The following is a 57,671-nucleotide window of genomic DNA, read 5'->3' as shown; positions in this document are numbered from 1 at the left end:
ACTTTCGTAAGCAGTGTCGTAAACCGCGCGGTAACACTCGCCATTGGAAAAACTGATCTTATAAACGGCGTTGGGATGTTGGTTGTCATAATCCCATACCAGTCCAAATTGACAGTCTTCTTCAGGATGGTAAATTTTCTTCATTCCCATTATTTCTTCCTTGGATCAGCCGGAACTATATGCGCTCCGCTTTTTGAATAGTGAATGGTTACCCAAGATGTAGGCAAGTCGGGTCTTGTGGATTGTCGACGGTATAAACCGATTATGAATCCACAATTCACGCGTTCTTTATTGGAATCTTTTCCGCGCCGCGACCCTGTTCCGGCGTGCCGTAGAACAAGTCGCTGAATCGTGAGAATATCTACCGTGACGGGTGAACGTGACGGATCGTATTCGGGCTGGCCGGGCATGTGTTTAGCCTGCCTGCCAAAATGAACTTCAGTGGTGAACCCGTAGACTTCGGGAAACTTGAGCTTGTGATAGGGAATGAGCTTGCTTCGCGGCTTACCCATTCACACCCCCGATACAAAATCAGTACAACTTTTCAGAAAAAGGTGTAGGTTTATAGAATGGTTTTGTAAATAGTATTCACAGCCAGCTTCTAGCTGGTCTATATGCCGCTCCTGGCGTCATGATTATCGTATATCTGCGATTATACTTTTGACTAGTGTATTAGGATATAGTGCGTGATGTCACATGCAATTATTTAGCGTACGCCCTTATATCAATGGCGCACTATCACAGCAGCGGCCAGGAAGCTCCCGAAAGAGCCCCTGGCCGCTACTTTCTACGCGCCTTTCACCGCGGGGATATAACCGAGTTCGATCCTATTCCATACCGCCGTTTAGCTGTGCAGGAGAGCGAATTCCTCCTTGCTGGCGTAGGAGGTTTGGGTGCCGCGCTTCGTTACCGAATCGGCAGCGTAGCGATTGGCCATCCGCAAGGAATACTCGATATCGCCGGTGGCCACCACGTAATGCGAGAAGCACCCGATAAAGGCATCGCCTGCGCCAGTGGTATCCACCGCCTCCACCGGCGTTGCCGGCAACAGCATATCCACGCCCTCGGCCACCCAGAGCACTCCCCTACCGCCGAGCGTCACAATAACGTTGCGCATGCCCGCCTCCAGCAACGTATGCGCGGCATTGCGAACATCCGGGATAGTTTCTACCGGCATCCCGGTGAGCAGCGATAGCTCACTTTCATTGGGTGTGAAATAGGTGCAGGCTCGCACCCGGGAAAGCAGCAGATCCGGCTGGGCTGGCGCAGGGTTGAGAAGCACATCAATTCCGTGTTTCACCCCGAATTCAATAGCGTAATAGACCGTTTCCAGGGGAATCTCCAGCTGTAGAACGATCAGTTTGCACCTGGAAATCTCAGCCGCCGCGGCATCAATATCGGCCGGAGTCAGCAAGGAATTAGCACCCTGCACAATAATGATGGAATTCTGGGAATCCGGATTGACGAAAATAGGAGCCACCCCTGATGTTGCCGCGGTACGCAGCACGTAGGTGGTATCAATCCCGTTGCGCTCGAAATTCGCGACCGTGTTATCGGCAAAGAGGTCATTACCCACTCGGGTCACCATCCGCACGGCCGAGCCCAGGCGGGCGGCGGCCACCGCCTGATTGGCTCCCTTTCCACCACAGCCGAGCGCGAAATCAGGCGCCTCCACGGTTTCGCCGTCTCCGGGCATACGGTTGATATAGGAAATAAGGTCGACCATATTTGAGCCGATTACTGCGATATCCATTAGTGTGCCTCTTCTGCTGTATTGTTCTTCGCGCTGCGGGAACTAGAAAGCTCCGTGGCCTGCCCTTCCGGTACCAGGCCAGTATGGACCCGGAAACTCCGTGTACCGCCGGGTTCCACCCAGATGAGGGTGCCGGCCTCCTTCGCGGCCAGGAAACCTTCGGGCCGGCTGGTCCCCGGAAGCACAAAAGCAGCTACCTGCTGGTCTAAAGTCCAGAGGATCCACCGGGTCGCCACGGGGAATTGCGCCGTCGAAAATTCTGTGAAGAAAGCGTGCCCCTCCGGGGCCGCGAGTTCAAAACGTGCGCTCTGCCCGTAGCGGGGCAAGTCATCGGCGAAGTACACGATTTCCGGATTGAAGCTCTCCGCACCTTCCAAGGAATCCGCATCAATGTCACCGGCGATAATTCGGTTATTCAACTCGGTCCATTCCGGCGTGGGCGTTACGTGCGCGGGAATGGAGCGGCGCAAGTGGAAACTACCCGCCGGGAGCGACTGGCGCATGACGCCGCCGGGCACGAAAGCATAATTCATATGGCACATGTACTGGAGGGGCATCGGCTGGCACGGAGAAAGATTCTCCACATCCATACCGATGGTGAAATCGGTTGCCCCGGCACTCAGTGAAACCGTGGGCGTGGCGCGGTAATGATCGCCAAACCCACGTGCGTATTCATAGGTGGAAGCGAACCGAACTACGCCGTCGTTCCCAGAACCGTCGATCTCAATCCAGGCGCGATCCATCGTGGCGCAAGAAAACTCCCCGTGCAGCACGTGAGTATCGTCCGGACTGGGGCAGCCGGCCGCAAGCAATCCGGAATGGAAAGCGAAGCAGCCGTAGGTATCCGAAATTTCGTGGGCTGGGCGCGGCTGAGTAAACATATTTTTCATGCGCAGCGAGATGCCGTCGAATTGGGCGTCCCAGATAATTCCGCCCATAAATGGCAGAACCTCAATATAGCCGCGCGAATTATGCACGGTGAGCGAGGCAACGCCCGAAGGATAGCGCTGCGCAATCACCCGAAACTCCGGGGACTTGGCCAGGCAGCGCGGTGCCTCGGCGAACTGGTCCTCACGCAGATTAATAGTGAACGTCATAATGATCTCCTTTGTTCATAACAGTGACGTTTTAAAACAGCACGACAGGTGGGCGCGATCATGCCGCAGCGCACGCGCGATCCTTACGATAAATAGAGAAGAAGTAGATGAGCACCGCCACGAAGCAGCATAGCGATACGATGAAGGACGTCTGCATTGACCCGGTCTTGTCCGAAACCAGTCCCTGAATGACGGGGATCACCGCGCCGCCGATAATCGACATAACAATAACGGCACCGCCGGTTTCTGTATGCCGCTTATCCTCGATGGCGTCGAGGGTACGTGAATAAATAGTGGCCCAGCACGGCCCGAAAAGCCCGGAGGTTACGATGGCGGCGTAGACCGCGGTCATATTCGGTACCAGTACTACGTAGCTGAGGGCCGCTACCCCGGCCAGGGAATACAGCACGAGGACCAGGTTTTCGTTCAGCTTCGTCATGAGAATATTCGCGATAAATTTCCCGGTAAAGAAAGCCGCGAAAGCCCACACCATGTAGTTACTGGCGGTACGTTCATTAATCGACGTATCGAGGGTGAGAGCGAGGCGAATCGTGAAGGACCACACCGCCGTCTGCATACCCACGTAGAGGAATTGGGTGAGAATCCCGGTGCCGAAGCGCTTATTGTGGACAAGATAGCGCAGCGTTTCGCCAATGGACGCCCGGGACTGGTGGTGCGCGGCGTTGAGCGGTTTACACGACGGCAATTGCGTGAGCGCCACCAAAATAAGTACGACGGCGAGCACCAGAATAATGAACCTATAGGGCTGCAAGGTGCGCTGGAGCATTTCCTGCGCAAATTGGGTTTTCTCCAGGCCGCTCAGGTCATCAAGCTGCTTATGAAGAGCCTCTCCTTCCGTGAAAATCAGGTATTTACCGAGCAGAATTCCGAAAATAGAGCCCAGCGGATAGAAAGTTTGGGAAATATTGAGCCGCAATGTAGCGCTACGCCGCGGGCCAATCATGGTGGAATAGGTATTGCAGGAGGTCTCCAGGAAGGAAAGCCCGGTAGCAATAGCGAACAGCGCTGCCAGGAAAACGGAGTAGGTTGCCATATGTGAGGCCGGGAAGAACATCGTGCAGCCGATGATATAGCAGCTCAGACCCACCAGGATCCCGGTTTTATACGACCATTTCCGGATCACCCGCGAGGCGGGGATGGCCAGCAGGAAGTACCCGCCATAAAAGGCGGATTGCACGAAGGCGGAGGCGAAATCAGAGAGCTCGAAAATTGATTTGAATTGGGTAATGAGCACGTCATTGAGGGACGCGGCAGCTCCCCACAATGGGAAACAAATAGAAATAAGAATGTATTGGAGCAGCGGAGTGCGGTTGAGATAACCGTCGCGCAGCTGGAGGGAGGGATCTTTAATGAGACCGAAGCTGGTATTGGGAACTCCGGATTCTTCTTCGTGCGGTTTTAGTGTGGTCCGCGGTGGGGCGTCATTGCCCGATTTTCCTGACATGACTAGTCCTTCTTTTGTCAAAGTTCGCCCGCGGGTGGTGGGTTGCGGCCTCGCTGCCACCCCACCTCCCGGATGGAGAATATTCGGTTGTTTTTGCTGGTACTTGTTCGGGTGTTTAGTGTGTTTAGCGCTGTAATTCGGCGAGGATCTGAACTCCGGCGGAAGCTCCGATGCGATTGGCTCCGGCTTCCACCATGGCGCGGAAATCAGCGGCGCTGCGGATTCCGCCGGCCGCTTTCACCCCCATCTCTTCCCCTACAGTTGCCCGCATGAGGGCGACAGCGTGTTCCGTTGCCCCACCGGAGGAAAAGCCCGTTGAGGTTTTTACGAAATCCGCTCCGGCACGTTGGGCAGCCCGGCAGGCGTGCACGATCTCCTCATCGCTGAGCAGGCAGATCTCAATGATCACCTTGACCAGTGCGGTGGGCTGAGCCGCACCCACTACCGCGGCGATATCCGTTTCCACATCCTCCCAGCGTCCATCGCGTGCCGCACCCAGGTCTATGACCATATCTACTTCGGTAGCCCCATGCGCGATAGCATCGCGAGTCTCGAAAGCTTTGGTTGCCGAAGTACTGGCCCCCAAGGGGAATCCAATAACGGTGCACACCTTGACGCCGCTACCCGCAAGGAGGGTCGCGCAAGTTTCCACCCACACCGGGTTAACGCATACCGATGCTGTTCCCAGGTCGCGGGCCTGGGAGCACAGTTCCTCAATTTCGCCGCGGCGTGCATCGGCTCGCAAGAGTGTGTGGTCGATGAGCTGTGCGGGATGTGGATAATGATCGAGAGCGGGCATCATGACTCCTTTGTATGTTTCCCACCGTGATTCACGCTGATAGCGGGAAACTCCACCACCGTAGTCTCCCCTAGCAGTCTCACGCTACTGATATAACACCGTTCCCGGTGTTCACGAGTGAATCTAGGCGAGAGCCCCGCTTGCGCGCCACGCGCTGCCCCGCGCTTCGGCAGCGTATAGAACGGCGTCAGCTTGCGGGAAAACCACTGTGGCGCGGTTACGGAGCGCGCATATTGCCACCGATGTTCGCGAAAGGAACATTTGTTACACGGCAGCTTAGCCTTGTTATCCCTCAGCGGTTCAACTTCGGATCACTGCGTTCAGACTCATCGTCAGGCCATCATCGTCAAAGCCCGCGCGGTCCCAACATCGGTGACCAGGCGGGACACATAGCCATTGGCCAGGGCTGCATAAATTGCTTGGAGTTTATCCGGCCCTCCGGCGACCAGGATCTTTTGCTCCTTTTCGCGCAACTCGGGCAGGCTAATCCCGGTGGCGCGATTATTGAGATCCGGGAGGCATATCCGGCCCTGCGCGGTAATGAAATGGGTGCAAATATCACCAACCGAGGTGGTGAGCAGGCGCGTCATATCCGCATCCTCCAGGCGGAAACCTGCCAGATAGGCCAGATTCGAGCGGGCATCCCCCACGGTGTAGAGAACCACCCGAGTGCTGGCCCGCTGCGTGCGCGTAGCTCGCAAGCGCGCCTTCACGCCCGGATCTTCACGTTGCTGAGCACTGAGAAAAGCCGGGAGCTGGAAATACACGGCCTGCCCGCCGCAGGAGGCGGCAATGCGTTCCATCACCATCGTTTCATCAATGGTGCGCACGCACGCCCCGATGCAGCACGTGAGTTGAATAATGGCAACGCCTTTGCGCGGAATACGAGGCATATGGCGGGAGACCGCTTCGGTCGTGCGCGAAAGGCAGATGCCGATAGCGTCGCCGTCACGAATCTGTTCGCTGAGCACCTGCGCGCCCACCCGCCCGAGGGCCTCGCGCATATCTTCCGGCGCGGAACTGGGAGGACTGACCAGGCGCACATCCAGTAAATTGAAGCGTTCGCTCAAACGCGCGCACAGGAAAGCATCATCTTCACGCGGATCATTGACGGTAATCCGCACAAAACCGCGTTTGCGGGCGTGGCTGAGCAACTTGGAAATCGTGGAGCGAGCCAGGTGCATCCGCTGGGCGACCTCATCCTGACTGAGACCGGAGTAATACAGTTTTGCGGCATCAAGCGCATCAATATCCCGAGTAGAAAGACCAGAGTCCACGTGCACCACCTCGTCGTCGTACCTCACCACCGCTAGTGTAAGCGAGGCTTCCCGCGCACGTAACAACGCAGTCGCCGCGGCGTCGTTCCACCCGGGACCTGTGATTACACCGGGGCGCGGCCTTAGCGTTAGGATGGAGAGCGGCATCGGTAAGGGCACACGCCACAGCTGTGCCTCGCCCGATACCGTGACGGTGAGATCCCTAAGGAGAGGCGAGTAGATCTAGTGAGCCACGACCAAGATATTCAGCTCCACGACTCCGTTGACCGCACCACGGCCCGCTCCACTGAAGATTTTGACGCCCCGTTGCGCGCGGTTGTGCGGCGCCTGAGCACGATGCTCGGTCAAGAAATCGCCCAGCAGCACGGGGAAGAAACCCTCGACCTTATTGAGAAAGTTCGCGCGGCTGCGCGTGACCTAGATTCGGAGACGGCAGCTTCGGAAGTGCAGCGCTCCCTGGATGATATGTCCACGGATACCGCCATTATTCTCACCCGCGCTTTCGCGGAATATTTCCTGCTGGCCAATGCCGCGGAACAAACGTTCCGTATCAAGGTTATCGGTGATAAAGAGCCGGCCGAATCCTGGGTGCCGCGCGCAATTTCCCGAATCTATGACGCGGTCGGGCTGGAAGGCCTGCAAAAAACCGTCGATTCGCTTGATATTCGCCTTGTTTTTACCGCTCACCCCACCGAAGCGCAGCGGCGCGCCGTGCTCACCAAGCTACGCCGCGTCTCGGAAATTGTAGAGACGGAAACGGAAGAAGGCAGTGAAGAACGCGCCCGCCAAGATCGCGAACTCGCCTCGGTGATGGAGAGTATCTGGCTCACGGATGAATTGCGCCGGGTACAGCCCACTCCTCTGGACGAAGCCCGCAATGTCATGTGGTATCTGCGCAGCCTCTACACGGATACCCTTCCCGATGTCATCACGGATTTCCGTGACGAACTGGAACGTTACGGTGCCCGCCTTCCGGAAGACGCAGTGCCGATTCGTTTCGGATCCTGGATCGGTGGGGACCGCGACGGAAATCCTTACGTCACGGCAGATGTCACCGCCGATGTGTTGCGGTTGCAGTCCAGCACCGCTATCGATATTGCGGTGTGGTTCGTCAACCGCGCGATGCTCAGCTTGTCCATTTCCTCGCGTCTTTCGGGCGACGACGCCGCACTGCTGGCTTCTCTGGAAGAGGACTTCCGCTTCCCGGACCTTGTGGATGAAGATTCGCGGGCTCTTTACGCGGAAGAACCCTACCGGCTCAAACTCGGCGCTATTCGCTCCAAACTCAATAATACGAAGGTGCGCATTACCACCGGGGCCGAGCACATCCCCGGCCATGATTACGCAACCGGATCGGAAATTCAGGAAGAATTCCAGCTGCTCCGCGATGCACTGCGCCGCCACGGTGCGGAACGGGTAGCCGATGGGCTGCTCGCCACCGCCCAGCAAATTATTCACGGGATGGGCCTAGGGCTAGTCATTTTGGATGTCCGAGAGCATTCCGAGAAGCATTTTGAACTGCTGAGTGAATTGTTCAATCGCTTTGGTGGGCTGGAGGCGGATTACGCAACGCTGAGCCGCGAAGAACGCACCGTGCTGCTGGGGCGGGAACTGGCTTCGGCACGCCCGCTGGCCCCCGCGCTCATTAACACCGATGATTCGCCGCTCACCGCGAGTTCGCAAAAGACTTTCGAGGTGTTCCGGGCGATTCGCCAGGCCCATAAGATATACGGGACCGACGCCATCACCACCTATTTGGTCTCCATGACCCACGGTCCTGATGACATCCTCTCCGTGGCTCTGCTGGCCCGCGAAGCCGGGATTATCGATCTGGAAAGCGCGGAGAAACGAGCAGATCTGGGATTCGCTCCGTTGCTGGAAGAAGTGCCGGAACTGCGCCGGGCCGGGGATATCCTCGATACCCTCCTTTCCGATCCTTCCTATCGGGAAATTGTGCGGCTACGGGGTAACCGTCAGGAAGTAATGCTGGGCTACTCCGATTCCAATAAAGATGCGGGTGTGGTGACCTCCCAGTGGGAGATTCACCAGGCCCAGCGTCAATTGCGCGACGTCGCCGCACGCCACGGCGTGACCCTGCGGCTCTTCCACGGCCGCGGTGGCTCGGTGGGGCGCGGGGGTGGACCCACCTATGACGCAATTTTGTCTCAGCCCTACGGTGTCCTGGACGGGGAAATTAAGTTCACAGAACAGGGCGAGGTTATCTCCGATAAGTACACGCTGCCGGCCCTGGCACGGGAGAATCTCTCCCTCACCCTGGCTGCCGTGATGGAGGCCTCCGCCCTGCACCGCGAACCGCGCAATAGCAATGTGTCGCTCAGCCGTTATGACGAAGTCATGGATTTCCTCAGCGGTGCTGCGTACCAGCGCTATCGGGTTCTTGCCGATGATCCCGATTTGCCTGAATACTTCGTGACCTCCACTCCGGTGGAATTGCTGGGCGATCTCAATATCGGATCACGTCCTTCCAAGCGCACCACCTCGGAAAAGGGCTTGGATGGCCTGCGAGCTATTCCCTGGGTTTTCGGGTGGACCCAATCCCGCCAGATCGTTCCGGGATGGTTCGGCGCTGGTTCTGGGCTCCGGGCTGCTCGCGAAGCCGGTTACGGTGAGGATTTGAAGAAGATGGTGCGCGGTTGGCAGTTCTTCCGCACCACGATGTCCAATATCGAGATGACCCTGGCGAAAACTGATATGGATATTGCAGGGCATTACGTACGTACGCTTGTGCCTGAGCGTCTCCACCATATCTACGCGGAGATTCGCGAAGAATACGAGCTGACGGTGCGTGAACTTGAGGCCCTGCTGGCTGAGGATGACCTTCTTGACACCCAACCGGTTCTCCAGCGTACCTTGCGTATCCGTGACCAGTATCTCAAACCCATCCATTACCTCCAGGTGGCACTACTGGCGCGGGTTCGGGCTGATGCGGCTTCGGGCAAGGAGCAATCAGCTGGTGAGCAGCGTGCTCTGCTCACCACGATTAACGGGATCTCCGCTGGAATGAAGAACACGGGATAAGCGTTAAGGAAACCGAATGAAGCGTGCGGCGAACTCACCGCGCGAGATGAGGCTCAGTACCGACAAGGGCGCCGGTGCTGAGCCTCATTTTTATCCGGGCATCTTTTGAATGGCGGCGGCGCATGGGGGGCTTCGGAACTCGTTGCTGCGAGCACCACCTCGGTTTCCCCATTTATTAAGAAAAAACCTGTGTTTCGAGCGACACCGGAGTTATTTTTACACTAAACTGAAACCGTGGAACGAACGCATGGAAGAAAAGTGGGTAGGAAGCAACGCTTCAACGCTGACGATGTTATTCGGGCAGCGAAGGAGGTTGGCGTCTTTACCTTCACTATGAGTGATATAGCAAGCAAGATCGGCGTCGCGACCCCCGCGGTGTACCGCCTCTACGATGGCCGCCAGGACATTGTGGATGCAGTCGTTCGGCGTGCCGCCGATGAAACACCAATCGTGCTGGCGGGCACAGATTGGCACGATGCCATTGAGCAGGCAGATGCGAATCTGCGGCGCACCCTGGATGATTTCGTGGGTCTGGGTGAGGTGCTGCTGTGTAACCCGAAATTGACGGTGCATTTTGCCCGTCAGCTCCAAGGGCTCTCCCGGGCACTGGAAGATGGCGGTTTTTCGCATCGCAAGGCGGTGGCTTTCGCATTTATGGCAACCGGGCGGACTATTCTCCACTATGTTACGGAAAAGGCTTTCCGTAACATCGATCTGGAGGGTCTGGATGTCATGGAGAAAACCGGGCCGGATCTGATTCCCTTCCTCGAGGATGCGGCGGAGGAGCCCGCGGGCGCTCTGGACGGATACGAAGCAGTGCTGCTCCGATATCTGGAGGACCGGGAGCGCTAGGCGCGGCCTTTTGCTGTAGTTGCGGGGCTGGAACACGACACCAGCTAGCGCACAAGAATCAACCTGTACACGGGCGGGTACCGAGGAAACGGTACCCGCCCCTTAGTTTGCCAGGCGGACATCATTCTTCCTGAATGATATCCGTATTTCCACAGCATCGTCCTCACCCCGCGCCTCAGCTCCGAATCCAGGACCTACCGCTTGGTGCTCTGCTGCACCACTGCGTACCCGTGCAGGGTCACATCCAGCCCCCGATTCTTGGGCTGATCCGCGGTGTTATGCGGAGCGCGTTCCCGAGCCGCAGCCCAGGCATCGTAAGACTCCTGCGCATCCCAGCCGGTCACCACGTAGTACTCCTCCACCCCGCGCACCGGGCGCCACAGCTCGAAGAAGGAGAATCCGGGCGCGGCATCCACGGCCGCTTTGCGCGCCGCGAAACGCTGCTCAATAACCTTTTCCATCCCGGGAAGGAAGGATAGCGCCACAAGAGAAACAAAACCCGCCTGCGGGGTTTCCCCGTGCTCGACTTCGGGAAGATTGACTACATCAAATTCGAGCAGCTGCGCGCTCAGGTCCGCATGGGCAGCCGCGTGGCGGTTCTCCTCCATCTTGCGCGGATGTGCCGCTGGATCGCTACGCCACGCTGTGAAATCTTCCTCGGACTCCCATTCGGTGACCACCAGGTAGCGCTCCCCTTCGTTGAGCGGGCGCAGCAACCGGAAGGATAGGAAACCGGGCCGCTGATCTACGGCACCTTCGCGCGCAGCAAAACGCGCTTCGAAGTGCTCGCCAGCACCTTCCGGAACAGAAATAGCATTGATTTTCACGACGGTCATGGAGGCTCCTTCACCTTGAATAATGGGACGTGCACCATAGTAACTCTCTTGGCGCCCCGCGCTCCGCATCGTGGAAACTTCACCCTCCGCTCCCCCGCCAGTGCCACAATAGGGCGCATGCCTTCCCACGTATCAGATGTACGCTTCGGAGCACAGATGGCCGCGGGCGCCGGCCTGGGAATGATCCCCCTGGGCATGGCCTTCGGACTTCTTGTCATCCAGTACGGCCAACCGTGGTGGCTTGCTCCCGCGCTGTCCTTCTTTATTTATTCCGGCTCGGCTGAGCTGCTCGCCGTCGCCCTCATTAGCGCACACGCACCGGTCCTCACGATTCTCCTCACCATCTTTTTCGTGAACGTACGTCACGTTTTTTACGCGTTTTCGTATCCCATCGCGCAGCTCACCCACCCGCTTGCCCGCATGTATTGCGTCTACTCCCTCACCGACGAAACCTACGCGATCACCACCTCGCATCCGGGCGTCTGGAACCAACGCCGGCTCATCTCTCTCCAAGCTGTGCTCCAGGCATGCTGGGTTGGTGGCGGACTACTGGGAGTAGCGATTGGCGGATTCCTCCCCGGGCAGATTCGTGGTGTTAATTTTGCGCTCGTCGCCCTTTTCATCGTCCTCGCCCTGGACGCTTTCCACGCACGCCGCGATATTCCCGGCGTGCTCGGTGCCGGCCTCGCGTTCCTGCTGGCGCAGCTATGTGCGCCGAGCGCCCTTCTGCCCGTCGCGATGAGTCTTTTCGCGCTGTTCTTGGTGGTGCGTTTCGTGGTGCGCACTCGTGTCAAGAAGAACGACGGCGCAGCACCTTCCCCGGGCGGCGCAGCAGGCGAGGTAGGTGATCTGCGATGACTAGCTATCTCCTGGCTGTCCTGCTCGGCTCTTTGGCTCTCATGCTGTGCCTGCGCGGGATTCCCTTCCTCATTTTGCATCCGCTGCGCCGCTCGCGCCTGGTTCGAGCGCTCTCGGTCTGGCTCCCGGTGGGGGTGCTGGTCATTTTGGCCCTGGCGATGGTACGCAACGAAGTCCTTCCGGTGTCTGCTGAATCTGTGCTGTACGTGAGCGTAGCCAGCGCCGTCACGATCCTGGCGCACGAGCTTTCTGGGCGCCGCATGCTCGTTTCCCTCGCCGCCGGTACCCTCACCTACATCGGCTTGCTAGCGATCTAGAATCTGGGGTGACGCTTGCGCCACCGGAAGCAAGCGGAAGACGGCTGAGGAGGATCCGGATGTCTCAGGCCCGCAAGCGTAGTTTCGTGAAGCGGCACCCCTACCTCACGCAGATTTTTCTTGCCTATGTTATTGCAGTCCCCGGGTATCTCCTCTATACCGCATATACGGGACAGCTTAACCCGGGGGCTTCGTGGGACCCTCAAGCTTTCATTTTCCTTTCGGTTTTCTTCACCCTCCTCCCCTGGGTGACCACGTACCCGGTTATTCTCACCTGTTACCAGGTGATCGCGCTCATCACCGCAATACGGGGGAAGCCGCTGCCGGTTCTGGAAGTAGCGCATGATGTCTGGACTATCTTTCTAGCGCTTAGTTTCCATTTGGCCGCTATCTCGATGAGATACAGGGTGGTCTTTTATGCCGATTGGTCGGAGCAACTCGTCAATGACCAGACGCATACGCCGGTCCACACTGATTTTCAGCCATTTTTAGTGCTGCTGTGCATCGTATGCTCGGTAGCTTTTCTTTACGTGCGGCTCAAGCCGCTCAGCCAGATCCCGCCACTTCTCACGGTTCTCTGCTTCTCGTGCATCTATCTTGGCAACGCGATTGTTATCGTATGGACTATTCAAACATTCCGGCCTGGGGGACCTGAAAATCTCATTCTGTTGTTGCCGGTCACCGCGGTAGTGTTGATCTCCGCGAAAACAATCATCGTGAAAATCCACGAATTTCATTCCCACGCACCCCAAGCTATCCAGGAGACTCAGGCGGATCGGCGGGTGCCGGACATCCAGGATGCGCAGGATGTGCAGAACGGGCCTCGAGTTCAGGATACCCAGGAGGAACGGGCGGTCGGATCTGGCGTGCTCGCCTACTTTGAAAGGATTCTTTCCCAAGCTAGAAACTGGCCCCTTCTCGCTCTGCTCGCCCTCATCCCTGTGCTGGGTATCTTCCTCCTTATTCTGGTGCTTTTCGGCCAGGAACCAAACGCCGCCATCAAAGCCTTCACGGAAACAAGTGACTGGACGCTTTCGCAGCGCATCGCACCTCCCAATACGTACTACGACGAACACTATCTGTGTACCGTGGCAGCCGGTGGGCACCCGGCGGTAGTCAAACCGATCCGGGACGGAGTGCGCGGCGGGCATCGCATTACCGTGAATCGCCAACTTCTTATTGCGAATGCTTTCGAACAGGTTCTCGAAGAAAAGACCCCGAAGGCACATCGGGCAATCCGCAGCTTCTATAACCGTTACGGCTTCCCGCTCTCGCGACTCATCTGCACCCGCCTCGCAGCGGACGTCGTATGGCTCGCTATGAAACCCCTGGAATGGCTGTTCCTGGCAGTTATTTACCTTGTTGATACTCGCCCGGAGGACCGTATCGCAATCCAGTACACCGGCCGCCGCCGTGAGGACTTCACTGCCGGGTAATCTCAAGCGCGAGTTGAAACTGAACTAATAGCGCAAGGGTGTGTGTAATGTAGCTGCCGTTGCGCTTTGATTTCGGGCAAACGCTGCGGTCTTCCCGCGAGAGTCTCATGGACCTCACGAACTTCGATAGTCACATCGGCCCCGGGCGAGGGGGTATCTGTTTTCAGAGCTGTACTGCGCTTGTCGTACATGCGAAGTACATCCCGAAAAAACACCCCATCTCCCGCGGGCGAGGTAGGTAGAGTGGGTCATTCTCAAGCGTCAAGGCTGCAAAACGTGCATTTTGGACTGTTAGGGGCACAGAGTGTACGCCACGGACATTAAATCGCGCAAAAACTGTCACCCACGTACATTCTGTTAGGCGGCCTGGGCTCTCTCCTCCTCAAAGTGCGCATGTCGAACCGTGGTCCCCGCCAAGCGCGCGTAGGGAACGCGAAATCGCCCCGACACGGTGCTCTCCCGCACACTTTGTTTGCGGGCACGGTTCACGGTAGTTCCGGGCCGGACCACTTCGTTTCCAGGTTCGGTTCATGCGGCTCCGTGAATGCAGTGGGGAGCAGATCCGGATGCCCGGATCTGCTCCCCACTCATTGCGTTGTGTGCGGTGTGCGCCCTGAGCTAGCTCACTCGAAGGCAAGCCGCGCGATAGGCGCGTGACGCACGCCGCGGTTATGCGGCTTTAGCGCGTGGCGTACGCTGCACCTGTGCAGCTTATACGGCCTTAGCGCTTGACGCGCGCCGAGCCACCGCGGGCGAGGTTCTCTACCTCGGCACGGGTAGCCATGGTGGTATCACCCGGCGTGGTCATGGCGAGGGCGCCGTGGGCGGCCCCGAGTTCCACTGCCTTCTGGACATCACCGTATTCCATGAGCCCGAAGATAAGCCCGGAGGCGAAGGAGTCTCCCCCACCCACGCGGTCGAATATCTCTAGGCCATCACGCTGGGTGGCCTGCACGAAGCCCTGGTCACGCTTCCATGCCACTGCACCCCAGTCGTTGATGGTTGCCGAACGGACCTGGCGCATCGTGGTACCGATGGCCTTGAAGTTCGGGAAGGTTTCTGCTGCCTTCTCAATCATCTTGTGGAAGGATTCCACCTGGAGATTATCGAGGTTTTCATTTGCGCCTTCGATTTCCAGACCGAGGCAGGCGGTGAAGTCCTCTTCGTTACCGATCATGACATCCACGAAGGGTGCCAGGGACTTATTCACTTCCTGCGCGCGGGCCTTTCCACCGTGCAGATTCCACAGCGAGGGACGGTAGTTGAGGTCATAGGACACGATGGTGCCGTATTCCTTGGCCTTCTTAATAACCGCCAGCGCCGTTTCCGAAGCTTGCTCCGAGAGGGCCGCGTAAATCCCGCCGGTGTGCAGCCAGCGCACCCCGAGCTCGCCAAAGAGGTAATCGAGATCGATATCCTCCGGGGTGAGCTGCGAAATCGCAGTGTGGGCCCGGTCGGAACAGCCGACCGCTCCGCGCACCCCGAAACCGCGTTCGGTGAAATTGAGACCGTTACGAGCCGACTGGCCGATGCCGTCGTCGTCGACCCAATGAATAAAACGGGTATCCAGACCGCCGGTGAGGATCAGATCCTCGAGCAGCAAGCCCACTTCGTTACGTACCAGGGAAGTGAGGATCGCACCGCGCTTCTGGAAGGCGCGCCGCAGGCCGCGGGCCACGTTGTATTCGCCGCCACCTTCGGAGGCAGCAAACTGACGCGTGGTGCGGATACGCCCGGCACCCGGATCCAGGCGAAGCATGACTTCACCCAGGGAGACAATATCGTAGGTGGTTTCCTCGGCGGATTTAATCGTCAGGGCGTCGCTCACTTGCGAATCTCCTTAGCTAGATCGGATGCTTCTTGGGACAGACGGGTGATCTCCGCAAAGTTCCCAGAGGAAATCAGGTCGCGCTTGATCATCCACGAACCCGAAACGGACAGGATCGCCGGATCGGACAGCCATTCGGCCATATTCGCGAGCTTCACCCCGCCCGAGGGTACGAAGTAGGTATTCGGGAAGGGACCGCGCAGGGCCTTGACCATGGGCAACCCGCCCGCTTCCCCACCGGGGAAGAACTTCACCGCGGTGGCACCGTACTCCAGGGCCATCATGATTTCCGTAGCGGTCTGCACACCCGGAAGGTAGGGAATCTGGCGTTCGGCGGCCACATCGGCAACACCGGCGCTCCAGCCCGGGGACACGAAGAACTTCGCGCCCAGGTCCGCGGCGGTTTCCGCCTGGGCCCGGGTGAGCACCGTTCCAGCCCCCACCGTCATTCCCTCGATATCGCGCATGGCCTTAATGGCTTCCCCACCGGCAGCGGTACGGAACGTCACTTCGGCGCAATGGATACCGCCGGCGACGAGCGCGCGGGCCGCCTCGGGTGCCTGCGCGGCATCATCGATCACCACAACGGGAACAATGGGGTGGGTTTCCAGGAACGGACGAACGTCTGGAAGTTGCTGAGACACTACTTTGCCGCCTTCTTCATCTTGTCGATGCCGTCCCACAGCCCGAGGAGGTACTGGGTGCCCAGTGCCCGGTCATACAGCGGGTAGCCGGGGCGGCCTTCTTCGCCCCAAATCATGCGGCCGTGATCGGGACGCACGTAAATATCGGGGCAGGTATCGTAAATGGCTTCCACCGCGGCCTGCATATCGAGGTCGCCGTCCGCGGACCAGTGGGCTGCTTCCTTGAACGTCTTCTCCCCGAGGTACTTGACGTTACGCAGGTGGGAAGCGGCGATACGGCCGCGTTCGCCCACGTAGCGCAGGATCTCAGCAACGTTATTGGACGGGTTGGAGCCGAGCGAGCCGATGCACACGCACAGGGAGTGCATCGGGGAATCATTGAGAGCCAGGATTTCCTTGATGTCATCCAGGCTCTTGTAGGCACGCGGAATACCGAAGAGATCCCAGGCCGGATCATCCGGATGGCAGGCCATCTTAATGCCGACCTTTTCACAGGTGGGGATGATGCCGTCCAGGAAGTACTTCCAGTTTTCGCGCAGTTTCTCCACCGTCATATTCTGGTAAAGCGCCATGACTTCATCCAACTTGGCCAAGCGTTCGGGTTCCCACCCGGGCAGGGTGAGGCCGCCGGACTCTTCGGCCGTCTTATTGACGATATCCTGCGGGGTCATGCCTTCGATTTCGGAGTGATCGTAGTACAGGCAGGTGGAGCCATCCTCGTTCACGTGAGCGAGCTCGGTGCGCAGCCAGTCAAAGACCGGCATGAAGTTGTACACAACCACCTTGACGCCGAATTCCGCGAGGTTTTCCAGCGTGGTGCAGTAGTTCTTGATGTACTCGTCACGGCTCGGAAGCCCGAGCTTGATGTCCTCGTGGACGTTGACGGATTCGATGATCTCGCATTCAAGCCCGGCTTCGTGGACCTGGTCGATGAGGACCTTGATTTCGTCCTTTTCCCAGTTCTCCCCCGCCGCCTTGTAGGACAGGGTTCCCATAATTCCGGACACGCCCGGAATCTGCTTAATGTACTGCAGCGGAATCGGGTCGTGACCTTCGCCGTACCAGCGGAATGTCATTTTCATTAGTTGATCTCCTCGTGAATAGTGGCACGCACAGCGCCGGGACCGGCAATGAGCTTGGTAAACAGGGCTTCGACCTTTTCCGCCAGCGGAGTGGTATACAGGTCAAGGCCGAAGATATTGGCATTGGACAGAATGGGCTTGAGCACGGCGTGAGCGTCAACGCTTTCACCGAGCTTAATTCCCTTGAGGTGCCCCTGGAGTTCTTCCAGCAGCGGATCGGATGACGGCGTAAATTCTTCGCCATCGTCCGCGATACCGAGCAGGTACCGTGCCCACACCGCGAATACGAGCGGGATCACGCGCAACTTGTCCATATCCAGACCGCGGCGCTGATACTCCTGCAGCGTGACACCGAAACGGATCGGAATCTTCTGCGAGGTATCCATGGCGATACGGGCCGGATTGTCCGGCAGCGCGCTATTGGGGAAACGCTCTTCGAGGACTTCGCGCACGAAGTCCTTCGGATCGATGATCCCCGGATCGGTTACTACCGGCATCGCTTCATCATAGGCGAGGATATTGACCATCTTCGCCAAATCGGGATCGCGCATTTCCGAATCAATGGTCGGGAAGCGCATAACCGTACCGGACACTGCCAGTGCGGTGTGGAGCGGATTGAGGCAGGTGGTGACCTTCATCCGCTCGAACTTATCGCAGGTTTCACGATCGGTGATGTACACGCCGTAGTCCTCAAAAGGCGGGCGTTCGGCCGCGAACTTATCTTCGATAATGAGGTATTCGGTGGGTTCGGCGTTGACAAACCCGGCAATCGGGGTGCGCCCGAGGTGGTCAATACCCATGTCGGTAAAGCCAAGACCGGTCAGGTATTCCGAAACTTCTTCCGAGGGCCGTGGGGTGATCTTATCGATCACGGAAATCGGGAAAGCAACCTTGGTGTCATCACTGACCCAGTCCAGGAATTCCTGGCTGAGTGCGCCGCGCTCCACCCACCCGCGGGCAATTTGCAATATCGAATCGCGCAGCTTATCGCCGTTGTGGGAGAAGTTATCCGCAGAGATGAAGTTAATGGGCGCTCCGCCCGCCTGGTAGCGATGCGCGAGGAGCCCGGCCAGCAGTGCCATGGTGTTTTCATGGTTAGCGTACGGATCCGAAGCGATATCCGCGCGGGTAGCTTCGGAGAGCTCACCCTGGGAATCCTGAATGACATAGCCTTTTTCGGTAATGGTAAGAGTTACCGTGGTCATCTCCGGCTTGGTAAAAATAGAGACGAGCCGGTCAAAATCGCCGTCGCGGCGGGTGGCCAGGCCATCAGCCAGGCCGGCGATAACGCGGGTATCGCGCTTGTCCCCGGAAAGAATAACGCCCAGGGTCAGCAGATCAAAAGCTTCGAGCTGCTTTTCCATTTCAGCGGGATCCATGGGAACCACACCGGTAATCGGCCAGTACTTGCCGTCTGCCAGCATGTCATCCGCAATGCGAGCCAAGAAAATCCGGAAAATATTACCCGGGCCGATATGCAACCAGCGCGGGTTGGTGCGCGCGCGCTCCTGCGTGGCGGCCACATCAAAAGCCGGAACTTGAATACCGGCTGCTTCGTAATCACTCGCGTGGGAAAGCGAGCTGAGATTGAGTTTCATATACATCACCTTTGATAGTTGGATCGGGACAGCTCCACGTGCGATCCACCGGCGGCCGCCCCGCAGGATCGCGGGCATGCGCCGCGTTCCTGCCGTAAGGTCACCCGGTGAGTGAACACCGCTCCCGATGTCACCACCCAGTATTCCTTTATAAGACGACGAACTGGCCGGGCACCCCCGCACCCGTATGTTTCTTTACGTGAAACGCCCGTTCGTACGTATGAAATGATTGTACCTCATTTTCATTCCGGACGGCACCCCTGAGCGACGTGTGAAGTATTCGGATTCCGGGCCTTTTCTTATTCAACACTGACTGCCTGATATCCTCATTTCCATGTTTCACATATTGAAATCCCGCGGTATAATTTTCCCGGCCTGCAGTTATACCCTCGTTGAGTAAAGGAGCTTGAGGTGTCCGGTACTTCTCCTGAGGAGCGCGCTCCGCTCTCCTCCATTGATCGTGCATTGCTCGTTGTCGAGTTTTTAGCACGCCGCGGACCGGAAGGTGCTCCCCTCTCCGATATCGCAGCCGCGGTAGAGTCCAATAAGGCCACGGTTCACCACACTCTGCGTTCGCTGCGCTACCGGGATTGGGTGAACCAGGATCCCGACAACGGTTACTACTTCCTCGGGGACGGCGTCGATCCGATCATTCGCTACACTACGCGCACCCAATTCGTGGTGGACCAACTCCACCCGGCCCTGGTTGCTATTTGCCACCGCTTTAACGAGTTGGTGCACCTGGGCAAGCTATCCGGTCAAGTTGTCACCTACCTGGATAAGGTGGAGCCAGACCGGCCCATTCGAGTGGTTTCTTATATCGGGCGTAATGCGCCGGCCGTCACCACCGCGCTCGGGCGTGCCCTCCTGGGCGCGAATAACGTGACGGGCGCGGAAATTGACTGGTACCTGAGTGTCCCCACCGATACTCCCCCTACCCGCGCCGCTATCGAAGAATGTATCGAGCATGTGCACCGCTACGGCTGGGGTATGGAAGTGGAAGAAAACGAAGCGGGGATTGCTTGCGTGGCGGTTCCCGTGGATTTGAAAAACGGCGAGCGGGTAGCGGTATCCGTCACCGCGCCCGCCGAACGCCTGGGTGCGGCAACACGTGAAGCGGTGGCTTACGGCATCGCGGAAGAAATCAGCGCTATCGCCGGTTCCACCGGCGTGAGCGTTCCGGAGGTTCTACTGCCGCGCTCGGCGCGCTAGCCGGAACGCCGGGGGCAGCGATGGGAGCTTTCCTGCCGCGATCCCTGCCGGTGGTGGAAGTACGACGACGCCACTAGCTGCGCCGTCGTACCCCATCTCCGCTACTTCTTGCGCCGTTCGCGCACCCGAACCGAAATCTGAAGCGGGGAGCCTTCGAAGCCGAAAGTGGCCCGCAAGCGATTTTCCAAGAAACGCCGGTAGCCTGCTTCGATGAAGCCGGTGGCAAAAAGCACGAAACGCGGCGGACGGGTGGAAGCCTGGGTGCCGTAGAGGATACGCGGCTGCTTGCCTCCACGCACCGGATGCGGGTGCGCGGCCGCCAATTCGCTGAGGAAAGCATTGAGTTTGCCAGTGGGAATACGCTGGTCCCAGGATCGCAGCGCAGTGGTCATGGCGTTGGAGAGCCGATTGGTATGCCATCCGGTTTTTGCCGAAAGATTGACGCGCGCGGCCCACTGGATCTGAACCAGCTCCCGCTCGAATTCGCGGTCAAGTTCGAAGCGACGTTCGTCATCCACTTCGTCCCATTTATTGCAGACGATGACCAGGGCGCGCCCAGCGTCAATCACCTGCTGGATCACCCGAATATCCTGTTCGGTCAGCGGCTCGGAGGCATCGATAAGAGCCAGGGCCAGCTCCGCTTCCGCCAGCGCGCGCTGGGTGCGCAGATTCGCGTAATAATCCGCCCCGCGAGTTTGGTGAACCCGTCGGCGAATTCCAGCGGTATCAACAAAAGTCCACGGGGTACCGTCTAGCTCAATGACTTCGTCAACAGGATCGCGAGTGGTTCCGGCAATATCACTCACCACGGCGCGCGTTTCCCCAGCTAATTGGTTGAGCAGTGAGGACTTGCCCACATTCGGGCGCCCCACAATCGCGACCCGGCGCGGGCCGCGGTGAACGGGACGTGCCGGTACCTCGCGTTCCGCAGGAAGCGCACCGATGACCACGTCGAGAAGATCCCCCGAGCCACGCCCGTGCAGGGCGGATACCGGGTACGGCTCCCCCAGCCCTAAAGACCACAGATACGCCGCATCCGGTTCCTGCTGGGGCGAATCTACTTTATTGGCCGCAACAATCACGGGCTTGCGCGAGCGGCGCAGTACCCGCACCAGAGCCTCATCGGTATCCGTCATACCCACGGCGGCATCCACGACGAAAATAACGGCATCGGCCTGGTCAATAGCAATTTCGGCCTGCAGGGCAACATCGCGATCCAGACCGGCAACATCACGTTCCCAACCGCCGGTATCCATGAGGAGGAAGCGGCGATCCGCCCACTCGGCTTCGTAAGATACCCGGTCACGGGTCACGCCCGGAACGTCCTGCACCACGGCCACCCGCTTACCAACAATGCGATTCACCAGGGAGGACTTGCCCACATTCGGGCGCCCAATAACCGCCACCACGGGTAGCGCGCGGGCAGCCGCCTGCTCCTGGGGTTCCTCACCGGCCAGGAGCGCCAGATCGGCTTCGTCCAGATCGTAGGCGTCCAGACCGGCCCGGAGTACGCGTTCGGCATCGTCCGGGGCGGTCCCCTCCGTGCTCATATCACGGTATTCCTCAGTCATTCCTGTTCCTTTCGAGAGCCCTGTGCCAGCGCTCGCACCGCGGCCACCACGTCCGCAATACTCATCTGAGAAGAATCAATTGTAACGACTCCGTCGCGATCTTCCAGGAAAGAAGCGACCGTCGAGTCCTTCGCATCCCGCTCGCTCACTTCCGCGCGGGTAGCTGCTAGGGCAGCGGGCGCTACGCTTCCGCGTACCTCCCGGGCCCGCCGCGCCAAACGTGTTTCTTCCGATGCGGTGAGAAGAATTTTTGTGGGCGCATCGGGGGCGACGACGCTGGTGATATCGCGCCCCTCCACCACAATGTCCGGGTGCGCTGCAATAATGGCCCGCTGCCGGGCAATGAGTTCGGCTCGTACCTCAAGATTGACGGCCACCTGGGAAACTACCCGGGAAAGCTCCGGAGCGCGAATAGCGGCGGTTATATCTTCACCTTCGCAGCTAATCACCTGTTCATCAGGATCGAGGGGCATCTCAAGTTTCATTGTCCGCACCACGGCGGTCACGGCCGGCCCATCAGTGAGCTCCACGCCGGCACGCTGCGCGGCCCAGGCCGCGGCGCGGTACATTGCCCCGGTATCCAAGTAGCGCAGCCCAAGTTCCCGGGCAACCTGGCGGGACACGGTGGATTTACCCGAGCCGGAGGGTCCGTCAATAGCAATGGGATAGCCCGCAGCTTCGGGGCGTGGGATGCCCAATGTGCCCATCTCACTCATGCTCTCCTCCTTCAATAAAAGCTTGCCACTGGCGCGCGGCGAGAGCCCCGGTGAGATCCCGGGCAGCGGCCGGAGCTACAGATAACCGTGCCCGCCCTACTTTTTGGGACACGGAATGTTCAAGAGAAAAATCTTCAATATTCACGCCGATTTCCCCTACCTCGGTGAAGAGGCGGCCCAATTCACCCGGGCGGTCCGGAACCAGGACGGTTACTTCGGTGTAGCGCTGGGGAGCTCCCCCATGTTTGCCGGGAATACGCGCCACCCCGCGCCCACCTGCAGCGACCACCGCGGCAACCGCCCGGGCCAGCCCGGGTGCCCGCGCCGCACCCGCGGCTTCTTCGAGTGTGCTGGCCAGGGTGGCGGTGCGCTCGGCAACATCGCGAAGAACGGGAGCAACCGCCGCGCAATTACAGGCGATAATCGCGGTCCATAGCTGCGGATCCGAATGGGCCAACCGAGTCATATCGCGTAAACCTTGGCCGGCGAGGCTCAGCTCGGTAGCTGCGGCGTCGTTCAACGTGCCCGCCAGCAGGGACGACACCAATTGCGGAACGTGACTGACAAGGGCAACGGCGCGATCATGCGCGTTTGCCTCCACAAGAATCGGCATGGCCCCGCAATCCAAAGCCAGGGTGCGCAAGTGCACAATATCTTCTTCGCGGGTCTCCGGGCGCGGGCAGATCACCCACGGACGGCCCTCAAAAAGATCGGCATCCGCGGCGATCGCCCCCGAACGTTCCCGACCGGCCATGGGATGGCAACCCACGTAGCGGGCTCGTTCGGGATGCGCGGCAAGGCGATCCGCCACCACGCCCTTAACGGAGGCAACATCGGTGACAAGCGCGGTGGGGAAACGATCCAGGGCCGTGCTCACCACCTGCGCCGTCACATCCGGGGGAACCGCAACTACCACGAGGCTCGGCACCCAGGCATCTTCCGGAGGCTCCTCCCCCGCCCCCAGATCACGGGCGAGGGCCGCCGCGAGCGGAGAAGCATCCTCCAGATACACCGGGATATCGCGCAGCCGTAGCCGCAGTCCGAGGGAAGCGCCCAGCAACCCCGAACCGATAATAAGGACCGGACCGGCGCGCATCACATCCCTACCGAATGCATGAGGGCCGAGAGCTCACTTCCTGCGATAACCCTGCTTTTACCGGGGCGCAACCTCCCGGCATCAATAGTGGCGAAACGGGTGCGCACCAGTTCCATAACGGGGTGTCCCACTTCTTCCATAATGCGACGCACAATCCGATTGCGGCCCGAATGCAACGTGAGTTCCACGATGGAATTGCGCGGCTGCGATTCCCGCAGTACGAATTTATCCACCCGGATGGGTCCGTCCTCCAGGGTGATGCCCTTTTCCAACACTCGCGCGAGGCCACGCGTCACCTGGCCTTCCACCCGCGCCACGTAGGTTTTGGGGACCTCGTACGAGGGGTGGGTGAGCCGATGGGTAAGTTCGCCATCGTTCGAGAGCAGAATCAGGCCCTCGGTATCTTCGTCCAGGCGCCCGACGTGGTAGAGCCGTTGCTCGTATTTCTCCACGTACTGGGCGAGGCTCGGGCGGCCCATATCATCATCCATGGTAGAAACAACCCCCGGCGGCTTGTAAAGCGCGACGGTCAGGAGATCGGGTTTCACGGCGATTGGCATACCATCCACGTGGATGGTGTCACGTTCGGCATCCGCACGCGTTCCCATTTCGGTCACGACGGCGCCGTTCACAGCCACCCGCCCCTCGGCAATGAGCGCTTCGCAAGCGCGCCGGGAACCCACCCCCGCGTGGGCCAGGATCTTTTGCAAGCGTTCTCTCATCTTATTTCTCTTTCCACATCATCAAGGTCGGTTGCTTCGGGTAGATAGGGCGCCAGCGGAGGCAGGTCATCCAGGGAATTCATACCCATGGCTTCGAGGAAATACGGGGTGGTCACATACAGCACTGCACCGGTGGACGGTGTAGTGCCCGCTTCTTCAATGAGGCCGCGAGTGGCGAGCGTACGAACAACTCCATCAACGTTCACACCGCGAATTGCCGCGATCTGGGCACGGGTAACAGGCTGCCGATAAGCGATCACCGCCAGCGTTTCCAAAGCCGGCGTGGATAGTTTACCCGATTGTCCGCGGGTCACGTGGGCAAGAACAACGTCCGATACTAACGGATTGGTGTAGAAACGCCACCCCCCTCCCGCTTCGCGCAATTCGAATCCGCGCGGGCGCCCACTACGGTACTCCCGGGCCAGGTTCTCCAGCTCGGTGCGGGTTTCCGCTTCGCTCAAGCCCACCGCTTCGGCCAGGATGGCGAGGGGAACCGGGGTGGCCGCCACAAAAAGCACCGCCTCGAGTGCGGTGGCGGGGCAAAGATCAGCCACAGATTCTCCTTTAAGCTTCCGGATTCGGAGCGGCACGCGCACAGTGCTCGCCCTGATGCCCAGTCTAGTCGCTGCTCAGCGCGCTGGTTGGCGACACCTCGCCGTATTCCGCGGCGACGTCGCCCGCACCGGCCGCCCCGCGATCATCAGCCGGCGTGGGGCGCAGCACCAGTGCACCCAAAGGCTCATCCTGTTCGGCGGCTATCGCGCCCCGACGTAACAATTCCAAGACCGCCAAGAAACGGGCCACGACTACCTGCACCGATCTAGCGTCGGAGCAGAGCTGCGCAAAAGTGAAAGACTCGCCACCTCGAAAACGTTCTTCTAGGTAGGAAATTTGACTGGCAACCGGAACAACCGGGGAGTGCAAATGCTCCAGGCGAACCAGCGGCTCGGAAGTATCACGGGTGAAAGCACGGGCAGCCAGCAGGGCCAGATCCATGACCCCGAGCGGGAGGCGCACCTCCGGAAGCGCTTTCGCGTACATTTCCTCGAGGGGAACATCACGGCCCACCCGCCGCCCGGTTTCCTCCAGGCGTGCCCCGAAATCCCGAGCTACTTCTTTGAAAGCTCGGTACTGGAGCAGCTTGGCGAAGAGAAGATCACGCTGTTCAAGGAGCTCCCAATCTTCTTCTTCGCTTTCGTGGCGCGGCAGCAAGCGCGCTAGTTTCATATCGAGGAGGGTGGCGGCCACGACCAAAAATTCTGAGGTGGTAGATAGATCTACCTCCGGCCGAGACCGAATCCAGGCGATGAACTCATCCGTCACTTCCGCCAAGGCCACCTCGGTAATATCCAAGTTTTTCTTGGAAATCATGGAGAGTAGTACCGAAAATGGCCCCGAATACACGTCGAGATCAACGTCAAAATCGGAGGAGACATCAAAAAGGGTGGTCACGCCCACTCCCGCTTAGGCACTCTGACCGCGGGCAATCACTTCGCGCGCCAACTTCCGATAAGCTACCGCACCCGGGTGCGAGGGCGCGTATTGGGTGATAGGTTCTCCGGCTACCGAGGCATCGGGGAACTTCACGGTACGGGCAATATAGGTGTGGTAGACCTTATCCCCGAATCCTTCGTGCACGGATCTCATCACATCGCGCGAGTGGAGGGTACGCATATCCACCATGGTGAGGAGGACTCCGTCAATGGTGAGCCGGGGATTAAGGCGATCTTGCACCCGGCCGATCTGTTCGGTTAGTAGTGCTACCCCGCGCATGGCAAAATATTCCGCCTCTAACGGGATAATAACTCCGTGTGCGGCAGTGAGCGCATTGACAGTGAGGAGACCCAGGGAGGGCTGGCAGTCAATAATGATGACGTCATAGTCATCGAGAACCGGGCGCAGCACCCGGCTGAGAGCCTGTTCGCGTGCCACTTCATTAATGAGCACAATTTCGGCAGCGGAAAGGTCAATATTGGCCGGGACCACATCTAGGCCCTCCACTTTCGAATGCTGAATGATTCCCCGCACATCCGGTTTCGCGGCAATAAGTTCGTTATAAATGGTGCGATCCAGCGCGCGGGCATTAATACCAAGACCGGCAGAGGCGGCGCCCTGCGGATCAAAATCCACAATGAGAACGCGCCGGCCATACCCGGCCAGCGCCGCGGCGAGGTTAATCGACGTTGTTGTTTTCCCCACGCCACCTTTTTGGTTAGACATCGCAATAATGCGCGCCGGGCCGTGTTCTTTCAAGGGCTCCGGTTCGGGAAAATCCACGTTTTCAGTTTCAAAAAGCGCGTTCTGTTCGGTCACATCTCTAGGGTACCTAAACTCGGAGGATTTGCGGTGCCATTTCTGGCGAAGAGCGTAGAACGACGCCGCCGCGCCTACCCCGCTTCCTACTCGCTGCGCAGCGCCCGCGGGTGCGAGGTGGCATACACCTCTTTGAGCACGTCGGGGGAAACCTGGGTATAAATCTGGGTGGTGGTCACCGAGGAATGCCCGAGCAGCTCCTGAACCACCCGCACATCCGCACCGCCCTGGAGAAGGTGGGTGGCAAAAGAATGCCGCAGCGAATGCGGAGAGACATGCGCGGTAATACCGGCGCGCTCGGATGCCTGGCGAATAATGAGCCAGGCGCTCTGGCGGGAAAGTACCCGCCCGCGGGTATTGAGGAAGAGCTTGGTCACTCCCTCCCCGCGGGCGGCAAGCTCCGGGCGGGCCCGGGTCGTGTAGGCATCCAGTGCTTCCAGGGCGTAGCGCCCCAGCGGCACGACGCGTTCTTTGCGGCCCTTACCGAAGAGCCGAATCGTGGTGGTATCCGTATCGATATCATCGGCGGTAAGCCCGAGTGCTTCGGAGATCCGCGCTCCAGTTCCGTAGAGAACCTCCAGGAGGGCACGGTCGCGTAGGCCCAGGGGTGGTGGAGTGGCCCCAGCTGCCTCGATCATGGCGGTGACCTCGGCAATTGTCAGGGCTTCGGGCAGGCGCGCGGGGAGTTTCGGGGGGCGCACCCGGCTAGCCGGATTGGCCGGGCAAGCGCCGTCGTCGTATAAAAACGCATGAAAAGCCCGCACCGCGGTCACGGCCCGCGCAATAGAAGCCGGGGCCATTCCCGTGAGCGTTTCGGAAAAGGAGGCGACGTCCTCCTCGCGTACCTCAGCGGGGCTGGTGACCCCGCGGGAATCGAGGTGCGCAAGATATTTACGCAAATCGCGCCGATACGCAGCCACGGTATTGCGCGATAAGGCACGTTCGACACTGATATGGGCGAGGAACTGCGTAACAGCGCGCTGCAAGGGCGGGGTGCCGGGTTCAGCCATCTATTCTCCTTCGCGGGTGCGCGGTAGCCGCGCGTAGTGACGCGATAGTTAGGCGCTCAGGGTCTCGCGCCGGGCGCGAACGGAGGTGCACCCCGGGCGCGCGAAACCCGCGTGACCAGTAGACTAGTGCGTGGCACATCTCATGTAACCACAACCTTATGTTAGGAGAATTCAATGGCGAAGCTCGAATGGTCGCAGCTCGATCAGCGGGCCGTGGACACAACCCGGTTGCTGGCCGCCGATGCGGTACAAAAAACTGGCAATGGGCATCCCGGAACGGCTATGTCCCTGGCTCCGGCGGCCTATCTGCTCTACCAGCGGGTCATGAACCACGATCCGGCAGATTCTGCGTGGGTGGGCCGTGACCGTTTTATTCTCTCGGCCGGGCATTCCTCCCTCACGCAATACAATCAGCTCCTGCTGGCCGGTTACGGTCTGGAACTTGATGATATTAAGGCCTTGCGTACTCTCCACTCGAAGACTCCCGGCCACCCTGAATACGGCTATACCAACGGCGTGGAGATGACCACCGGTCCGCTGGGCCAGGGCCTGGCCTCCGCGGTGGGATTTGCGATGGCTTCCCGGCGTGCCCACGGGCTTTTTGACCGCGATACCCCGCTCGGTGAATCTGTGTTTGATCATTTTGTCTACGTGATTGCCGGTGATGGTTGCCTCCAGGAAGGCGTGACCAGTGAGGCCTGCTCACTGGCTGGCACCCAGGAGCTCGGGAATCTTATTCTCATTTATGATGACAACCGCATTTCCATTGAGGACAATACCTCCATTGCTTTCAGTGAGGATGTGCTGGCGCGTTACGAAGCCTACGGCTGGCACACCCAGCACGTGAATTGGATTAAGGAGGATGGTTCCTACCAGGAGGATGTCCAGGCGCTCTACGATGCGATTCTGGCCGCTCAGCAGGTTACCGATAAGCCCTCTATTATTAAGCTCTCCACCATTATTGCCTGGCCGGCGCCCACCAAGCAGAATACCGGCGCCTCGCACGGTTCGGCCCTGGGGGTGGAAGAAATTCGTGCCACTAAGGAAATCCTGGGCTTCGACCCGGATATTGATTTCCCGCTGGACGATGAGGTGCTCGCCCACACCCGTAAGAATGCGGCAGCGCGGGCGGCCGCGGCCCGCAAAGATTGGGATGCTCGTTTCGAAGCCTGGCGTGCCTCCCATCCGGAAGAAGCCGCGCTCTATGATCGCATCCGGGCCAAGAAGTTCCCGGAGGGCTGGGAAAAGAAGCTGCCGAGCTGGGAGCCGGATCCCAAGGGTATCGCCACTCGCGCGGCTTCCGGAGCGGTGCTCAATGCTCTCGCCCCGGTGCTCCCCGAATTGTGGGGCGGTTCGGCTGATCTGGCCGGCTCGAATAACACCACGATGAAGGGCGAACCGTCCTTCCTGCCCGCGCATCGTTCCTCGCAGATGTTCTCCGGTGATATTTACGGGCGTACCCTCCACTTCGGTATCCGTGAATTCGCCATGGGCGCGATCATTAACGGAATTACCCTGGATGGACTCACCCGCGCCTACGGCGGCACTTTCTTTGTGTTCTCCGACTACATGCGCGGTGCAGCGCGCCTGGCGGCCATTATGAATATCCCCTCGATCTTTGTGTGGACGCATGATTCGGTGGGCGTAGGCGAAGACGGCCCCACCCATCAGCCCATCGAACACCTGTGGGCCTACCGAGCCATCCCGCGCCTCAATATTGTGCGTCCGGCCGATGCGAATGAAACCGCTGCCGCGTGGCGCGGGGCATTGGAGAAGGTCGACGGCGGGCCTACCGGCCTCATCCTCACCCGGCAGGGCGTGCCGATTCTGGAAGGGACCTCCACCGAAGGCGTCCTCAAGGGCGGCTACGTGCTGGCGGACTCCCCCACCGGGACCGTTGACGTGCAACTGCTGGCTACCGGTTCGGAAGTGCAGCTGGCAGTAGCCGCCCAGAAGATCCTCGCGGAGCAGGGTGTGGGTGCGCGTGTTATCTCGCTGCCCTGCCTGGAATGGTTCGAAGCTCAGGATCGGGCCTACCGTGATGCGGTGATTCTCCCCAACGTCAAGGCACGGGTCTCCGTGGAAGCTGGCGCCACCTTCGGATGGGCTGGCTACGTCGGGGACGCCGGGCGCAGTGTGGGTATCAATACCTACGGGGAATCCGGGCCCGGTGGTGAACTCATGAAAGAATATGGGATGACCGCTGAGCACGTGGTCTCCGCCGCCCTCGAATCCATCGAAGCGGCGCGCGCCTAGCGGGCAATTAGCGGTCCTAGCTGGCGTCAAGCCAGCAGGAACCGTAGTCGTTCGGCACCGGTAGCGTCATATCATCAAGGTCGCGGGGCCCTTGCATCGGCCCCGCGACCTTGATTAACTTTCATCGCTGGTGGCTTGTCACTCGTGGACACCGCGGTGCCGCTTTGTCGCTCAAACGTCTACCATAAGACAGGCGCATATTCTCGCCTTCTTTTTCACGACAGGAATTTTATGGTTGCTCCTACCTCAGGTAATCCACTCCGGGCTGTCGCTGACCGCCGCCTCCAGCGCGTGGCCGGCCCCTGCGGCATCGTTCTTTTTGGCATCACCGGTGACTTGGCGAACCGCAAAATTCTTCCCGCCCTCTACGACCTCGCGAATCGGGGGCTGTTGCCGCCGTCGTTCTCCATTATCGGAGTGGCGCGCCGTCCCGTGGACGCGGCTCGAAGTGTTGAAGCAGCTATCCGCAAAGGCGCCCAAACCCCGGTTATCGCTACCACCCTGGCCCAGATTCTTGGCGGTTTGCGGATGGTTGAGGGCCAGTACAATGATCCGGAGCTGTACCGCGCTCTCGGGGCGACCATGGCCGATGTGGATGCCAGTCGCGGGACCGGCGGAAATTTCGCCTTCTACCTCTCCATCCCACCCAGTCTTTTCCCGGTGGTGACCCAGGGACTCGCCACCGCGGGGCTTAATCGCGGGGCGCCGGGCAGCTGGCGCCGGGTGGTCATCGAGAAGCCTTTCGGGCACGATATGGCCTCCGCGCGTGAGCTCAATGCTTCGGTAAGCGGAGTATTCCCCCATGATTCGGTTTTCCGCATCGACCACTATCTCGGTAAAGAGACCGTGCAGAATATCCTCGCGCTGCGTTTCGCCAACGAACTGTATGAGCCGCTGTGGAATTCTTCCCATGTGGACCACGTGCAAATCACCATGGCTGAGGATATCGGGATTGGCTCGCGCGCCGGATATTACGACGGTATCGGAGCAACTCGTGACGTTATCCAAAACCACCTGCTCCAGCTCCTTGCTCTCACCGCGATGGAGGAGCCGACTTCTTTCCATGCCGATGCCCTGCGCGCGGAAAAGGAGAAAGTCCTCGAGGCCACCCATCTGTTCGGAAGCCCGGCAGAAGCTTCGGTGCGGGCGCAGTATTCGAGCGGCTGGCAGGGCGGCCAGTGGGTGCGCGGCTACCGGGAAGAGAACGGTATCCCGGCGGAATCCGTGACCGATACCTACGGAGCGATCGCCCTGGGAATTGAGACGCGGCGCTGGTCCGGAGTGCCTTTCTACCTGCGGACCGGTAAACGGCTCGGGCGGCGCGTTTCGGAAATTGCGGTGGTGTTCCGCAACCCACCTTTCCTCCCCTTCCCGGATGTTGCCGGGCTTGGACAAAACACCCTGGTTATCCGGGTACAACCCAATGAGGGCATCACCTTTAAATTTGGTTCCAAGGTGCCCGGCTCGGAAATGCGGCTGCGCGATGTCACCATGGACTTCGCCTACGGGCACGCTTTTACCGAGTACACCCCGGAGGCATACGAACGTCTCATTCTTGACGTGCTGCTGGGCGATCCGCCGCTTTTCCCGCAAACCCGGGAGGTGGAAGAGTCCTGGCGGATTATCGACCAGGTGGAAAATTATTGGGACGCCCACCCGGAATCTCTGGAAACATACGCGCCCGGATCCTGGGGTCCGGCCGGTGCCGATGCCATGCTCGCCGCCCACGGCCATGCCTGGCGCCGTCCCTAGCCCGCACCCGTCCCGTGCCTGAAAAAGATCCGAGGAAGCTTCATGATTAACCATATTGCCGATACCACGTCTGCCCAGGTGGGCCAGCAGCTTGATCAATTGCGCGGAACTTCCGGGGTAGGAGCCCTCGGGAGGGTCCTCACCCTCATTATCGTCGCGCATACCGAGGGAGGGGTGCGCGACGCTCTCGAAGCGGCGGCCGGAGCCTCTCGCGCCCATCCTTCGCGGATTATCGCGGTACTGCCGGTAGCCGGAGAAACCGCCCGTCTCGATGCGGAAATTCGTACCGGATCGGAAGCCGGCGCGTCCGAGATCGTTATTTTGCGCGCGCACGCGGGTGCCGCGGAGAATGTGGATACGTTGGTCACCCCGCTGTTGCTCCCCGATACTCCCGTTGTAACGTGGTGGATTCAGAATATGCCGGAAAACCCCGCGGCTACCGCGGCTGGGCGCATCGCGCAGCGCCGTATTACGACTACCCGCACCGCAGATCATCCGGCTCTGGCGCTTCAGCACCTTTCCGCAAATTATGTTCCGGGGGATACTGACCTGGGTTGGGCGGGCACTACCCTGTGGCGCAATTACATCGCCTCCATGGTTGATGAATTCCCAGCCCGTGTCATTACCGGCGCGAAGGTGTGGGGGCGGCCCCACCGCTCCTCGCTTTTCTTACTTGCCGCGTGGCTGCGGCTGCGTCTCGACGTCCCGGTGGAGATAGAGCCGCAGGAGGGCGCTCCGATTACCGGCGTGGAGCTGTTCTTGGACGACGGCGCAGCCCTCAGTCTGCATCGCACCCCCGGCAATGATCATGGCATCATGCTCCGCCCGGGCCGGGCTCCCCAGGAGGTTGCTTTGCCGGTACGTAGCTTGGAAGCGATGCTCATCGAGGATTTGCGCGATCTCAATCCCGATACCGCCTACGGCGAGGTTCTGACTAAAGGACTCCCTCTGCTGGATTATTCTCCCGCGGATGTGGATGTATAACCTGCTGCAGCCGTAGACGGATAGCGCTGTTGTACGCGACGTGATGCACTCAGCCGCGAGAAGCAGCGTGCGAAGCGGGGGCGGTACGTAGATATTACGTACCGGCCCCGCTGCTTAAGGGCTATATTAACGCCTTGTGAAAACTCTCGGGGCTTAGATGCCGACCTTGACGATGAGACCAATAAGAATAATGGAAATGCCCCAGATGAGGGCCAGCACCACGGTGATACGGTTGAGGTTGCGCTCGGCTACCCCGGAGGAACGCATGGACGTGGAAATACCTCCACCGAACATATCGGAGATACCGCCGCCCTTGCCTTTGTGCAGCAAGATGGAGAGCGTGAGGAAGATGCTGGTGATGAGCATAAGTACTTCGCAGGTAATGAGCAAAGCTTTCATTTCCAGTCCTTTCGGGTGCTTCGTGCACCCGGAGAGTAATAGAGTCCTTGGCTAGTGTACCTGGTGACACCGGCCAGCGGGAAATAAAACGTGCGGGGTGGGAAGAATCCCACCCCGCACGCGAGGGCCAGGCCGGTACACCTCGGTGATCGTTCCTAGCCGCTATCCTTTTTAGCCGCGGAACATCACGATCTTCGCGAATTCCTCCGCCTTGAGGCTGGCGCCACCCACGAGGGCACCGTCAACATCAGGCTGGGCCATAATCTCCTGGACGTTAGCCGCCTTGACCGATCCGCCGTACTGGATGCGAACCGCGGCAGCTGCCTCCGCACCGAAGGTTTCCTCGATGCGAGCCCGGATGGCACCGCAGACTTCCTGGGCGTCTTCCGGGGTGGCCACTTCACCGGTGCCAATAGCCCAGATGGGTTCGTAGGCAATAACGAGTTTGGCCACATCTGCTGCCTGGAAACCAGCGAAGAGTTCATCAATCTGAGAGACGACGTACTCGACGTGCCGGCCTTCCTTACGCACCTCAAGTGCCTCACCGCAGCAGACGATGGGCGTCATGCCAGCGCCAAGAACCTTCTGTGCCTTCTGGCCGATGAGTTCATTGCTTTCGCCGTGGTAGGCGCGCCGCTCCGAATGACCCACGATGACGTAGCTGCACCCGAGCTTGGAAAGCATCGGGGTGGAGATTTCGCCGGTGTAGGCGCCTTCGTCATGCACGGACACATCCTGAGCACCGTAGGCAATGCGCAGCTCATCCGATTCGCACAGGGTCTGGATAGACCGCAGATCGGTGTAGGGGGCGAAAACCGCCACGTCTACATCACCGTAGGTGAAACCTGCATCATCCAGGGTCCACGCGACTTTTTGCACAAGGTGGGTAGCCTCAAGATGATCCATATTCATCTTCCAGTTACCCGCCATCAGGGGGGTGCGTGCCATTAATCCTCCAGAACAGCGATACCGGGCAGGGTCTTACCCTCGAGGAATTCGAGGGAAGCGCCACCGCCGGTGGAAATATGGTTGAACTTCTCTTCGTCGAAACCGAGGATGCGCACGGCAGCCGCGGAGTCACCGCCACCAACGATGGTGAAGCCTTCGGCATCCTGCATGGCCTGGGCAACGCCCTTCGTGCCCTCAGCAAAGGCCGGGAACTCGAAGACACCCATGGGGCCATTCCAAACGATCGTCTTCGAGGAAGCGATCTTCTCCGCGTACTCAGATACGGTTTCCGGCCCGATGTCCAGGCCCATGCCATTGGCGGGCATATCGGAAGCGGAAACGATTTCGGATTCTGCATCCTTATCAAACTTATCGGCGACGACAACGTCAACCGGAAGGAGCAGCTCCACGCCCTTATTGGACGCGGTTTCAAGGTACTCGCGGGCCTTGTCGATCTGGTCATCTTCGCACAGCGAGGAGCCGATCTCATAGCCCTTGGCGCGCAGGAAGGTAAAGGCCATACCGCCACCGATGAGGAGAACATCTGCCTTATCCAGAAGGTTCTCAATCACGCCGATCTTATCGGAGACCTTGGAGCCACCGAGCACCACAGTGTAGGGACGCTCCGGATTTGCGGTGGCCTTGGACAGCGAATTAATTTCCTTGGCAACGAGTTCGCCGGCAGCCGAAGGCAGCAGCTTTGCAATATCGTAAACCGAGGCCTGCTTGCGGTGGACAACGCCGAAACCGTCGGACACGAAGACATCGGCCAGTGCAGCGTATTCCTTTGCGAGAGCCTCACGGTCAGCATCGACCTTGGAATCTTCACGCTTGTCGTAGCGCACGTTCTGGAGCAGCACAATATCGCCGTCGTTCAGGGCATCAATCTTAGCCTTAGCATCCGGACCCACGGTATCTTCCGCGAGGGGAACATCACGGCCGAGGAGTTCACCGAGGCGCTTAGCAACGGGAGCCAGGGAGAATTCCGGCTTCGGTTCGCCCTTGGGCCGGCCCAGGTGCGCGGTAACGATGACCTTCGCCTTGGCATCGAGAAGACGCTTGATGGTGGGCAGCGCGGCGCGGATACGGCCGTCGTCGGTAATGCGATCCCCATCCAGCGGAACGTTGAAATCAGAACGAACAAAAACCTTCTTGCCGGTGAGGTCACCGAGCGATTCAATAGTCCTCATATTTTTCCTTTCGCGTAGGGAAGCCCGTGCGCGCTAGCGCACGCACGGGCTTCACATCAGCTCATCGCTTGATCTTAGAGCTTGCTCGCAACGAGGTTGGCAAGCTTCACGAGGGAAGCAGCGTAGCCGTATTCGTTGTCGTACCAAGCGCCGATCTTGACCTGGCCGTCCATCACCTTGGTGAGGCCGGCATCGAAGATGGACTGGTGATGATCACCGATGATGTCCGAGGAGACGATGGGATCCTCGGTGTAAGCGAGGGTTCCCTTGAGAGCGCCTTCGGAGGCTTCCTTCATCGCGGCATTGATTTCTTCCACGGTGACATCGGACTTCTCAGCTTCGAAGGTGAGGTCCGTGAGGGAGCCGGTGATGGTGGGAACGCGTACGGCGTAACCATCAAGCTTGCCCTTGAGCTCGGGAAGAACCAGAGCAACGGCCTTGGCCGCACCGGTGGTGGTGGGGACCATGTTCTGCGCGGCCGCGCGGGCGCGACGCAGATCCTTGTGCGGGCCGTCCTGCAGGTTCTGATCCGCGGTGTAAGCGTGGATCGTGGTCATCAGACCCTTCTTGATACCGAACTTGTCCACGAGAACCTTCGCCACCGGGGCGAGGCAGTTCGTGGTGCAGGAAGCGTTGGAAATGATATTGTGCTTGGCCGGATCGTACTGATCGGAGTTCACGCCGATAACGAAGGTGGCATCTTCGCCCTTCGCCGGGGCGGAAATAAGAACCTTCTTGGCGCCGGCTTCGATATGAGCCTGGCAAGCTTCACCGGTACGGAAGCGGCCGGTGCACTCGAGAACAATGTCAACCTCGAGTTCCTTCCACGGGAGGTTGGCCGGATCCTTTTCAGCAAGAACCTTGATCTTCTTGCCGTCGAGCACGAATCCATCTTCGGTTGCTTCAATCTCCACGGGGAGGCGGCCGCCGGCGGTGTCATACTTCAGCAGGTGGGCGAGAGTCTTGATATCGGTCAGGTCATTGACCGCGACGATCTCGAAATCCGCACCCTCGGCGAGGGCTGCGCGGACAGCGGCACGACCAATACGGCCGAAGCCGTTAATAGCAACGCGTACAGTCACTCTTTATCCTCCTCACGCGCCAGCTAGCGCGTTTCCAACTCGACTTCTTGTCTTTGAGAAGTCCGTCCGAGAACTTCTCTCGGAACCATTAGCTATTCTACCGGTCACGTTCGGCTTGGGCTAATGCCAGCGGGAAGCACCTTGCGAACTTTGGCACAGAGCGAAACTCGACGGCGGCATAACACGCCCTTAGTCCCATTTTTGATTGTTAGTTTTTTCGACGACGGCGAACGCGCTACGCGCGTTAGGACATTGCGCTGTGCCCTGCTGCACGCACCGCGGCCATGGTATCCGGAATGCCCAGCTCTTTGGCCCGCTTATCAGCCATAGAATTCAAGCGACGCAACCGGCCGGCCACGGCATCTTTGGTGGCGCGCGGCGTGAGCTGCTCCCCGAGCAGGTTGAGGGAATCTTCCGGGTGGGCGATGCGGGCTTCGCCGGCTGCCCGCAAATTCTCCGGAACATCCGTGCCGAGAATTTCGAAAGCTCGCTTGACCCGAATCACCGCGATGACAGCGGCATCGGCACTGCGGCGCATATTTGCGTCGTCGAAATTAGCAAGACGATTAACCGTGCCGTGTACTTCCCGTTCCACGCGTAATTCCTCCCAACGCAGCACGGCATCATTGGCGCCCATCCGGGTGAGCATATCGGAGATAGCTTCTCCCCCGCGGATATCGATACGGTGGGCGCCGCGCGATTCACGTACCCGGTAGGGGATATCAAGGCGGCGTGCCAGCCCACCCAGAGCATAGGCCGCCTCCAGGCGCGGGCAAATAATCTCAAGGGAAGCATTGCGCCCGGGCTCCATGAGGGTACCTCGCGCGAGAAAAGCTCCGCGCCAGGCTGCTCCCGCATCGGCTTTTGATCCACCAACCACCGAGGGAGGTAGCCCCCGCACCGGCCGCCCGTGCGCGTCCAGGAGGCCGAGTTTCACCGCAATGCGTTCGGTGTTTTCCGAAGAACGAACCAGGAAACGTTGCCCCTGGCGCATCTGCGAGGAAACCGAGAGAAGTTCCGGTTCCACGGAGAAAAGCTGGCGCACCAATTCCCACAGGCGTTGCGCGGTTGCTCGGTGGCCCAGCTCAGCCACGAGTTCGAGGGTGCGCGAACGCACGGCCAATCCCCCGCCGTACCGGAACATCGCGGTGAGTTCAGCCAGAGCGGCGGAAAGCGAGGCCGGCGTAACGGTGGCTAGCTCATCTTTCACCGTACGTGTTAACGCGGACACGACTCCCCTTCCTCCTATGGTGGGACCGCTGCTCAGCAGGAAATATCCCAGTTGTGGATTCTTCCGTGCGCGAGTTCCCGATTTAGGAATCTCCCATGACGCCTTCGAAGGCATCCCGATAGGCAGCAGCCAAACGCAACGCATCGTGACGTGCGCGATTATCGCCCATTCTAACCTGTCGCAGCATAAGCGTGGCCCCGATGCCTTCAGCTTCCGCTGCGACTTCGCCGATGTCATCCACGCTGCGCGGATCGGCCACCACCACGTCAATACGCAGATCCGGAGCATGGCGAGCAAAAGAACGAATATGATCAGCGGCGCTCATTCCCCATGTTTCACGCTCGTTACGGAGATTGAGGGCAAGTACCCGCCGAGCCGGGGAACGCACGAGGGCCGTGTGCAAATCAGGAACCATGAGATGGGGAATGACAGAGGTATACCAGGATCCCGGTCCGAAAACGATCCAATCGGCCTCGTCAATAGCGGCAACCGCTTCGGGCTGGGCGGGAGGATTCTCTGGAATAAGGCTGACGTGTTCCACCCTTCCACGGGCTGTTGCTACCGCCACCTGCCCGCGGTAGAGCTGGGGGCCGTCTTCCTCGTCAATCACCCGCGCCTCAATCTCCAGGGGAATAGGAGACATAGGTAGCACGCGGCCGTCAATGCGCAAAAGCTGACCCACCCAGTCGAGGCCGGAAACTGTACTCCCCAATTGCTCCCACATAGAAACAATGAGGAGGTTACCCATGGCGTGGCCGTTAAGCGGCCCCTCGGAAGAGAAACGGTATTGGAGAACATCGCGCCAGGTTTGGCCCCATTCGCCGTCGTCACACAGCGCCGAAAGGGCCATACGTAAATCTCCGGGTGGAATCACGTTAAATTCATTGCGCAAGCGCCCCGAGGAGCCGCCGTCGTCCGCAACAGTAACCACGGCGGTGATATTTTGGGTGATGAGCCGCAAGGCCGAAAGTGACGCGTACAAGCCGTGACCGCCCCCGAGGGCGACGACACGCGGGCCGCGACTACCGCGCCCACCCATTATTCACGCCCCAAATCACGATGAATTGTACGTACCGAGTGCCCGGCGGCGCGTAGAGCTTCGGATACCGCTTCCGCGATAGCCACCGAACGGTGTTTTCCACCGGTGCAGCCAATCGCGATAGTGGTGAAGGGCTTGAGTTCGCGGGCGTATCCGGCCAGGATTGTGTGGATAAGATGGGAGTACTCCTGCACGAAAGCCTCTGCGCCGTCCTGTTCCAGCACGAAATTCGCCACCGGTTTATCGTGACCGCTCAGGTGGCGCAACTCGGTAATCCAGTAGGGATTCGGCAGGAAGCGCACATCGGCCACGTTATCAGCATCCAGGGGCAGGCCGTATTTGAAACCGAAAGACATCACCGTGACGCGGGTGGCTTCTGTTCCGGAGGTTTCACCCACAAGGCGGCGGATTTTGCGAGAAAGATCGTGGACGGACAGCCGCGAGGTATCAATAACAGAATCTGCGCGGCTACGCAGATCCGCCAGGAGTTTACGCTCCGCGGTGATGCCATCAAAAAGCCGCCCGTGGCCCTGGAGCGGGTGGGGCCGGCGCACGCTTTCATAGCGCCGCACCAGGGAAGCATCATCGGCATCGAGGAAAATAATGCGATAGTTAATGCCGCTTGCGGTGAGATCGGCAAGAACTTCCAGGAGCTCAGCGAAGAATTCCCGGGAGCGCACGTCCACCACCGCTGCCATGCGGGTCACCTTTCCATTACCGGAGAGCAGCCCGGCCAGGGCGCTGAGCAAGCGCGGCGGGAGATTATCCACCACGTACCAACCCAGATCTTCGAGGGTGGCAGCCGCTCGGGATCTGCCCGCCCCGGACATTCCCGTGACAATAATGATTTCCGGAACGTCGGCCGGCGGAAGCTCAGCTGTACAATCGGCCGCCGGAAGAACAGCGGGGATACGGGACGTATCGTTAATGTCACGGGTGTCACTCATATCTCCATCATGCCACAAAGATTCGCGAGCTACTTCTCCCGCAGTGCTTCTTGAATCGCTGCCGCCAGCACCGGGCCAATACCCGGAACTTCGGTGAGTTCCTCAATGCTGGCTTCCCGAATCCGTTTGACCGAGCCAAGAGCGCTCAGTAGTTTCTTCTGCTTAGCCGGCCCCAGCCCCGGAATGGCATCAAGCGCGGAGCGGGTCATCGCCTGACCCCGTTTCTTGCGGTGGAAAGTAATGGCGAAGCGATGCGATTCATCGCGTAGTTGCTGGAGGAGGCGCAGCGCCGGCGAGGTGCGCGGGAAAATAATCGGGAATTCTTCCCCCGGAATCCACACTTCTTCCAGACGTTTAGCCAGGCCCACTACTCGCACATCGGCACCGAGTTCCTCGACCACCCGCTGGGCGGCATTGACCTGCGGCAGCCCGCCGTCCACCACGAGGAGGTCGGGGCGGTAGGCGAAACGACGCGGCGCGGCCGCGGCAGTAACGGCACTAGCCGTACCCTCATCTTCCACTCCCCCGGCATCGGCGGCGTGCGCGGCAGCGTCGTTCAAACGGTGTAATCGCCGGCGTAACACTTCGTCCATCGCGGCGGTATCATCCCGGGCCCCCTGGCCCTCCGGCCCGCGCACGATGAAATGCCGATAATCGGAGGTTTTCTTAAGGCCGTCCTCGAATACCACCATGGAGCCAACCTGCTGGCGACCCTGGGTATGGGAAATATCGTAGCCTTCGATGCGCAGCGGAGCGCGATCCAAATCCAGCCCGATGCGCAGCTCTTCCAGGGCTTGGGAACGCACCGTAATATCGGCTGCGCGCGCCAGCTTATTGCGGTCAAAAGCCTGTTTCGCATTCGCGTGCACGGTATCCGCCAGCTGGGCTTTCGGCCCGCGCTGGGGGCGCTTGAGGTGAACCGGCCCGCCGCGGCGTTCAGCAAGCCAGCGCTCCAGCCCCGCGCGGTCCGAGGGGAAGACCGGCACCCAGATTTCCCCCGGGATAGCCCCGGGCGGTACGTGGTCCCGGTCATCAACAGAGGTGCCGGCCCGCACGGTTCGATCTCCCTGGGTGCCTACCCCGCGGTAGGAGTCGTATTCAGGATTGCCGTAGATATGGAGGAGTAGCGCGTTGATAATATCGGCTGGTTCGGTACCTTCGGTTTCTGTTACCCAGCCGCGCTGCCCGCGGATTCTGCCCCCGCGCACATAAAAAATCTGGACTGAGGCATCAATTTCATCGGATTCGAGACCGATAATATCGGCATTGAGATTAGAATCGAAGACCACTACATTGCGTTCAGTTGCGGTTGTCATTGCGGTGATTTCATCGCGTAGTTTCGCGGCACGTTCGAAATCTTCCACGGCGGCTGCCTTTTTCATCTCCGCGGTGCGGGCACGAATAAAATCGCTACCATCCGATTCCATGAATTTTACGAATTCTTCGGCGACGGCGCGATTCTCCGCCGCGCTCACCATCCCGGCGCAGGCCCCATTACACAGCCCGATATGAGTATTGAAACAGGGTTTCCCGGTGCGCTGCGCCCGCCGAAATTCCGCGTCGGAACACGAGCGCATGGTGAACACCGGTAGCAGGGCGTCCAGCACTTTCCGGATCGCCCACACCTTGGTATACGGCCCGAAGTACAGGGTGCCTTTGCGATGCTTTTCCCGGGTGATATATGCCCGCGGGAACTCCTCCCCCAGGGACACCGCCAGGTAGGGATAGGACTTATTATCCCGAAACATCACGTTGAAGGGCGGTTCGAATTCCTTAATCCAGGAGTATTCCAGAGTGAGCGCCTCAATTTCACTCCCCACCACCACCCACACCACATTCGTGGCGGTATACACCATGGTGCGGATGCGCGGAATGAGGCGTTCAGGCGGCTGGAAATAGTTCTGGAGCCGGTTGCGCAGATTCTTCGCTTTCCCAACGTAAAGAATGCGCCCCTCACCGTCCACGAAACGGTAGACGCCCGGGTCGGCGGGAATCGACGACGGCGCCGGGCGGTAGCTGCGTGGATCAGCCACGGTCCGTCACCTCCTCGTCTCCTCCAGGAGCGGGCGAAGGAATTGCCCGGTATAGGATTCGGGAACCGCGGCGATCTGTTCCGGGGTGCCGGTGGCGACGACGGTGCCACCACCGGCGCCCCCTTCCGGACCCATGTCGATAACCCAATCCGCGCATTTAATAACATCGAGATTGTGCTCGATAACAATCACCGTATTACCTTTATCCACGAGGGATTGCAGCACTAGAAGAAGCTTGCGAATATCCTCAAAATGCAGGCCCGTGGTGGGCTCATCCAGAATATAGACCGTGCGTCCGCTGGAGCGCCGGTGCAGTTCCGAAGCAAGCTTCACGCGCTGCGCTTCCCCACCGGAGAGCGTGGTAGCCGATTGCCCCAAGCGTACGTAACCCAGGCCCACCCGTTCCAGGGTGGTGAGATATCGGGTGATATTCGTGATGGGATCAAAGAATTCCGCAGCCTCGTGAATGGTCATATTGAGAACTTCGGAAACATTCTTCCCGCGGTACTTCACCTCTAGGGTTTCCCGGTTGTAGCGGGTTCCGTGGCAGACTTCGCAGGGCACATACACATCGGGAAGGAAGTTCATCTCAATTTTCACGGTGCCATCGCCCTTGCAGGCTTCGCAGCGACCACCTTTGACGTTAAAGGAGAAACGACCCGGACCGTAACCGCGCACCTTCGCCTCCTGGGTTTGGGCGAAAAGCTGACGAACTTTATCCCAAACCCCGGTGTAAGTGGCCGGATTTGAGCGCGGGGTGCGCCCAATCGGAGACTGGTCCACGTGTACAACCTTATCCAGGTTCGCGGCCCCGGTAACTTCACGATGCCGCCCGGGTACGGTATGAGCACCGTTAAGCTGATTAGCCAAGGAACGATACAGAATCTGATTGACGAGGGTAGATTTCCCGGAACCGGAAACCCCGGTCACCGCTATCAAGGTAGAGAGGGGGAACGCCACCTCCACGTTTTTGAGATTATTTTCCCGTGCACCCCGCACCGTGATCTTCCGATCCGGATCACTAGCGCGGCGTTGCTGCGGCGTCGTAATACTACGTTTTCCGGAAAGGTAAGCACCGGTCACGGATTCTTCGCAGTCACTTAAGCCCGCAACATCCCCCGCGTAGACCACATGCCCACCGAATTCCCCCGCACCCGGCCCAATATCGATAACGTAATCGGCGGTGCGAATTGTTTCTTCATCGTGTTCGACAACGATCAGGGTATTCCCCAGATCACGGAGTTTGACAAGAGTACCGATGAGTTTTTCATTATCGCGCTGGTGCAGGCCGATGGAAGGTTCGTCCAGCACGTAGAGCACACCCACAAGCCCGGAACCGATCTGGGTGGCCAGGCGAATCCGCTGGGCTTCGCCCCCCGAAAGAGTGGAGGCCCCGCGCGCAAGGGTGAGATAGGACAGCCCCACATCCACGAGGAAGCCCATCCGAGCCTGGATTTCGCGCAGCACCTGCGCGGCGATACGGGCCTGGCGCGCATCGAGTTCCACGGAGTCGAGGAAGGCTTTAGCATCGTCGATGGAGAGGGAGCACAACTCGAAAATATTGAGGTTTCCGATGCGCACGGCCAGCACATCCGGCTTGAGACGCGCGCCGTGGCAGGCCGAGCAGGCGATCTCCCTCATATAGCCTTCGTAGCGTTCCTTCGACCAGCTGGATTCGGTTTCCCCGTGCTTGCGTTTAACGTAGCCGAGTACTCCTTCAAAGCCGGTCGCATAGGTTTTTTCCCGCCCCCAACGGTTACGGTACTTGACAGTGACCTTGTAATTATTACCTTCCAGCAGGGCCTTTCGCGCCTTCTTAGGCAGATCCTGCCAGGGAGTATCCACATCGAAGCCGAGTTCCTCCCCCAGGGCTTCCATCTGGCGGGTAAAGAAGTCCTGGTGGCCGGTCCACGGAGTGATCGCGCCCTCCCGCAGAGTTTTTTCCGGATGCGGCACTACCAGATCCGGATCCACTTCCAAGGTGGAGCCCAGACCATCACAAGCCGGGCAGGCCCCGTAAGGAGCGTTAAAAGAAAAAGTCCGCGGTTCGATTTCTTCCAGGGCGAGGGCGTGCCCGTTTGGGCAGGACCGATGTTCGGAAAAACGCCGGGAGCGTTCTTCACCTTCCACCGCGTCCACGAATTCCACCACCATGAGCCCGGCGGAGAGCCCGAGAGCCTGCTCCACCGAATCGGTGAGGCGACTGGTGATACCCTCGCGCACCACAAGCCGATCAACAACGACGTCGATATTATGGCGCAGCTTCTTATCGAGACTGGGCGGGTTATCCAAGCGGATATCTTCGCTATCCACCCGGGCGCGAGTGTAACCGGCCTGGGCGAGATCCGTGAAAACATCCACATATTCGCCCTTGCGGTCACGCACAACCGGGGCAAGGACCTGGAAACGGGTTCCTTCCGGGTAGGTAAGGAGCGTATCCACGATTTGCTGGGCGCTTTGGGCGGTGATTTTCGCCCCGCATTCCGGGCAGTACTGCACCCCGGCACGCGCGTAGAGCAAACGCAGGTAGTCGTAGACTTCCGTGACCGTGCCCACCGTGGAGCGCGGGTTACGGTTGGTGGATTTCTGATCGATGGACACCGCCGGGGAAAGCCCCTCAATGAGATCCACATCCGGTTTATCCATCTGACCGAGGAACATGCGAGCATAGGAGCTCAGCGACTCCACATAGCGGCGCTGCCCCTCGGCAAAAATGGTGTCAAAAGCCAGGGAAGATTTACCGGAGCCCGAGAGCCCGGTAAACACAACGAGTTGATCGCGGGGAATATCCACCGTGATATTACGGAGGTTATTTTCCCGTGCGCCCTGAACATGGATAACATCACTCACCCGGCCAAGCTTACACGGTTGAACACAGGTTCGATAACCGAATGGTGCAATGTTCACGCTAGGCTGGTTTCCATGGCAATTAAGCGAGCACGAAGCTGCGGGAATGGCCGAGAGGATAAGAGAGCCCATCGGGGCGCTCGCCTCCTCCGCTACCGCCCCGATCCCCTAGTAGCAGGAATTATCCTGGCGATGATCGCGGGACTGCTGATTCCGGCGCCCAGCGCCCTGCGGGCACACTTGGGAACCGTATCGGACCTCGCGGTTGCCTGCGTATTCCTGGTCTACGGGATGCGGCTACGCACCCGGGACGTACTGGCCGGGCTGCGCAATATCCGCCTGCAAGGCCTGGTGTTTCTATGCACCTACCTGATTTTCCCACTCCTCGGTTTCGCCCTGGGCCACCTCGTTGCACCGGTTGTGGGTCCAGCTTTTGCCCTCGGTTTCCTCTACCTGGCACTCCTGCCTTCTACCATCCAGTCCTCGGTGACCATGGTCTCCATCGCCCGCGGGAATGTTGCCGCTGCCGTCACGTCCGCCACGGTATCCAATATCGCGGGAATTTTCCTCACCCCGCTACTCGTCCTGCTTTTCCTGCACGTAGAGGGGGCTTCGGCCGGATCTATTAATTCGGTGCTCCTCAAGCTGCTCCTCCCCTTTGTTATTGGGCAGTGCCTTCAGCCCTGGGTCGGCACGTGGTTCCGCGCGCACCCGCGCCTGGTACGCACCGTTGATAACACCTCGATTATCCTCATCGTGCTCTCATCCGTCCTCAATGCCACCGCGGAAGGGGCCTGGGCCGGGGTAACGGTCTGGACAATCCTCGGACTGCTCGCCCTGTGCTGTGTGTTGCTGGCTGCAATGCTATCCATTACCTGGTGGCTGGGGGGCCTGGCTCGGATGCGTGTAGAGGACCGCATTGTGGTACTCATGTGCGGATCGAAGAAATCATTGGCAACGGGGCTCCCGATGGCTAAGGCACTATTCGCCCCGGCCACGGTCGCCCCGTTGTCCGTTCCGGTGGTTATTTTCCACCAGCTACAAATTTTTGTGTGCGCAATTCTGGCGCGCCGCCTAGCCCGGCGCCACAGCAATTAGCCCGGCACGCGCCGCCCTAGTTAGCACCGCCAGCTGCATCGTCGTCGTTCTTCTTCTTGCGTGCAAGGGAACGCGAGCGAAGCAGGGAGGCCACCACCGTCACCACGATAATGACAACGATCACGAGCAGCGAGCTCAGCGGTGTGAACTCGAAGAATCCCGCGGCGATATCGTAATGGTGCAGCGCCTCGAAAATGAGTTTGAAACCGATAAAAGCGAGGATAGCTGCCAGGCCAAAGTGCAGGTACACAAGGCGCTCCAACAGCCCATCCACCAGGAAGAACATCTGACGCAGGCCCATGAGGGCGAAGGCGTTTGCCGCGAAAATAATGAAGGGCTCGGTGGTGAAACCGAAGGAGGCCGGGATGGAATCGAGGGCGAACATGAGGTCAATCCCGCCGATGGCGATAATGCACAGCAGTAACGGGGTGATGTAGCGCTTGCCGCCCCGCTTCACGATGTAGTGGTCGCCGTGGTAATCCTCGGCTACCGGGAGGGTGCGGCGCGCCAGGCGCACGAAGAAATTATCGGCTTCCTCACCTGTCGGTTCGCTATTCGAGAGACCCTCTTTGACCTGCGAGAACGCGGTCCACAGCAGGAAAGCGCCGAAGAGGAAGAAGGACCAGGCCAGGGATTCCACAATGACTTTACCCAGCAAAATAAAGAGGAACCGCAGGCACAGTGCGATAACAATACCCCAGAACAGCACTTTTTGCTGGAGGGCACGGGGCACCGCGAAGGAACCCATAATAATAATGAAGACGAAGATATTATCGACAGAGAGGGAATACTCCACGCCCCAGACGCTGAAGAATTGCAATCCGAAGGTATCCCCGTGGCGCCACCACAGGTATCCGCCCAGGCAGACGGCGAGGAAAATGTAGAAAAGCAGGAAACCTGCCGATTCTTTCATGCTGGGCTCGTGCGGTTTGCGCACGTGGGAGAGCAGATCGAAAGCGAAAATACCGATAACAACAACGAACAGCAGGATCCACTCGGCCATATGGACCGACATCTGATCGGGCGTGCTCGTCAACGGCAGCACACCCGTGGCGTATGAAAGCATATATACCTCCGGATGGAATGACCGGAGGTCTCTTCCCACCGACCGGGCGCGCGGCCGCGGCAGGTCTCCGATCCGGACGACCCGGGTGGGTCTCGTGCTGACGAATCGGCGGTTGACGGGAATACTCCCCTCCACGAGTGCACACTTTACACGATGGGGAGCACCACCGAGCCGCGTTTCCTATGCGGTTTGGGTGCCGGGCGGAAGTGCGTGCCCGTGCGGGCGCGCGTTTCCCGTGCGGGCATTTTACTTTTGGGCCTGCTGAGAGTGCCACAGCTCGCTTTTTAAATCTTTGATCTCATCGCGATAGCGCGCCGCGAGCTCAAATTGGAGCTGTTCGGCGGCCGCGTGCATCTGTGCGGTGAGCTCGGTAATGAGTTCGCGCAACTCTTTGCCACCCTGCGCCCGGGCAATTTCAGCTTCCGAAGCCCGCGCCCGAGCATGCGCGGGTTCTTGACGATACCCGCCGGCGAGCAGCTGCTCAGTATCCACGTCTTCCCGGGCGAGCATATCGGTCACGTCCGCAATGCGTTTGCGCAGTGGTTGCGGATCGATACCGTGTTCCCGGTTATAGGCGAGCTGCTTTTCCCGGCGCCGATTCGTTTCATCAATAGCCTGCTGCATATTCGGGGTAATGCTATCGCCGTACATATGCACTTCCCCGGAAACGTTACGGGCCGCTCGCCCAATAGTTTGGATGAGCGAGGTGGTAGAACGCAAAAAGCCCTGCTTATCCGCATCGAGGATGGCCACGAGGGAAACTTCCGGAAGATCCAGGCCCTCGCGCAGCAGGTTAATACCCACAAGCACATCGAATTTCCCGAGCCGCAATTCCCGTAGCAGCTCCACTCGGCGCAAGGTATCCACATCCGAATGCAGATACTCCACCCGCACCCCGCGGTCAGCCAGGTAGGCGGTGAGATCTTCAGCCATTTTCTTCGTTAGCGTGGTGATAAGTACCCGCTCATCACGTTCGGCCCGTACCCGTACTTCCTCGAGGAGATCATCGATCTGACCTTCGGTGGGTTTGACTTTAATGAGAGGATCCACCAAACCGGTGGGTCGAATAATTTGTTCGACGACGCCGTCCGCTTGCTCGAGTTCATATTTACCAGGTGTCGCGGATAGGTACACAGTTTGGCCGATACGATCAAGAAATTCCTCCCATTTGAGGGGACGGTTATCCATGGCGGAAGGTAATCGGAAACCATACTCGACGAGCGTGCGCTTGCGGGACATATCCCCTTCGTACATGGCCCCGATTTGGGGAACAGTCACATGGGATTCATCAAGGATAAGAAGGAAATCATCGGGGAAGTAATCAAGAAGCGTATTGGGTGCGGTACCCGGCCCGCGCCCGTCAATATGCCGCGAATAGTTCTCAATCCCGGAGGTTGTTCCAATATTGCGCATCATCTCGATGTCGTAGCTGGTGCGCATTTCCAGGCGCTGTGCCTCGAGGAGCTTATTGTGCGCACGCAGGTATTCCAGGCGTTCGGCCAGTTCTTCCTCAATGGAACGGATAGCGCGTTCCATCCGCTCGGGTCCGGCCACGTAATGGGAAGCCGGGAACACGTGGGCGGTATCGGTGCGTTGGAGAACATCCCCGGTGAGCGGGTGCAGTAGGGATATCCCGTCAATTTCATCGCCGAAGAATTCAATGCGGATAGCCAATTCCTCGTACACGGGAATAATTTCCACAGTATCGCCCCGCACCCGGAAAGTGCCGCGAGTAAAAGCAATATCATTACGGGTGTACTGCATGGAGACGAAGGTGCGTAGCAGCTCATCACGATCCAGTTGCTGGCCCACGTGCAGTTGCACCATACGATCAACATATTCCTGCGGGGTACCCAGGCCGTAAATGCAAGAAACCGAGGCCACTACCACGGTATCCCGCCGGGTGAGGAGCGAATTGGTGGCCGAGTGGCGCAGTCGTTCTACCTCATCGTTAATGGAGGAATCTTTTTCGATAAAGGTATCGGTTTGAGGAACATAGGCTTCCGGCTGGTAGTAATCGTAATAGGAAACGAAGTATTCCACCGCATTATTCGGCATAAGTTCGCGGAATTCCGCTGCCATTTGCGCGGCCAGCGTTTTATTCGGCTCCATAATAAGGGTGGGGCGCTGTACCTGTTCGATGAGCCAGGCGGTGGTGGCCGATTTTCCGGTACCGGTGGCTCCCAGCAACACCACATCCTTTTCACCGTCGTTAATACGACGGGTGAGTTCGGCAATCGCGGCGGGCTGATCTCCCGAGGGACGGTACTCGGAGATAACTTCAAAAGGCTTATCGCTGCGCACAATCTCAGAATCAAGAGCCATAGTGGCGAGCTTACTAGCCTCACCCGGCGCGCGGTACGAAATACGCCAGCGGCCGGATAGAGACCCGAGGTTATGGTCGAGTTTCTATCCGGCCGCTGGGCGCCGTCGTTATCCCACGCCGTTCGAACGTGGCGAGAACCGGCCTTGAACTAAAAACTAGTCAAGGTGCTCCACGGTGGCGTGCAGGGTGAGCGTGGCGCTCTCCCCCGGCGCCAGCTGCGGGGCCCCTTCGCGCACCCGAGTTGCTTCCACGCACACAAAATGCTTCCAGGCATCATCGGGCATATCCGCATTCGCGGCCGAGCCCTTCGTACCTGGGTTCCACACCACCGATTTATCGGATTCTTCCGAGCTCAGAGTGATCTTACGGTGTCCGCCCGCGTCCACGAGCACGATATCGCCCGCGAAGGGGTAGAAACGATCAACGGTTTGGCCTTCGAGAGCCTCGAAGGGGCCGGCGGGGAGTTGGGCATTATCCGCAAGGCGATTGATGCCGCCTTCCTCGATACCCTTGATACGCAGATCCTGCGCATCCACAGCCCAGTAGGCGTGGAGGGCTAACTCCGGGCCGATCGTTTCGGTGCCGGTATTGGTGGCCTTCAGCCGCACCCAGAAATCACTGCCCAGGTGCACGGTGTAGCTGAGGGCGAGGGAATCAGCCAGGTCGCCACCCAGTGCGCTGCCCGCGAGGGTGAAAGTTGCTTCCACCGCGGCCGAATCGCCGCTGACAGATTCGAGGGCCCAGTCCTGGATGCGGGCCCAGCCGTGCAGGCCGTTATCCGAAGGCCCGAACCACGGGGCTACCACCGGGATACCTCCCCGGATAGGAGTGCCCTGCGTGAGGCCAGATAGGTCGCTCATGTAGAGGACGTCCTCGAAGCCAGCCGGTTTCCAGGAGGCAACGTGGGCGCCGTAGGGGAATACGGTACCGGATACGGTATCGGTGTTAATCTCTAGCGCGCTCAGGTCCCCACGGGTGACGAGGCTGACGCCGGCGATAGCTTGCTCGGCAAAGGGAATGCTCTGCGTCATGTGTACTCCTTGATTTTCTTTATGTGTGCGATGCGGGCGACCATACCGGCCGCCCGCACCCTCCTACTCATGCTCTAGCCGAAGAACGGCGAGAGGCACATTACGTACGCCAGTGAAACCAGCGAACCGGAGGCGAGCAGGCCGCCCCACGTCTTGAGAGTGTCCTTGATGGACAGATCGAAGTATTCCTTGAAGAGCCAGAAGGACGCGTCATTAATATGCGTCATGAAGTTGGAGCCCGCGGCGGTGGCAAGCACGAGCAGCGTGGGATCCACGCCCGCCTGCATCACACCGGTGGTCGGATCCATAACAGCCGCACCAATAATGGAGGCGGCGGTCATCGCGGAGACCACGCCCTGACCGGTAGCCAGGCGGATAAGAACGGTGATGAACCAGGCCATGATGTAGGGCGATACCGCGCCCGCACTCATGAAGCCGCCGATGTAATCGCCGATGCCGGAGTCAATCACAACCTGCTTGAAGGCGCCACCGGCACCGATAATCATGACAACGCCGGCGATAATCGACACGGCCTTATTGAACTTGTCCATGACCCATTCGCCCTTGTGCCCGCGCTGAATACCGAAGAGCAGCATGGCGAGCACCAGCGCCACGGACATGGCCACCGGGGAGGAACCGAAGAAGTTGAGCCACTGGCCCAGCGTGGATTCTTTATCTACCCAAATATTGGCGATGGTCACCGAGATCATGATGATGGCCGGGCTGAGCGGCACGATGAGGGAGATGAAGAACGACGGCGGATTGACCGCGGCTTCCTTATCGTCCTTATCACCGGACATGAACTTCGGCACCGGGCGCTCGAGGTTACCAAGCACCTTGGGCAGCAGCACGCCACCCACGATCACCCAGAGAATCGCCATGGGAATACCAAGGAGGTACACCATGCCGGCATCCGCGTGATACTGGTCAATGAGCGCAACCGGACCGGGCTGCGGCGGGAAGATCGAGTGAGCGACCGTGGTAGCGCACACAGCCGGAATGGCTAGGCGCAGCCACGGCACCTTTGCTTCCTGAGCGATAGAAATAACGAGCGGAGCAATCATTAGGAAGGCGACTTCGTAGAACATCGCCAGGCCGAAAATAAGACCGATAATAATAACAGCGATACGCACGAAGCGCAGTCCGAAGCGGCGAATGAGCCCCGATGCCAGCACGTGAGACGCACCGGAATCCACCATGAGGCGGCCGATAACTGCACCGAAAACAACGATAATGGCGAGCGAACCCAGCGTAGAACCAAAACCGGTGGTGACGGTCTTGAGAGTTTCCATCGGGCCCATGCCATTGCACAGTGCCACCACCACGGCGGCGAGCAACAGCGCGAGCATCGAATTCACCTTGAATACGATGTTGAGCACGAGCATCAACGCAATGCCCACGAGCAGCCAAACAATTGGCATAGCTTTTAACCTCTCAAATTTTAGGCCCCATCGCCGCGCATCGTTGCTTCGTGGCGACGAGACGTACCATATAGCGAAACGGTCATTTCACTATTTGTAAATGGTACTCCCCCTTACGCTGAGAGTAAACACGGTACGGATCACCTTTTTACTTGCGTTTATCTTGATTTTTCTACGACGACGCTGGCGCCCGCGGCGCCACCAGCCAGCTATCCGCGCATGTGGCAACGAGACTCTCCAGCTCTGGGCGGCTTCCTGCATTCTGAATCCAGATATGAGCCAGGCCCCGACGGACCTCATCATCAACCTGAGTGCGCATGCGGGCCCGCGCATCCGCTTCGCTCATGCCCCGGCCGCGTAGGTGCTCAAGGCGCTTTTCTTCCGGGGCGGAGACGATTATCACGCAATCGACCTCACGATCGGCGCGGGTTTCTACCAGGAGGGGCACATCATAGACAGCCAGCTGGTCCGGGTGCGCACCGGCGAGGATCTCCCGGGCCCGCGCGATAATAGCGGGATGGGTGAGAGCCTCAAGCCGGTGGCGGGCGGCCGGATTGGAGAAGATATGTGTGGCAAGGGCCGTGCGGTTAAGTGCGCCGTCGTCGTTTAAAATGCCCGAACCGAAAACGGTGGCGAGCTGCGCGAGGACCGGGCTACCCGGGGCGGTGACCTCCCGGGCGAGGGCGTCCGCATCGGCAATAAGCGCGCCGCGCTCACGCAGAACACGAGTAACCGTGGATTTTCCGGCACCGATTCCACCGGAGACGGCCACTCGCAGGGCGCGCCCGCTGGGGTAGGAGAAGGTGCGCAGCTGCTGTGCGCTGGCTCCGCCGACTCGTAGTGTTTTCACCGTCCCAGCTTAACAATGCGTCCCGCGGAAAGAAAACGCCGCCGGCGCTCCCCGAGGAGACGCGCCGGCGGCGGTACTAGATGCTACCCGCGGTAGCCTATGCCTTAATTGTTGGTCAGCTTCTCACGCAGAGCGGCGAGCGCTTCATCGGCATCCGAGTCAAGCGAGCCGCTCGGTTCGGACGTGGAGCTGTAGCTGGCCGGAATTTCTGCGGCCGGTTCGGCAGCGGCAGCAGCCTGGGCGCCCGCAGCAGCATCGGCTTCAAGCGCGGCAGCGACCTGCGCCTTGTGCGCTTCCCAACGGGCCTGAGCCTGGGCGTATTCGTTCTCCCATGCCTCGCGCTGAGCTTCGTAACCCTCGAGCCATTCATTCGATTCGGGATCGAAGCCTTCGGGGTACTTGTAATTGCCGTTTTCGTCGTAATCAGCGGCCATGCCGTAGAGCGAGGGATCGAAGTCCTGGGAGTTCGGATCCACGCCTTCGTTCGCCTGCTTGAGGGAGAGCGAAATACGGCGGCGGTCCAGATCGATATCGATGACCTTGACGAAAACATCGTCGCCCACCTTGACAACCTCTTCCGGGGTGTCGATATGACGGGAAGCCAGTTCGGAGATGTGGACGAGACCTTCGATGCCATCCTCCACGCGCACGAAGGCACCGAAGGGAACGAGCTTGGTTACGCGACCCGGAACGATCTGGCCGATCGCGTGGGTGCGGGCGAAGGACTGCCAGGGATCTTCCTGGGTGGCCTTGAGGGAGAGCGAGACACGCTCGCGATCCATGTCAACATCGAGAACTTCCACGGTGACAGGCTGACCCACTTCGACAACCTCGGACGGGTGGTCGATGTGCTTCCAGGACAGCTCGGAAACGTGGACGAGGCCGTCCACACCGCCGAGGTCCACAAAGGCACCAAAATTGACGATGGAGGACACGAAGCCTTCGCGCACCTGGCCCTTCTGAAGCTGGTGCAGGAATTCTCCACGAGCCTGGGACTGGGACGCTTCCAGCCAGGCGCGGCGGGAAAGAACCACATTATTGCGATTCTTATCAAGTTCGATGATCTTCGCTTCAAGCTCACGGCCGATGTAGGGCTGCAGATCGCGCACGCGGCGCATTTCAACGAGCGAAGCAGGCAGGAAGCCGCGCAGTCCGATATCAACAATCAGACCGCCCTTGACGACTTCGATGACAGTGCCGGTAACGACGCCATCAGCTTCCTTGACCTTCTCGATTTCAGCCCAGGCACGTTCGTACTGCGCGCGCTTCTTCGAAAGGAGGAGACGGCCTTCCTTGTCTTCCTTCTGGAGGACAAGGGCCTCTACCTGGTCGCCAATTTCGACGACATCATCGGGGTTGACATCGTGCTTGATCGAAAGTTCCTTGGAGGGAATAACACCCTCGGTTTTGTAGCCAATGTCGAGCAACACTTCGTCATGGTCGACCTTGACAACGGTTCCTTCGACGAGGTCACCATCGTTAAAGTACTTGATCGTCTTATCGACGGCGGCAATAAGTTCTTCCTCGGAGCCGATATCGTTGACGGCAATCTCGGGGAGAGTCGAAGACTCGGGGGTGGTATTAGTCATTAACTGATAACTTCCGGACACTATTGTGAATATTTGCTTGGGACCGACAGACATCGGCCAGTGCGGCGGGTGCTCACACCAGTTCTCCATACTACGCGGAAAAGCTTGGCTAGTGCAAGGCATCCGGGCCAGAATCGACGTGGTGTGAGCGCCTCGTTCTAGTGGGCTGCCTCCCGCCAATTCGGGCCGTACCCCACCCCGACCGAAAGTGGCACCCGCAGCTGCGCTGCCCCGGCCATTTCTCGGCGCACGATATCCTCGGTCGCCTCGTGCTCGCCGGGCGCCACTTCCAGCACCAGTTCGTCATGAACCTGGAGCAGTACCCGACTGCGCAAACCTGCTTCCTGCAGCGCCTCTACCACGGCCACCATGGCGATCTTGATGATATCGGCCGCACTACCCTGGATCGGAGCATTGAGAGCCATACGTTCAGATGCCTCGCGCAACTGTCGGTTCGTGGAACGCAATTCGGGAAGGTAGCGCCGCCGCCCCAACATCGTCTGGGTATAGCCATCTTCACGGGCTTTCACCACGAGGGAATCGAGATATTCGCGCACTTTCCCGAAACGTGCGAAATAGGTATCCATGAGCTCTTGAGCATCGTGGGCGGAAATACGGAGCTGGCGGGAAAGCCCGTAGGCGGAGAGCCCGTAAGCCAAGCCGTAGCTCATCGCTTTAATACGGGAGCGCTGTTCGCTACTTACCTCGCTTTCGGGAATCCCGAAGACGAGAGAGGCCACCGAGGAATGCAGGTCTTCGCCCTCGTTAAAAGCGGTGATCAACGCTTCATCGCCGGAAAGCGAGGCCATGATCCGCATTTCGATCTGAGAGTAATCCGCGGTCATCAGCGCCGCATAGCCCGCGGAAGGAATAAAGGCAGAGCGGATCTGCAGCCCCTCGGCCGTGCGCGCGTGAATATTTTGAAGATTCGGATCCGTGGACGAGAGCCGCCCGGTAGCCGCCACCGCCTGCTGGTAGGTAGTGTGGATCTTCCCATCCGCCCGGGTATTGCGCTGCAGGCCTTCCACAGATTGCCGCAGTTTAATGGCATCACGGTGCTCAAGGAGAGCCCCGAGGAATTGAGTCCCGGCTACCGCCTTATCATCTTCGCGCGCGGCAATGCGCACCGCCAGATCTGCCAGCGCTTCCGCATTCGTGGTGTACCCGGATTTGGTTTTCCGGGTGGTGGGCAAGCCGAGTTCCTCGAAAAGTACCCCTTGTAATTGCTTGGGACTGGAGAGATTGACTTCGTGGCCGATGGCATCATAAGCGAGTCGGGCCGCGGCTTCTACACGCCCGTCGAAATCTTTTCGCAGTTTTTCAAGGTAGGGAGAATCCACCGCAATACCGGTGTCCTCCATGCGCGCGAGGGTGCGGGACACGTCCATTTCGAGGTCGAGCAAGGCACCATCCTCACCGCGGGCCTTCAATTCCCCGAGCAACTTATCCGAGAGCGGGCCGAGGAGTGCGGCGCGCTGCGCCAAAGGATCAGCCTGTCCGTCCAACCCGGGCAGCACTCCCCCGTCCCCCAAATCAACACCGAGGTGACGCAGCGCAAGATCGCCGAGGTCATAGCTGCGCTGATCGGGGTAGAGAAGGTAAGCGCACAGCACGGTATCGCGGACGACGCCGCGTAACTCGGCGCCCTGCCCCCGCACCCGATGCCAGGCTTCTTTGGCGCCGTGCACCACTTTCGGGGCATCAGATTCCAGCCAGGCACGCACCTGGGCAGTATCGTCGTCGTTCATGGTGTGAGTATCGAGAAGTAAGGCGGCCGTTGCCGTTCCAATCGCAAGTGCCTCCACACTCCCCGCACCCGGACTGGCCGGCCCGGCGATTTCGAGGCCAAAGAATGGGGCGTCGGCATGCTGATCAAGCCATGCGCGTACCCCGGATGTGGTGATCTCCAGGCCGGCGAGGGTGAATCCGGCTGGAGCATCGGATTCAGGTGCGCCGTCACGCGCCGGTAATTCGGTGAGGACACGCCCGCGCAAGGTATCAAAATCGAGGGTATCGAAGAGTTCGTGCAGCGCTTCCCGGTCCACTCCGCGCGGGCGGAATTCCTCAAGGTTCTCTCCGATAGGAAGATCACGCACGAGGGTATTAAGGGACCGATTCTGGCGAACCTGATCCAGGTGCTCGCGCAAGGAGGAACCTACTTTTCCGCCGATTTCGTCGGCGCGGGCGAGGATGGAGTCAAGGTCACCGTAGTTCGCGAGCCATTTCGCCGCGGTTTTCGGGCCCACGCCGGGGACTCCGGGAATATTATCGGCGCCTTCCCCCACGAGTGCAGCCAGGTCGGCATAGCGTTCGGGGCGCACTCCAGTTTTCTTTTCGATACCGGCCGGGTCAAGGGCCTGCATTGCCGAACGCGGCATGGGATAGAGCACGGTGGTGTGCTCATCAACGAGCTGATAGGAGTCTTTGTCGCCGGAGGCAATATAGACATCCGCTCCCTCTTCTACCGCACGACGGGAAAGGGTGGCAATAATATCGTCGGCTTCGTAGTCCTCGTAAGTAAGCCAACTTATTCCGCAGGTATCCAGGACGTTTTTAATAACATCGATTTGCCCGGAGAATTCTACCGGTGTGGGGGCCCGGCCTCCTTTATATTCCGGATAGACGCGGGTACGGAATGTTCCTCCCGGCAGGTCGAAGGCCACGGCGATGTAATCGGGGTGGTAATCACCAATGATTTTGAGCAGGGTGGAGAGGAAACCGTAAACAGCATTGGTGTACTGCCCGCGATCGGTGAGGAAATTCTCTGCCCGCAGGGCGTAGAAGGCGCGGAACGCCATTGAATGGCCGTCGACAAGAAGGAATTTTTTTTCACTCACCCCTCTAGCCTACGCGAGATGGCTAGCAGGCGCCCACCGGAAAACCGATGAGCGCCTGACTGTGAGAATGTGGGACCTGGCACGTACGCGGCTGGATGCGCTTAACTACGCCCGCCAACCTGTTCGATCACAGCATCGGCCACTTCGCGCATGGTCAGCCGCCGATCCATCGAGGTCTTTTGAATCCAGCGGAAAGCTTCCGGTTCGGTCAGGCCCATATGAGATTCCAGCAAGCCCTTAGCCCGATCCACTCGCTTGCGGGTTTCAAATTGCTCGGCCATGGTAGAGACTTCGTTTTCGAGCGCTTCGATTTCCTGATTACGCGAGACGGCGATTTCGACCGCGGGAATGAGATCAGCGGGCGTGAACGGCTTGACCACGTAAGCCATCGCTCCGGCGTCCCGTGCGCGTTCCACCAGGTCACGCTGAGAGTAGGCGGTGAGCATAACGATGGCCACCCGATGTTCTTCTAGAATCCGGTCCGCTGCGGTAATGCCGTCCATACCCGGCATCTTCACATCCATGACAATCAGATCGGGTTCGAGTTCGCCGGCGAGTTCAATAGCGGATTCGCCATCGCCGGCTTCTCCGACAACCTCATACCCGGCATCTTCCAGTGTTTCAACAATATCGAGGCGAATGAGAGTTTCGTCTTCAACGACAAGAACCCGAATGGCTTCTTTGTTCTCCGCGGCTTGCGCCGCCGTGTCCTTGGCCATCATGACCCCTTCGACCGGCATGCCGGATAGATTGAACCAATTTACTGCGTGCGATGTTGCACCTGCATCCACACCGAAGTGTTCTCTGACCCTTGAGAGAATGATGACCGGCAACGGGATTCACGCGCCCCTTACCATGCTGTCAGACCACGCGGTGCAGAGCAAACAACGGGACAGAGATTCCCAGCGAACTTCAAGGTTATCGCCGCGGTGCTCCCGGAGGGACTCGAACCCTCACGCCTTGCGGCGCTGCATTTTGAGTGCAGTGTGTCTACCAATTCCACCACAGGAGCTTGTGCATATGCCGTCACCACCAGCAGGATCTCCAGGATCACCGCGAGTGATTGTGCAAACGCAGAGAATATTTCACCATACCCGCCACCAAATTTCAAATGATGGTGACGCAGAAAGCTGGAATGGGAGCGGGTGCCCGGACCGAACGAGTTTTCCATCCAGACACGTCACGCCACGGCTGTCAAGAAAGCAAGCTTATTGAGGTGCTCGA

47 protein-coding genes and 1 tRNA gene (1 of these 48 running past the window's edge) are annotated in these 57,671 nt (G+C 59.2%); 10 read left to right on the top strand and 38 right to left on the bottom strand.

The genetic code is table 11. The features are described 5' to 3' along the window. From ACRQEG_RS05030 to ACRQEG_RS05000, 7 genes are all read right to left on the bottom strand, one after another. Positions 1 to 150, bottom strand: the beginning of a protein-coding gene (locus ACRQEG_RS05030) for a hypothetical protein (RefSeq protein ID WP_320757145.1). It extends 225 nt beyond the left edge of the window; the window shows 150 of its 375 coding nt (coding positions 1-150); its start codon is at positions 148 to 150; the stop codon falls past the left edge of the window. Then, the gene (locus tag ACRQEG_RS05025) at positions 150 to 512 is read right to left on the bottom strand and encodes a polymorphic toxin type 50 domain-containing protein (RefSeq protein ID WP_320757146.1); all 363 of its coding nucleotides are present in this window, start codon (positions 510 to 512) and stop codon (positions 150 to 152) included. Before ACRQEG_RS05025 ends, ACRQEG_RS05030 begins: the two co-directional genes overlap by 1 nt. A gap of 332 nt (positions 513 to 844) precedes the next feature. Further along, complete coding sequence (gene rbsK / locus ACRQEG_RS05020) at positions 845 to 1,753, bottom strand: ribokinase (protein ID WP_320757147.1); 909 nt, start codon at positions 1,751 to 1,753, stop codon at positions 845 to 847. After that, the gene (locus tag ACRQEG_RS05015) at positions 1,753 to 2,850 is read right to left on the bottom strand and encodes an aldose 1-epimerase family protein (protein ID WP_320757148.1); all 1,098 of its coding nucleotides are present in this window, start codon (positions 2,848 to 2,850) and stop codon (positions 1,753 to 1,755) included. The genes rbsK and ACRQEG_RS05015 overlap by 1 nt, the downstream gene beginning before the upstream one ends. Positions 2,851 to 2,908: 58 nt before the next feature. Then, positions 2,909 to 4,315 carry an L-fucose:H+ symporter permease gene (gene fucP / locus ACRQEG_RS05010; RefSeq protein WP_435733796.1) on the bottom strand — a complete coding sequence of 469 codons (1,407 nt, stop codon included), beginning with the start codon at positions 4,313 to 4,315 and terminating at the stop codon, positions 2,909 to 2,911. Between the two features lie 124 nt (positions 4,316 to 4,439). Beyond that, complete coding sequence (gene deoC / locus ACRQEG_RS05005) at positions 4,440 to 5,114, bottom strand: deoxyribose-phosphate aldolase (protein WP_320757214.1); 675 nt, start codon at positions 5,112 to 5,114, stop codon at positions 4,440 to 4,442. Between the two features lie 332 nt (positions 5,115 to 5,446). Further along, positions 5,447 to 6,418, bottom strand: a complete 972-nt coding sequence (locus ACRQEG_RS05000) for a sugar-binding transcriptional regulator (RefSeq protein ID WP_155875945.1) — start codon at positions 6,416 to 6,418, stop codon at positions 5,447 to 5,449. A 198-nt stretch (positions 6,419 to 6,616) separates the two neighbouring features. On the opposite strand from ACRQEG_RS05000, the gene ppc reads away from it, so the two are divergent. Further along, positions 6,617 to 9,430 (top strand): phosphoenolpyruvate carboxylase, encoded by a 2,814-nt coding sequence (gene ppc / locus ACRQEG_RS04995; protein WP_320757150.1) that lies wholly within the window; start codon positions 6,617 to 6,619, stop codon positions 9,428 to 9,430. Positions 9,431 to 9,688: 258 nt separating this feature from the next. Beyond that, positions 9,689 to 10,282: a TetR/AcrR family transcriptional regulator gene (locus tag ACRQEG_RS04990; RefSeq protein WP_320757151.1), complete on the top strand. Its 594-nt coding sequence runs from the start codon at positions 9,689 to 9,691 to the stop codon at positions 10,280 to 10,282. A 194-nt stretch (positions 10,283 to 10,476) separates the two neighbouring features. On the opposite strand, the gene ACRQEG_RS04985 is transcribed toward ACRQEG_RS04990, so the two are convergent. Then, positions 10,477 to 11,118 (bottom strand): antibiotic biosynthesis monooxygenase family protein, encoded by a 642-nt coding sequence (locus ACRQEG_RS04985; RefSeq protein WP_320757152.1) that lies wholly within the window; start codon positions 11,116 to 11,118, stop codon positions 10,477 to 10,479. 117 nt (positions 11,119 to 11,235) lie between these two features. On the opposite strand from ACRQEG_RS04985, the gene ACRQEG_RS04980 reads away from it, so the two are divergent. From ACRQEG_RS04980 to ACRQEG_RS04970, 3 genes are read left to right on the top strand one after another with little or no spacing between them, the layout of a single operon-like run. Continuing rightward, positions 11,236 to 11,976 carry an AzlC family ABC transporter permease gene (locus ACRQEG_RS04980; RefSeq protein ID WP_320757153.1) on the top strand — a complete coding sequence of 247 codons (741 nt, stop codon included), beginning with the start codon at positions 11,236 to 11,238 and terminating at the stop codon, positions 11,974 to 11,976. Then, complete coding sequence (locus ACRQEG_RS04975) at positions 11,973 to 12,293, top strand: AzlD domain-containing protein (RefSeq protein WP_320757154.1); 321 nt, start codon at positions 11,973 to 11,975, stop codon at positions 12,291 to 12,293. Before ACRQEG_RS04980 ends, ACRQEG_RS04975 begins: the two co-directional genes overlap by 4 nt. Before the next feature lie 59 nt (positions 12,294 to 12,352). Next, positions 12,353 to 13,729: a DUF6688 domain-containing protein gene (locus tag ACRQEG_RS04970; RefSeq protein ID WP_320757155.1), complete on the top strand. Its 1,377-nt coding sequence runs from the start codon at positions 12,353 to 12,355 to the stop codon at positions 13,727 to 13,729. Between the two features lie 721 nt (positions 13,730 to 14,450). Here ACRQEG_RS04970 and ACRQEG_RS04965 read toward each other — a convergent pair. From ACRQEG_RS04965 to ACRQEG_RS04950, 4 genes are read right to left on the bottom strand one after another with little or no spacing between them, the layout of a single operon-like run. Continuing rightward, the gene (locus tag ACRQEG_RS04965) at positions 14,451 to 15,557 is read right to left on the bottom strand and encodes a sugar kinase (RefSeq protein ID WP_320757156.1); all 1,107 of its coding nucleotides are present in this window, start codon (positions 15,555 to 15,557) and stop codon (positions 14,451 to 14,453) included. Further along, positions 15,554 to 16,201 (bottom strand): bifunctional 4-hydroxy-2-oxoglutarate aldolase/2-dehydro-3-deoxy-phosphogluconate aldolase, encoded by a 648-nt coding sequence (locus ACRQEG_RS04960; RefSeq protein WP_016442775.1) that lies wholly within the window; start codon positions 16,199 to 16,201, stop codon positions 15,554 to 15,556. The genes ACRQEG_RS04965 and ACRQEG_RS04960 overlap by 4 nt, the downstream gene beginning before the upstream one ends. Next, entirely contained in the window at positions 16,201 to 17,283 is a 1,083-nt protein-coding gene (gene uxuA / locus ACRQEG_RS04955; RefSeq protein WP_016442774.1) for a mannonate dehydratase, read from the bottom strand. Before uxuA ends, ACRQEG_RS04960 begins: the two co-directional genes overlap by 1 nt. Next, positions 17,283 to 18,881 (bottom strand): mannitol dehydrogenase family protein, encoded by a 1,599-nt coding sequence (locus ACRQEG_RS04950; protein WP_039898995.1) that lies wholly within the window; start codon positions 18,879 to 18,881, stop codon positions 17,283 to 17,285. Before ACRQEG_RS04950 ends, uxuA begins: the two co-directional genes overlap by 1 nt. A 411-nt stretch (positions 18,882 to 19,292) precedes the next feature. Between ACRQEG_RS04950 and ACRQEG_RS04945 the strand changes: the two genes are divergently transcribed. Continuing rightward, the gene (locus ACRQEG_RS04945) at positions 19,293 to 20,093 is read left to right on the top strand and encodes an IclR family transcriptional regulator (RefSeq protein ID WP_016442772.1); all 801 of its coding nucleotides are present in this window, start codon (positions 19,293 to 19,295) and stop codon (positions 20,091 to 20,093) included. A gap of 101 nt (positions 20,094 to 20,194) precedes the next feature. Here ACRQEG_RS04945 and der read toward each other — a convergent pair whose 3' ends face one another. The 8 genes from der to xerD form a co-directional block, all read right to left on the bottom strand. Continuing rightward, on the bottom strand, positions 20,195 to 21,664 hold the full coding sequence (gene der / locus ACRQEG_RS04940) for a ribosome biogenesis GTPase Der (protein WP_320757157.1): 1,470 nt from the start codon (positions 21,662 to 21,664) through the stop codon (positions 20,195 to 20,197). After that, on the bottom strand, positions 21,661 to 22,380 hold the full coding sequence (gene cmk, locus ACRQEG_RS04935; RefSeq protein WP_320757158.1) for a (d)CMP kinase: 720 nt from the start codon (positions 22,378 to 22,380) through the stop codon (positions 21,661 to 21,663). The genes der and cmk overlap by 4 nt, the downstream gene beginning before the upstream one ends. Further along, entirely contained in the window at positions 22,373 to 23,476 is a 1,104-nt protein-coding gene (locus tag ACRQEG_RS04930) for a prephenate dehydrogenase (RefSeq protein ID WP_320757159.1), read from the bottom strand. The genes cmk and ACRQEG_RS04930 overlap by 8 nt, the downstream gene beginning before the upstream one ends. Further along, positions 23,476 to 24,198: a pseudouridine synthase gene (locus ACRQEG_RS04925; RefSeq protein WP_016442768.1), complete on the bottom strand. Its 723-nt coding sequence runs from the start codon at positions 24,196 to 24,198 to the stop codon at positions 23,476 to 23,478. Before ACRQEG_RS04925 ends, ACRQEG_RS04930 begins: the two co-directional genes overlap by 1 nt. After that, the gene (gene scpB / locus ACRQEG_RS04920) at positions 24,195 to 24,752 is read right to left on the bottom strand and encodes an SMC-Scp complex subunit ScpB (RefSeq protein WP_320757160.1); all 558 of its coding nucleotides are present in this window, start codon (positions 24,750 to 24,752) and stop codon (positions 24,195 to 24,197) included. The genes ACRQEG_RS04925 and scpB overlap by 4 nt, the downstream gene beginning before the upstream one ends. A gap of 64 nt (positions 24,753 to 24,816) precedes the next feature. Continuing rightward, complete coding sequence (locus tag ACRQEG_RS04915) at positions 24,817 to 25,650, bottom strand: segregation and condensation protein A (protein WP_320757161.1); 834 nt, start codon at positions 25,648 to 25,650, stop codon at positions 24,817 to 24,819. Between the two features lie 12 nt (positions 25,651 to 25,662). After that, positions 25,663 to 26,511, bottom strand: a complete 849-nt coding sequence (locus ACRQEG_RS04910) for a ParA family protein (protein WP_016442765.1) — start codon at positions 26,509 to 26,511, stop codon at positions 25,663 to 25,665. 86 nt (positions 26,512 to 26,597) lie between these two features. Continuing rightward, positions 26,598 to 27,521 (bottom strand): site-specific tyrosine recombinase XerD, encoded by a 924-nt coding sequence (gene xerD / locus ACRQEG_RS04905; RefSeq protein WP_320757162.1) that lies wholly within the window; start codon positions 27,519 to 27,521, stop codon positions 26,598 to 26,600. 174 nt (positions 27,522 to 27,695) lie between these two features. On the opposite strand from xerD, the gene tkt reads away from it, so the two are divergent. The 3 genes from tkt to ACRQEG_RS04890 all read left to right on the top strand — a co-directional run bounded on the left by tkt (position 27,696) and on the right by ACRQEG_RS04890 (position 32,513). Further along, positions 27,696 to 29,777: a transketolase gene (tkt, locus tag ACRQEG_RS04900; RefSeq protein WP_320757163.1), complete on the top strand. Its 2,082-nt coding sequence runs from the start codon at positions 27,696 to 27,698 to the stop codon at positions 29,775 to 29,777. Between the two features lie 231 nt (positions 29,778 to 30,008). Further along, entirely contained in the window at positions 30,009 to 31,529 is a 1,521-nt protein-coding gene (gene zwf / locus ACRQEG_RS04895) for a glucose-6-phosphate dehydrogenase (RefSeq protein ID WP_320757164.1), read from the top strand. A 42-nt stretch (positions 31,530 to 31,571) separates the two neighbouring features. Beyond that, positions 31,572 to 32,513, top strand: coding sequence for a glucose-6-phosphate dehydrogenase assembly protein OpcA (locus ACRQEG_RS04890; protein ID WP_320757165.1), 942 nt, complete (start codon positions 31,572 to 31,574; stop codon positions 32,511 to 32,513). 153 nt (positions 32,514 to 32,666) lie between these two features. On the opposite strand, the gene secG is transcribed toward ACRQEG_RS04890, so the two are convergent. The 9 genes from secG to uvrA all read right to left on the bottom strand — a co-directional run bounded on the left by secG (position 32,667) and on the right by uvrA (position 44,232). Further along, positions 32,667 to 32,912, bottom strand: a complete 246-nt coding sequence (gene secG, locus ACRQEG_RS04885) for a preprotein translocase subunit SecG (protein WP_016442760.1) — start codon at positions 32,910 to 32,912, stop codon at positions 32,667 to 32,669. 171 nt (positions 32,913 to 33,083) lie between these two features. Then, positions 33,084 to 33,860 (bottom strand): triose-phosphate isomerase, encoded by a 777-nt coding sequence (gene tpiA, locus ACRQEG_RS04880; protein ID WP_320757166.1) that lies wholly within the window; start codon positions 33,858 to 33,860, stop codon positions 33,084 to 33,086. After that, positions 33,860 to 35,050, bottom strand: coding sequence for a phosphoglycerate kinase (locus tag ACRQEG_RS04875; RefSeq protein ID WP_320757167.1), 1,191 nt, complete (start codon positions 35,048 to 35,050; stop codon positions 33,860 to 33,862). Before ACRQEG_RS04875 ends, tpiA begins: the two co-directional genes overlap by 1 nt. A 74-nt stretch (positions 35,051 to 35,124) precedes the next feature. Then, positions 35,125 to 36,132: a type I glyceraldehyde-3-phosphate dehydrogenase gene (gene gap, locus ACRQEG_RS04870; RefSeq protein ID WP_284890189.1), complete on the bottom strand. Its 1,008-nt coding sequence runs from the start codon at positions 36,130 to 36,132 to the stop codon at positions 35,125 to 35,127. Positions 36,133 to 36,376: 244 nt separating this feature from the next. Beyond that, the gene (gene whiA, locus ACRQEG_RS04865; RefSeq protein ID WP_284883402.1) at positions 36,377 to 37,363 is read right to left on the bottom strand and encodes a DNA-binding protein WhiA; all 987 of its coding nucleotides are present in this window, start codon (positions 37,361 to 37,363) and stop codon (positions 36,377 to 36,379) included. A gap of 82 nt (positions 37,364 to 37,445) precedes the next feature. Further along, entirely contained in the window at positions 37,446 to 38,402 is a 957-nt protein-coding gene (locus ACRQEG_RS04860; protein WP_016442755.1) for a gluconeogenesis factor YvcK family protein, read from the bottom strand. Beyond that, positions 38,402 to 39,349 (bottom strand): RNase adapter RapZ, encoded by a 948-nt coding sequence (gene rapZ / locus ACRQEG_RS04855; RefSeq protein ID WP_016442754.1) that lies wholly within the window; start codon positions 39,347 to 39,349, stop codon positions 38,402 to 38,404. The genes ACRQEG_RS04860 and rapZ overlap by 1 nt, the downstream gene beginning before the upstream one ends. 29 nt (positions 39,350 to 39,378) lie before the next feature. Beyond that, positions 39,379 to 41,382: an excinuclease ABC subunit UvrC gene (uvrC, locus tag ACRQEG_RS04850; RefSeq protein WP_320757168.1), complete on the bottom strand. Its 2,004-nt coding sequence runs from the start codon at positions 41,380 to 41,382 to the stop codon at positions 39,379 to 39,381. A gap of 6 nt (positions 41,383 to 41,388) precedes the next feature. Further along, positions 41,389 to 44,232, bottom strand: coding sequence for an excinuclease ABC subunit UvrA (gene uvrA / locus ACRQEG_RS04845; RefSeq protein WP_320757169.1), 2,844 nt, complete (start codon positions 44,230 to 44,232; stop codon positions 41,389 to 41,391). 72 nt (positions 44,233 to 44,304) lie between these two features. Here uvrA and ACRQEG_RS04840 point away from each other — a divergent pair, with 72 nt between their 5' ends. Continuing rightward, positions 44,305 to 45,327, top strand: coding sequence for a bile acid:sodium symporter family protein (locus tag ACRQEG_RS04840; protein WP_081637313.1), 1,023 nt, complete (start codon positions 44,305 to 44,307; stop codon positions 45,325 to 45,327). A 16-nt stretch (positions 45,328 to 45,343) separates the two neighbouring features. Here the strand turns inward: ACRQEG_RS04840 and ACRQEG_RS04835 are convergent, their stop codons facing one another. From ACRQEG_RS04835 to ACRQEG_RS04795, 9 genes are all read right to left on the bottom strand, one after another. Then, positions 45,344 to 46,393 carry a TerC/Alx family metal homeostasis membrane protein gene (locus tag ACRQEG_RS04835; protein WP_016442750.1) on the bottom strand — a complete coding sequence of 350 codons (1,050 nt, stop codon included), beginning with the start codon at positions 46,391 to 46,393 and terminating at the stop codon, positions 45,344 to 45,346. A 246-nt stretch (positions 46,394 to 46,639) separates the two neighbouring features. Next, positions 46,640 to 48,718, bottom strand: a complete 2,079-nt coding sequence (gene uvrB, locus ACRQEG_RS04830; RefSeq protein ID WP_320757170.1) for an excinuclease ABC subunit UvrB — start codon at positions 48,716 to 48,718, stop codon at positions 46,640 to 46,642. A 156-nt stretch (positions 48,719 to 48,874) separates the two neighbouring features. Further along, a complete protein-coding gene (locus tag ACRQEG_RS04825) occupies positions 48,875 to 49,750 on the bottom strand; it encodes an aldose epimerase family protein (RefSeq protein WP_320757171.1) in 876 nt (291 codons plus the stop codon). A gap of 74 nt (positions 49,751 to 49,824) precedes the next feature. Continuing rightward, entirely contained in the window at positions 49,825 to 51,171 is a 1,347-nt protein-coding gene (locus ACRQEG_RS04820) for a gluconate:H+ symporter (protein ID WP_016442747.1), read from the bottom strand. A 172-nt stretch (positions 51,172 to 51,343) separates the two neighbouring features. Then, positions 51,344 to 52,021, bottom strand: a complete 678-nt coding sequence (coaE, locus tag ACRQEG_RS04815; RefSeq protein ID WP_435730980.1) for a dephospho-CoA kinase — start codon at positions 52,019 to 52,021, stop codon at positions 51,344 to 51,346. 104 nt (positions 52,022 to 52,125) lie between these two features. Continuing rightward, the gene (rpsA, locus tag ACRQEG_RS04810) at positions 52,126 to 53,610 is read right to left on the bottom strand and encodes a 30S ribosomal protein S1 (protein ID WP_320757173.1); all 1,485 of its coding nucleotides are present in this window, start codon (positions 53,608 to 53,610) and stop codon (positions 52,126 to 52,128) included. A gap of 158 nt (positions 53,611 to 53,768) precedes the next feature. Further along, on the bottom strand, positions 53,769 to 56,447 hold the full coding sequence (gene polA / locus ACRQEG_RS04805) for a DNA polymerase I (protein ID WP_320757174.1): 2,679 nt from the start codon (positions 56,445 to 56,447) through the stop codon (positions 53,769 to 53,771). Positions 56,448 to 56,548: 101 nt separating this feature from the next. Further along, entirely contained in the window at positions 56,549 to 57,187 is a 639-nt protein-coding gene (locus ACRQEG_RS04800; RefSeq protein WP_414429720.1) for an ANTAR domain-containing response regulator, read from the bottom strand. A 190-nt stretch (positions 57,188 to 57,377) separates the two neighbouring features. Further along, positions 57,378 to 57,459 (bottom strand) — tRNA-Leu (locus tag ACRQEG_RS04795). Positions 57,460 to 57,671: the final 212 nt, after the last annotated feature.

Source organism: Actinotignum stranguriae, from assembly GCF_051265215.1.
Classification (GTDB): Bacteria; Actinomycetota; Actinomycetes; order Actinomycetales; family Actinomycetaceae; genus Actinotignum; species Actinotignum schaalii_C.
The sequence above is the reverse complement of the archived record's forward strand: the minus strand, read 5'-3'. Positions and strand labels throughout refer to the sequence as shown.

Bases quoted from the DNA above. Each gene is read 5' to 3' on its own strand.
- ACRQEG_RS05025 (WP_320757146.1), bottom strand. From the start codon at position 512: ATGGGTAAGCCGCGAAGCAAGCTCATTCCCTATCACAAGCTCAAGTTT.
- rbsK (WP_320757147.1), bottom strand. From the start codon at position 1,753: ATGGATATCGCAGTAATCGGCTCAAATATGGTCGACCTTATTTCCTAT.
- ACRQEG_RS05015 (WP_320757148.1), bottom strand. From the start codon at position 2,850: ATGACGTTCACTATTAATCTGCGTGAGGACCAGTTCGCCGAGGCACCG.
- fucP (WP_435733796.1), bottom strand. From the start codon at position 4,315: ATGTCAGGAAAATCGGGCAATGACGCCCCACCGCGGACCACACTAAAA.
- deoC (WP_320757214.1), bottom strand. From the start codon at position 5,114: ATGCCCGCTCTCGATCATTATCCACATCCCGCACAGCTCATCGACCAC.
- ACRQEG_RS04985 (WP_320757152.1), bottom strand. From the start codon at position 11,118: ATGACCGTCGTGAAAATCAATGCTATTTCTGTTCCGGAAGGTGCTGGC.
- ACRQEG_RS04980 (WP_320757153.1), top strand. From the start codon at position 11,236: ATGCCTTCCCACGTATCAGATGTACGCTTCGGAGCACAGATGGCCGCG.
- ACRQEG_RS04975 (WP_320757154.1), top strand. From the start codon at position 11,973: ATGACTAGCTATCTCCTGGCTGTCCTGCTCGGCTCTTTGGCTCTCATG.
- ACRQEG_RS04970 (WP_320757155.1), top strand. From the start codon at position 12,353: ATGTCTCAGGCCCGCAAGCGTAGTTTCGTGAAGCGGCACCCCTACCTC.
- uxuA (WP_016442774.1), bottom strand. From the start codon at position 17,283: ATGAAAATGACATTCCGCTGGTACGGCGAAGGTCACGACCCGATTCCG.
- ACRQEG_RS04950 (WP_039898995.1), bottom strand. From the start codon at position 18,881: ATGAAACTCAATCTCAGCTCGCTTTCCCACGCGAGTGATTACGAAGCA.
- der (WP_320757157.1), bottom strand. From the start codon at position 21,664: ATGACTGAGGAATACCGTGATATGAGCACGGAGGGGACCGCCCCGGAC.
- cmk (WP_320757158.1), bottom strand. From the start codon at position 22,380: ATGAGTGAGATGGGCACATTGGGCATCCCACGCCCCGAAGCTGCGGGC.
- ACRQEG_RS04930 (WP_320757159.1), bottom strand. From the start codon at position 23,476: ATGCGCGCCGGTCCGGTCCTTATTATCGGTTCGGGGTTGCTGGGCGCT.
- ACRQEG_RS04925 (WP_016442768.1), bottom strand. From the start codon at position 24,198: ATGAGAGAACGCTTGCAAAAGATCCTGGCCCACGCGGGGGTGGGTTCC.
- xerD (WP_320757162.1), bottom strand. From the start codon at position 27,521: ATGGCTGAACCCGGCACCCCGCCCTTGCAGCGCGCTGTTACGCAGTTC.
- tkt (WP_320757163.1), top strand. From the start codon at position 27,696: ATGGCGAAGCTCGAATGGTCGCAGCTCGATCAGCGGGCCGTGGACACA.
- zwf (WP_320757164.1), top strand. From the start codon at position 30,009: ATGGTTGCTCCTACCTCAGGTAATCCACTCCGGGCTGTCGCTGACCGC.
- ACRQEG_RS04890 (WP_320757165.1), top strand. From the start codon at position 31,572: ATGATTAACCATATTGCCGATACCACGTCTGCCCAGGTGGGCCAGCAG.
- secG (WP_016442760.1), bottom strand. From the start codon at position 32,912: ATGAAAGCTTTGCTCATTACCTGCGAAGTACTTATGCTCATCACCAGC.
- tpiA (WP_320757166.1), bottom strand. From the start codon at position 33,860: ATGGCACGCACCCCCCTGATGGCGGGTAACTGGAAGATGAATATGGAT.
- ACRQEG_RS04875 (WP_320757167.1), bottom strand. From the start codon at position 35,050: ATGAGGACTATTGAATCGCTCGGTGACCTCACCGGCAAGAAGGTTTTT.
- ACRQEG_RS04860 (WP_016442755.1), bottom strand. From the start codon at position 38,402: ATGGGTGGGCGCGGTAGTCGCGGCCCGCGTGTCGTCGCCCTCGGGGGC.
- rapZ (WP_016442754.1), bottom strand. From the start codon at position 39,349: ATGAGTGACACCCGTGACATTAACGATACGTCCCGTATCCCCGCTGTT.
- ACRQEG_RS04840 (WP_081637313.1), top strand. From the start codon at position 44,305: ATGGCAATTAAGCGAGCACGAAGCTGCGGGAATGGCCGAGAGGATAAG.
- ACRQEG_RS04835 (WP_016442750.1), bottom strand. From the start codon at position 46,393: ATGCTTTCATACGCCACGGGTGTGCTGCCGTTGACGAGCACGCCCGAT.
- uvrB (WP_320757170.1), bottom strand. From the start codon at position 48,718: ATGGCTCTTGATTCTGAGATTGTGCGCAGCGATAAGCCTTTTGAAGTT.
- ACRQEG_RS04825 (WP_320757171.1), bottom strand. From the start codon at position 49,750: ATGACGCAGAGCATTCCCTTTGCCGAGCAAGCTATCGCCGGCGTCAGC.
- ACRQEG_RS04820 (WP_016442747.1), bottom strand. From the start codon at position 51,171: ATGCCAATTGTTTGGCTGCTCGTGGGCATTGCGTTGATGCTCGTGCTC.
- rpsA (WP_320757173.1), bottom strand. From the start codon at position 53,610: ATGACTAATACCACCCCCGAGTCTTCGACTCTCCCCGAGATTGCCGTC.
- ACRQEG_RS04800 (WP_414429720.1), bottom strand. From the start codon at position 57,187: ATGCCGGTCGAAGGGGTCATGATGGCCAAGGACACGGCGGCGCAAGCC.